Genomic DNA, 57,671 nt, shown 5'->3' with positions numbered 1-57,671 from the left:
GCGTCCGTTGTGGACAGTGGCGAGCCGGAGGTGGCTGTTCGCGGCGGTGTCGTGTTGGGGCGGCGGTTGACGCGTCCGTCCGGTGATCTCGCGGTGCCGGAGGGTTTGTGGCGGCTGGAGCCGGACGAGAACGGGTCCCTCGACGGGCTCGTGCTGGCTCCGGTGGCCGACGCGGCGTTGGAGCCGGGCCAGGTCCGGGTGGGCGTGCGGGTCGCGGGTGTGAATTTCCGGGACGTGCTGATCGCGTTGGGGATGTACCCCGGCGGAGGGGTGCTGGGCGGCGAGGTCGCGGGCCGGGTGCTGGAGGTCGGGCCCGGGGTGACCGGATTCGCGGTGGGCGACCGGGTGCTGGGCATCGTCTCCGGCGGGTTCGGCCCGGAGGTGATCGCCGACGCGCGCCATCTCGTCGGCATCCCGGACAGCTGGTCCGAAGTGGACGCCGGTTCGGTGCCGGTGGCGTTCCTGACGGCTTGGTACGCGCTGGTGGAGTTGGCGGGTGCGCGGCCTGGGCAGCGGGTGCTGGTTCATGCGGCCGCGGGCGGCGTGGGGATGGCGGCGGTGCGGATCGCGCGGCATCTGGGGTTGGAGGTTTTCGCGACGGCCAGCCCGGCGAAGCATGGTGTGCTGGCTGGGTTGGGTCTGGACGCGGACCACATCTCGACGTCGCGCGGTGTTGAGTTCGAGCGGGATTTCCTTGCTGCGACGGGTGGTCGTGGGGTGGACATCGTGGTGAACTCGCTGGCCGGTGAGTTGGTGGATGCGTCGCTGCGGTTGCTGCCGCGAGGCGGTTCGTTCGTGGAGATGGGCCGGACCGACCTGCGGGACCCGGAGAGCATTCCCGCCGGAGTGGTGTACCGGCCGTTCGATCTGGCGGAGGCCGGGCCGGAGGGCCTGCACGAGATGCTGGTGCGGGTAGTCGAGCTGATGGCCTCGGGCGTGCTGGCGAAGTTGCCGGTGCGGGTGTGGGATGTGCGGCGGGCGCGGGAGGCGTTCCGGTTCATGTCGCAGGCCAAGCACACCGGCAAGATGGTCTTCACCATCCCGGTCACGGCGGGGTCGGCCTCCCGTTCGGCGTTGATCACCGGCGGCACGGGGACGTTGGGCGGTTTGGTGGCCCGGCACTTGGCGTCGACCGGGCGTGCGGACGAGCTGGTGCTGATCGGTCGTTCCGGTCCGGGTGCGCCGGACGTCGCCGTGCTGGCGGCGGAGTTGGCGTCGTTGGGCGCGGCGGTGCGTGTGGTCGCTTGTGACGCTGCGGAGCGCGAGGATCTCGCCACTGTGGTGCGTGGGGTGCCGTTGCTGAAGACTGTGGTGCACACGGCGGGTGTGCTGGACGACGCGACGATCGCGTCGCTGACGTCCGAGCGCGTGTCGACGGTGATGCGGCCCAAAATGGACGGTGCGTGGAATCTGCACGAGCTGACGCTGGACCGGGAGCTGGACGAGTTCGTGCTGTTCTCCTCGGCGGCGTCGACGTTCGGCGCGCCGGGGCAGGGGAACTACGTCGCGGCGAACTCCTTTTTGGACGGTCTCGCGGCGGACCGCCGGGCGGCCGGGCTGCCGGGAACCTCGCTGGCGTGGGGGATGTGGGCCGAGACCAGCGCTCTGACCGGGCAGCTCAGCGACGCGGAACGGTCCCGGATCAACCGGGGCGGCGTGGCGGCGCTGAGCGCGCAGGACGGTCTCGCGCTGTTCGACCGCGCGGTGTCGCGCGACGAAGCGGTCCTCGTGCCCGCGCTGCTGAACGTCGCCGGACTGCGGGCGCAGGCAGCCAAGGGCGGCGAAGTCCCGCCGGTGTGGCGGGCATTGATCACCGCCAGGCCCGGTCGTCGGACGGCGGCGTCGGAGGCCGGCGCCGATTCGTTGCGGCAGCGGCTGGCCGGACTGTCCGGACCGGACCGGGAACGCGCCCTCGTCGATCTGGTGCGCACCCACGTGGCGGCGGTGCTCGGCCACCGATCCCCTGAGGCGATCGGCGCGAACCGGGTCTTCACCGAGCTGGGCTTCGACTCGCTGACCGCGGTCGAACTGCGGAACCGGCTGAACGCCGCCACCGGGCTGCGGCTGCCCGCCACCCTCGTCTTCGACTACCCGACCCTGCTCGTGCTGGCCGGGCACCTCGCCTCGTTGCTGGCGGACGGCTCCGCGGCGCCGGTGCGCTCGGTGGCGACGCACGCCGCGGCGGCCACCGGCGAGCCGATCGCGATCGTCGGCATGGCCTGCCGGTATCCCGGCGACGTCACCGACCCCGAATCGTTCTGGCGGCTGCTGCGCACCGGGACCGACGCGGTCGCCGGGTTCCCGGACGACCGCGGGTGGGAGACGGTCTACGACCCCGACCCGGACAGCGTGGGCACCCTCTACACCCAGTCCGGCGGCTTCATGGCCGACGCCGCCGGCTTCGACGCGGGCTTCTTCGGCATCAGCCCGCACGAGGCGCTCGCCATGGACCCGCAGCAGCGGCAGCTGCTCGAAGTCTCCTGGGAGGCGATCGAGCGGGCCGGGATCGACCCCGGTTCGCTGCGCGGCAGCCAGACCGGCGTGTTCGTCGGCGGCTTCGCTTCCGGCTACGGGATGACCCTCGGCGCGGGCGCGGAGGGCAGCGAAGGCCACGCGACCACCGGTTTCGCCACCAGCGTGCTGTCCGGCCGGATCTCCTACACGCTCGGCCTCGAAGGCCCGGCGATCACCGTGGACACCGCGTGCTCGTCCTCGCTGGTCGCGCTGCACCTCGCGGTCCAGGCGATCCGGGCGGGGGAGTGCTCGCTGGCCCTCGCCGGCGGCTCGACGGTCATCGCCACCCCGGACGGCATCGTCGGCTTCAGCCAGCAGCGCGGTTTGGCGGCGGACGGCCGGTGCAAGGCGTTCTCCGCGGAAGCCGACGGCATGGGCTTCGCCGAGGGCGCGGGCGTCGTGGTGGTGGAGCGGCTTTCGGACGCGCGGCGCAACGGGCATCAAGTGCTGGCCGTGGTGGCTGGCAGCGCGGTGAACCAGGATGGCGCGTCGAACGGTCTGACGGCGCCGAATGGTCCTTCGCAGCAGCGCGTTATTCGTGCGGCGTTGGCGAATGCGGGTGTTTCGGCGTCCGAGGTGGACGTGGTGGAGGCGCACGGCACGGGAACGACGCTGGGCGATCCGATCGAGGCGCAGGCGTTGCTGGCGACGTACGGCCGGGATCGGGATCGTCCGTTGTGGCTGGGTTCGGTGAAGTCGAACATCGGCCACACCCAAGCGGCGGCCGGCGTGGCGGGCGTGATCAAGATGGTGCTGGCGTTGCAGCATCAGGAGATTCCGCGCACGCTGCACGTCGAAGAGCCTTCGCCGCATGTGGACTGGGAGTCCGGCGCGGTCCGGCTTCTGGACGCCCCGGCTCCGTGGCCTTCCGGCGATCGGGTGCGCCGCGCCGGTGTTTCCTCGTTCGGCATCAGCGGCACCAACGCGCACGTCCTGGTCGAGGAGGCCCCCGCCGCGGACGACGCCGAGACCGAGGCGGTCCCGCCGTCCACGGCGGTCGAATCCGGCGGAATCGGCGCTTGGCTGGTTTCCGGGCGGACGGCGGACGGCCTGGCGCGCCAGGCCGAGCGGCTGCACGGCTGGGTGCTCGACCGGCCAGAGCTGTCTCCGGCCGACGTGGCCTGGTCGCTGGCCACCGCCCGGTCCGCGTTCGAACATCGCGCCGTCGTCGTCGGCGACCAGGCCGCTCTGCTCGCGGGCCTGCGCGACCTCGCCGACGGCGTCCCGTCCGGCTCGACGTCCGCCGGAGTGGCCCGCGACGACGTGCGCCCGGTGTTCGTCTTCGCCGGTCAGGGTTCGCAGTGGCTTGGCATGGGCGAGGAACTCGCGCGGTCGAGCGCGGTGTTCGCGGCGCGGCTGGCGGAGTGCGAGCGGGCGTTGGAGTCCTTTGTGGACTGGAAGCTGTCGGAGGTGCTCGCCGAGGAGCTGACCTCGGCGGATCGGGTGCAGCCTGCGTTGTGGGCGGTGATGGTTTCCCTTGCCGCCGTGTGGGAAGCGGCTGGGGTGCGGCCGGACGTGGTGGTCGGGCATTCGCAGGGCGAGATCGCGGCGGCGACGGTTGCCGGGATGTTGTCCCTTGAGGACGGTGCGAAGGTTGTTGCGCTGCGGTCGAAGTCGTTGAAGGCGTTGGCGGGCTTGGGCGGCATGTTGTCGGTGAGTGCCGCTGCGTCTGAGGTGGAGGAACGGCTGAGCCGGTGGGATGATCGACTGTCGCTCGCGGCGGTGAATGGTCCGGCCGCGGTGGTCGTCTCGGGCGAACCGGAGGCGTTGGCGGAGCTGAAGTCCGAATTGGACGCTGAAAGCATCCGGGCGCGGATGGTGGCGGTGGATTACGCCTCGCATTGTGCGCAGGTGGAGAGCCTGGAAGACGAGATCCGTGCGGTGCTGGCGGGGATCGAGCCGCGCACGGGCCGGGTGCCGATGGTGTCGGCGATGTCCGGAGAAACCCTGACCGGCGAGGAGCTGGACGCCGGGTACTGGTACGAGAGTCTGCGTGCTCCGGTGATGTTCGACCGCGCGATCCGGACCGTCGCGGGTGGCGGGAACCGGATGTTCATCGAGGTGACCCCGCACCCGGTGCTGCTCGGCGCGATGACGGACACCCTGGACGAGGTGGTCGCCGCCGCGGGCCCGGGCGCGGCGCCGGGCGTCGTGTGCGGCACGCTCCGCCGGGACGACGGCGGTGCGGCGCGGTTGCTGACCTCGTTCGGGGAAGCTTTCGTGCACGGTGCGCCGGTGGACTGGGCGGCGGTGCTGCCGTCAGGCGCCCACGTGGACCTGCCGACCTATGCGTTCGGCCATGTGCGGTACTGGCCGAAGACCGGTGGCGGCCGCGCCGGTGACGCGGTCTCGCTGGGCTTGGCCGCCGTGGATCATCCCTTGCTGGGCGCGGCGGTGGAACTGGCCGGCGGCGCGGGCCTGGTGTGCACTGGCCGGTTGTCGGTGCGCACGCATCCGTGGCTGGCCGACCACGTCGTGCACGGGGTGCTTCTGTTGCCGGGCACGGCGTTCGTGGAGCTGGCGGTGCTGGCCGGGGACCAGGTGGGCTGCGGCCTGCTGGAAGAACTGACTTTGCAGTCTCCGCTGGTGATTCCGGCCGAAGGCGGCGTGCAGGTCCAGGTGGTGCTGGGCGCCGCGGAGGACGGGCGTCGGACCGTCGAGGTGTTCGCGCGCCGCGACGACGCGGGCGAGGACTGGACTCAGCACGCCAGCGGCACGGTCGCCGCGGCGACGACCGCGGAGACCCGGGACCCCGAGCTGGCCGTCTGGCCGCCCCGCGAGGCCACTGCAGTGGACATCGACGGGATGTACGCCGACGAAGGCCCGTACGGCTACGGCCCGGCCTTCCGCGGCCTGCGCGCGGTCTGGCGTCGCGGTGAGGATGTCTTCGCCGAGGTCGCCCTCCCCGACGGGCTCGACGCGGGAGCGTTCGGCCTGCACCCCGCGCTGCTCGACGCGGTGCTGCACGCCAGCGCGCTGACCGGCACCGCCGAATCCGGCGAGGTGCGCCTGCCGTTCGCGTGGACGGGAGTGCGGCTGCACGCCAGCGGGGCGTCGGCGCTCCGGGCGCGGTTGCGCCGGGACCGCTCCGGCGTGCTGACCGTGACGGCTGCCGACCCGGCCGGGGCCGCGGTGCTCACGGTCGACTCGCTGATCACCCGCCCGCTCGCGACGGATCAGCTGACCGTCGCCGGACCCGGCGCGGCGGACGCGTTGTTCGCGGTGGAGTGGTCCGCGATCGGCGAAGCGCCCGCGCTCGCCGGGGACTGGGCTCTTCTCGGGGCCGACCGGTTCGGCCTCGCGGACACGCTCGCGCTGCGGTCCTTCGCGGACCTGCCCGCGCTGATCGCGGCGGAGAACACTCCCGACGTGGTGCTGGTCTGCGTCGGCGGCAAAGACCCGGCCGACCCAGCCGACCCGGCCGACGCGGCGCGCCAGGCCACTGTGGACACGCTGAACCTGCTCCAGTCGTGGCTGGCGGAGGAACGGCTGGAGCGGACGCAGCTGGTGTTCCTGACCCGGCGGAGCCAGGCCGTCGAGCCCGGCGAGCGGATCGGCGATCTGGCCGGTTCCGCGGCGTGGGGACTGGTGCGGTCCGCACAGGCGGAAAACCCCGGCCGGGCAGTGCTGGCCGACCTGGCCGACGGCGCCGCCGCCGCGCTCCTGCCGTCCATTGTGGACAGCGGGGAACCGGAACTGGCGGTCCGGGGCCGGCTCGCCTACGCGCGGCGGCTCGTCCGTCCGAGCGGCGCCCGGCAAGCGGCGGCGCACCCGCCGGTCGCGGGCGCCGCCTTGGTGACCGGCGGCACCGGAACCCTCGGCTCGCTCGTCGCCCGGCATCTGGCGGCCACCGGACAGGCCGACGCGGTGGTGCTCACCAGCCGGTCCGGTCCCGCGGCCGCGGGAGCAGCCGCACTGGCCGCCGACCTGGCCGAACGCGGCGCCGGAGTGGCCGTCCTCGCCTGCGACGCGGCGGACCGGGCCGGACTGGCCACCGTGGTCGCCGCGATCCCGGAGCTGGCCTCCGTGGTGCACACCGCCGGGGTGCTCGACGACGCGACGATCACTTCGCTCACCGAGTCGCGGGTGGACACCGTGCTGCGGCCCAAGGCGTTCGCCGCCTGGCACCTGCACGAACTCACCCGAGACCGGAACCTCGCGCGCTTCGTGCTGTTCTCCTCGGCCGCGGCCGCCTTCGGCGTGGCCGGGCAGGGCAACTACGTGGCCGCCAACGCTTTCCTCGACGCCCTCGCCGCCGACCGGCGCGCGGCCGGCCTGCCCGCCACGTCCCTCGCCTGGGGCATGTGGGCCGAGGTCAGCGGCCTGACCAGCACGCTCACCGACGCCCAGCGCGCCAAGATGGCCCGCGACGGCGGCGCGCTCAGCGCCGACGAGGGCCTGGCGTTGTTCGACGACGCGCTCGACCGGGCCGAGGCCGTCCTGGTGCCCGTGCGTCTCGATCTCGGCCGGATGCGGACCCAGGCGGCCCGCGGCGGCGAGGTCGCGCCGTTGTGGCGGGCGTTGCTCGGCGGGCCGGCCCGCCGGAGCGCTTCGTCCGGCTCGGCGGGCGCGGATTCGCTGCGCGAGCAGCTCGCCGCGCTGTCCGCGCAGGACGGGCACGAGGTGCTGCTCGGCCTGGTGCGGACCCACGTCGCCGCGACGCTCGGGCACGCGACCGGCGAAGCGGTCGATCCGGGACGGGCGTTCACCGACCTGGGCTTCACCTCGCTGACCGCGGTGCAGCTGCGCAACCGGCTCAGCACCGCCACCGGCCTGCGGCTGCCCGCGACCCTGGTCTTCGACTACCCGAACCCGACCGCGCTCGCGGTGCGGCTCGCCGAACAGCTCGGCGGGGTCTCCGCGGGCCCGGCCGCGCCGGCCGGCGCCGGCGGGACCGCCGGCCACGAGCCCATCGCCATCGTCGGGATGAGCTGCCGGTTCCCCGGCGGGGTCGGCAGCCCGGAGGAGTTCTGGCGGCTGCTGGACGGCGGCGAGGACGTCATCTCGGCGTTCCCCTCCGACCGCGGCTGGGATCTCGGCGGCCTGTACGACGCGGACGCCGCGCACACCGGCACCTCCTACACCCAGGCGGGCGGCTTCCTCTCCGACGCCAGCGCCTTCGACGCCGCGTTCTTCGGGATCAGCCCGCGCGAGGCGCTGGCGATGGACCCGCAGCAGCGCCTGCTGCTGGAACTGTCCTGGGAGGCGTTCGAACGGGCCGGGATCGACCCGGTCTCGTTGCGCGGCAGCCGGACCGGGGCGTTCGTGGGCGGCTACCCCTCCGGCTACGAGCAGAGCGTGCTCGCCGAGGAGGGCAGCGCCGACCTCGAAGGCCACCTGATGACCGGCATCGCCACGAGCATCCTTTCCGGACGGCTGGCCTACACGCTGGGCCTCGAGGGCTCCACGATGACCGTGGACACCGCGTGCTCCTCCGCGCTGGTGGCCCTGCACCTGGCCGCGCAGGCACTGCGCAGCGGCGAATGTTCGATGGCGCTGGCCGGCGGGGTCACGATCATGGCCACGCCGGGCACGTTCGTCGAGTTCTCCCGCCAGCGCGGGCTGGCGCCGGACGGCCGGTGCAAGGCCTTCGCGGCGGGCGCGGACGGCACCGGATTCGCCGAGGGCGCGGGGCTGCTCGTCCTGGAACGGCTGTCGGACGCGCGCCGCGCGGGGCATCCCGTGCTCGCGGTCGTCCGGGGCAGCGCGACCAACCAGGACGGCGCCTCCAACGGCCTCACCGCGCCGAACGGCCCGGCGCAGCAACGGGTCATCCAGGCGGCGCTGGCGAACGCGCGCCTCACTGCGTCCGAAGTGGACGCTGTGGAGGCGCACGGCACCGGCACCTCGCTGGGCGATCCCATCGAGGCGCAAGCGCTGATCGAGACCTACGGGCAGCATCGCCCGGCGGAGCGGCCGCTGTGGCTGGGCTCGGTGAAGTCCAACATCGGGCACACGCAGGCGGCCGCGGGCGTGGCCGGGGTGATCAAGATGGTGCTCGCCCTCCGGAACCAGCGCCTCCCGCGGACCCTGCACGCGGACGAGCCCTCGCCGCACGTCGACTGGTCGGCGGGCGAGGTGCGGCTGCTCACCGAACCGGTGTCCTGGCCCTCGGACGGACGGCCCCGGCGAGCCGGGGTGTCCTCGTTCGGGATCAGCGGCACCAACGCGCACGTGATCGTGGAGGAAGCCCCGGCCGCGGCCGAACCGCCGGAGCGCTCCGGCGCCCCGGCGGCGGTGCCGTGGGCGCTGTCCGCGCGGACCGGGGAAGCGGTGCGGGCACAGGCCGCGCGGCTGCGGGCGCACTTGCTCGACCGGCCGGACGCGGACCTGGTCGACGTCGGTTTCTCCTTGGCTCGCACCAGAACGGTCTTCGGCCACCGCGCCGTCGTCGTCGGCCGCGACCGCGACGGCCTGCTCGCCGGGCTGTCCGCGCTCGCCGGCGGCACCCCGTCGCCTGCGGTGCTGACGGGTGCCGCGACCGACCGCAAGACGGTGTTCGTATTCCCCGGCAAGGGATTCGGGCCGCTGGCCGAGCTGATCGACGAATCGCCCGCCTTCGCGGCGAGCATCGCCGAGTGCGCGCGGGCGCTGTCCGCCGAGCTGGACGAAGCGGTGCGCACCGGCTCGGACCGGCCGGAAGTCCTTTGGGCCGTGCAGGTTTCGCTGGCCGAGCTGTGGCGTTCGGCGGGCGTGCGCCCGGCAGCTGTCGCCGGGCAAGGGATCGGCGAACTCGCGGCCGCGACGGTGGCGGGGGAGCTGACCCTGGCCGAAGCGGCGGCGTCGCTCGTCGAGGAAACCGCGGCGGAACGGCGTGCGGGAAGCGTCCCGGTTCTCAAGGCGGAAGACCTCGGCGGGTTCGGCGAGTACGTGGAGTTCGGCGCCGAGCGGCTGAGCCCGGCGGAACCGGAGGCCACGGTCACCGCCGCGCTGTCCGGCGCGGAGCCCGGCCTGAGCGCGTTGCTGACCGCGCTTTCCGCGGTGCACGTCCAGGGCGCCGCGGTGGACTGGACCGCGCTGCTCGGCGGCGGGCGGCGGGTGGACCTGCCGACGTATGCGTTCCAGCGCAACCGGTTCTGGCCTGCCCCGCCCGCGGTGCACAAGCAGGTTCCGGGGGAACGCGAGTTCTGGGCCGCACTCGACGGCGGCGACCTGACGGCACTGTCCGAAGTGCTCGGCGCGGCCGGGCAGTTGAGTGCCGAAATGCCGCTTTCCGCGGCGCTGGAACGGATTGTCGCCTGGCGCGGCGCCGGTGCCGCGCCAGGCGGGGAAACCGCGGCGGAACGGCAGTGGCTGCCGCTGCTGGCGGGGAAAACCGAGGCGGAGCGCCGGGAAGCGCTGCTCGGACTGGTCCGCGAGGAGATCGCCGGCGTGCTCGGCTACGAGTCGGTCGACGAGGTCGGGCCGAGCACGGACATCTTCGATCTGGGCGCGACGTCGATGTCGGCCGTTCAACTGCGCGAGAGGTTCGACGCGCGCACTGGTCTTAAGCTGCCCGAGGGTTTCGTCTACGACAACTACCTGCCGGAAGCCATCGCGGACTTCCTGGCGAAGGAACTGCACGACCCCGCCGGTTCGGCGGGGTAGGCGAAAGCGCGGGGCCGCCTTTTCCCGGGCGGTGCCGGGAAATCGCCGCGCGCGCTCGCCGTCCGCGAGCGCGGGGAACTTGGCCGTCCGACTTCGATGATGGGATCTGCCAGTGCACAACGAAGAATCGTGGAGCGTGCTCTCCGCCCCCACGTCGAACTCCGTCGTCCTCGCCGTCGATTTCCCCGCGCCCGGCCGCCCCGAGGCGGGATTCGCGGATCTGACCGCGGCGATGGGCTCCGCGTGGTCCGCGCACGGCGTGCTCCAGACGAAGCTGCCCGCGGTGACCCTCGCCGACCGGCCCGGCCCGGACACCTATCTGGACTACTGGACCGGAGACGAGCAGTTGAGCGGCCGCGAGGTGGTCGCGGTGCTCGGCTACTGCCTCGGCGGCGTCTACGCGGCGGAGATCGCCGAGCGGATCGCCCGGCGGCAGAGCGCCGAACCGGCCGTGGTGCTGTTCGACGGGCAGGTCACCGACAAGCAGCTGCTGGCGGTGGAGATCGACAAGCTGATCGCGCTCGGCGGCCCGGTGCTCACCGCGGACGAAGCGAGCCAGGCCCGGCTGCGGGCCGCCGAAATCGTGACCACGCCGGGGATCGCGCTCGCCGACGCCACCGACGAGATCGTCGCGCTCTACCGCGAGGTGGCCACCGGCGCGTTCCGCAAGGTCGGTCTCGCACCGGAACGCGGCGAGGAGGTCGTCCGGTTCTTCGAGACCTACATGGCGTGGCTCACCGCCGCCGAGGGCATCGACCCCGCCTCCGCGTGGGGCCGCTCGCTCGCGCTCACCTCGACCGATTTCGCGGCGCTGGAAGAAAACGGCTCGCCCACCGCGGTCAACGCGGCCAAGCTGATCGACCAGCGGGTCCGCCTCGAAGTCAGCCACGCCGACCTGCTGCGCGCCGACGACACCGCGCGGGCGCTTCGAGACCACTCCGGGTTCTGAGCGCGATGGCCGCCACGACGACCGCGACGACCGCGACCACCAACAAAGAAAAAGCATTGTGGCTGATGGAGGAACTGGTCCCCGGCGCGGGGATCAACAACCTCGGCTTCGCCCTGCACGTGGCGGGGCGGCTGCGCCCGGACGCGCTGCGCGAGGCGCTGGCCGTGGTGGTGGCGCGCACCGAAGCGCTCCGGACGGTCTTCCGCGCCGGTGGCGCCGACCTGGTCAAGGAGATCCTGCCCGCCGGCTCGGCGGAGGTGGCCGAGGTGACGGTCGAACCGCTCGACCTTTCCGGCGCGGAGCTGGAAAAGGACCTCACCGCGTTCGTGGAGCGCCCGTTCCCGCTGGAGGGCGATCTGCTGATCCGCGCGGGACACGCCCGCCTCCCGGACGGCGACCTGTTCTGCCTCGGCGTCCACCACCTGGCGTTCGACATGACTTCCGCCGCTCTGTTCCTCGAGGAGTTCCTCCCGGCCTACGAGGCGATCGCCGCCGGGCGTCCGGCGCCGCTCGCCCCGGCGCGCCCCCCGGCGGCCGTGGAAAGCCGGGCGCGGCCCGCCGATCTCGAGTACTGGCGCGAAAACCTGAGCGGCTTCACCCCCGGCACGCTCGACCTGTGGTGCGGACAGCCCCGCGTCCGCCGGCCGATGATGCGCGGCGGCTACGCGCGCCACCCGCTCTCCGGCGAAGCGCTGACGGCGATCGGGCAGTTGCAGCGAAAGCTGCGCGCCCCGGCCGCGGCGGTGCTGCTGGCCGCCTACTCCGCGCTGCTCGTCGCGCACGGCGCGGGCGCCGATCTGGTGGTCGGGACCCCGGTCGACGTCCGCGGCGAGAACAGCGGCGCCATCGGCTACCACGTGAACGTGGTGCCGATCCGGATGCAGGTGGATCTGGCGGCCGGGTTCGGCCCGCTCGTCCGGCACGTCCGGGACGCCTTCCTCGGCGCGATGGCGCACGCGCACACCTCGGTGGAGGAGCTGACCGGCGAACTGCCCGGCATCGGCTCCACCTGGCAGACCGCGCTGTACCGGCACCTGTTCAACTTCGTGCCCGACCCGCCGGTCACCGAACTGGCCGTGGCCGGGCACTCCGCCCGGCTGCTGCGGGTGGACAACCCCTACAGCAAGTTCGACCTCGAACTGGTCGCCTCGCAGACGACCCCGGAGATCCAGTTCCGGTACTCCGCCGAGAACTTCGACCGCGCCGACGTGGAGGCGCTGCTGCGGCGGCTGGACGCCCTGCTGGTCGCCGCCGCCCAGTCGCCGGACCGGCCGCTGGCCGAAACCGCCGGGTGGAGCGAAACCGACCGCGAGACCGTCGAACACGCCCGTCGCGCACCTGTGGCCGTGACCGTTCCCGCGGCCGTTCCGGTCCGCGCCGCGGCCGCGCTGGAGGAACGGCTCTCCCTGGCTCCCGGCGAACGAGCACTGTCCGGCGGCCGGGTCTCCGTCGTCGCTCCGGACGGACGGGAACTGCCCGTCGGGGTCCGCGGGGAACTGTGCCTGGACACCGGCGACGGCCCCGCGCGCACCGGGGAACTGGCCCGCTGGCTGCCCGACGGCGCGATCGAATGGCTCGGCCGGCTCGGCCGCCGATTCGACACCGCGCACGGCCCGGTCGACCTCGGCGACCTCGAAGCGGCGCTGCTGGACGAGCCCGGCGTGTCCGCCGCGGCGGCGGTCGCCGTCCCGGCGGACGACGGGGAACACGCCGTCGTGGTCTTCGCGGTGGCGGCGAAACCGTTGGCGCCGAAGGAAATCCCCTGGCCGGTGGTGTCGCTGGAGGCCTTGCCGGAGACCGCCGGCGGCGGCCTGGACACCGAGGCGCTGCGGCTGCTCGCCGAACGGGAGACCCGGCCGGAAACCGGCGGCCACGAGGACGAATGGGTCGAGGACCTGGTGCGGATCTGGGCGGAGCTGCTCGGCGGCGAGGCCACCGCACGGACCCACTTCTTCGAAGCGGGCGGCCATTCGCTGCTCGGCGCCGTGCTGGCGCAGCGGGCCGAAGAGCTCACCGGAACCCCCCTCGGGCTGACCGAGGTGTTCGAGCACCCGACTCCCGCGGCGCTGGCCGCGTGGGTGCGCGCGTCACAAGCAAGGCAGGAATCGGCTCACGAGACCGCAGGGAAGAACGTATGACCACGGCTTACGAAGATCACCGCCTCGCCGTCATCGGCGCCGGGGTGATGGGCACGAACATCTCGACACTCGCGCTCGGCCACGGCGTCCCGGTCGTGCTGGTGGACCTCGACGAGTCCGTTCTGGACACGGCGAAGGCCGCCATCGCGCAGAAGACCCGGCACGCCCAGCTGATGGGCGTCCTGCCGGACCGCCCGGCGGGGGAACTGGCCACCAGCACCTCGCTGTCGTCGATCGCGGACGCGACCACCGTCGTCGAAGCCGTCACCGAGGTGGCCGAGGTGAAGGAGAAGGTGCTCGCCGAGGCCTCGCGGATCGTGGCCCCGGGCACCACGCTGATCTCCAACACCTCGTGCATCCCGATCGACGAGATGGCCGACTGGACCGCGCGTCCGGAAGAACTGGTCGGCGTGCACTTCATGAACCCCTCGTACCTGATCAAGATGGTCGAGGTGATCCGCGGCCCGCGCACCGCGCCCGCGGTGCTGGACAACGCCGTCGGGCTGCTTTCGGTGCTCGGCCGGGACTCGCTGGTGATCGAGGACTCGGCCGGGTTCGTGATCAACCGGCTGCTGCACCCGCTGATCAACACCGCGGCGATGCTGGTGGAGGAGGGCGTCGCCTCCGTCGAGGTGGTCGACGGCCTGCTCGAAGGCTGCCTCGGCCATTCCACCGGACCGCTGCGCACCGGCGACCTGATCGGCCTGGAGAACCTGGTCGATTCCCTCAACGTGCTCTACGAGCGCCGCGGCGACGAAAGCTGCCGTCCCTGCGATCTGCTGCTGCAGAAGGTGGCGGACGGCCACCTCGGCCGGAAAACCGGCCGGGGCTTCTACGACTACGGAAAGGTCGCGTCATGACGACCGGGGAGACCACCGCCACGCCGCGCACCGCGGAAAGCCTTCAGCAGGAACTGCTCGGCTTCCTCAGCGAGCGCATCAAGACCGACGTCGAGACCGACCAGGACCTGTTCGCGTCCGGCGTCGTGTCCTCGATGTTCGCGATGCAGCTCGTCGTGCACCTCGAATCGACCTACGGCATCGCCATCGTCGGCCCGGACCTCAAACTGGACAACTTCCGCACCGTGGCGGCCATGACCGAGCTGGTGCTCCGGCTCCAGGACGGCGATGTTTGAGAAGATCGCCGACGAGGTCGCCCTCCTCGGCGAGCTCGTCGGCGACCGGGCCGCGGGCTGGGACGTCGAGGGCGAGCTGCCCGCCGGGCTGCTGCGGGACCTCGGCTCCCGCGGCCTGCTGTGCGCGCAGGCGCCGGAGGCGTTCGGCGGACGGGGCCTGAGCAGCGCCGAAAACGGGGAGTTCACCGCCGAGGCGGGCAAGCTGTGCAGTTCGCTGCGCAGCATCATGACCTCGCAGGGCATCGTGGCGTGGACCGTCCAGCGCTTCGGCGGCAAGGCGCAGCGCCGCGAGCTGCTCGGCCGGCTCATCGGCGGCGAGCTGACCGCGGTCGGGTTCAGCGAACCGGGCGCGGGCAGCGATCTCGCGGCCATGCGCACCCGGCTCAAGCCGGAAGGGGACGGGTTCGTCCTCGACGGCGAGAAGAAGTGGGTGACCGGCGCCCGCTACGCCGATTTCGTGCTCGTCGTGGCCCGCCACGGCGACGGGGACGGCGCCGCCGCGGTCGTGGTGCCCGCCGCCGCCCCGGGCGTGCGGATCGAACCGGTGCCGCATCCGATGGGGTGCCGGGCGGCCGGGCACGCGAACGTTTTCCTGGACAACGTGGCGATCCCCGCCTCCGCGGTGCTCGGCGGGGGCGAGCAGCCGCTGTCGCTGCTGTTCACCACGGCGCTGTCCTACGGCCGGATGTCGATCGCCTGGGGGTGCGTCGGGATCATCCGGGCCTGCCTCGACTCCGCCGCGCGGCACGTCGCGCACCGGCGCCAGGGCGGGGTGGCGCTCGCCGAACACCAGCTGGTGCGGGAACACCTGGCCGAGATGTACGTGGCCGAGCAGCTGAGCCTGCGCGCCTGCGAACACGCCAGCCAGGGCTGGGACAGCTTCTCGCCCGACCTCGGCGCGCTGACGGTGCTCGCCAAGCACGCGAGCGCCGGCTACGCGGCCCGGGCCGCCGCGGCCGCCGTTCAACTGCACGGTTCGACGGGCGCGGGGGACGGGCACGTCGCCGCCCGCGCGTTCCGCGACGCGAAGCTGATGGAACTGATCGAGGGCAGCAACGAGATCTGCAAGCTGATCCTGGCCGATCACGTCTTGCGCAACCGGGGAGGAGAACTTCCGTGACCGACAAGCCGACCTTGGTCAAATGCCTGGTCTGGGACCTGGACAACACCGTATGGGACGGGACCCTGCTGGAGAACCCGGACGTGGAGCTGTTCCCGGGCATCCGGGAGACCATCGTCGAACTCGACTCGCGCGGCGTCCTGAACTCGATCGCCAGCAAGAACGACTACGACCTGGCCTGGAAGCACCTGGAGAAGCTCGGCCTCGCCGAGTACTTCGTGCATCCGCAGATCGGCTGGGGCCGCAAGTCCGATTCGGTGGCGCAGATCGCGGAGCGGCTGAACTTCGCGCTGACCGCCATCGCCTTCATCGACGACCTGCCGACCGAGCGGGCGGAGGTCAACTACCACAGCGACGCCGTGCGCTGCTACGACGCCGCGCAGGCGGGCGAGCTGACCGGGCTGCCGGAGTTCAGCCCCGAGGTCGTCACCGTCGACGCGCGCCGCCGGCGCGAGATGTACCAGGCCAGTTTCCGCCGGGACGCGGAGAAGGAGGCCTTCAACGGCCCGGACGAGGACTTCCTGCGCAGCCTCGACCTGGTGATGGCGATCAAGCGGGCCGACGAGGTCGACCTGTCCCGGGTCGAGGAGCTGACCCTGCGCACCAGCCAGATGAACGCGACCGGCGTGCACTACTCCGACGCGGACCTGCGGAAGCTGCTCGCCGATCCCGCCCACGAGGTGCTCACCGTCACCCTCGCCGACCGGTTCGGCCCGCACGGCGCGGTCGGCGTGCTGCTGCTGGAGCGGCATCCGGGCCTGTGGCACCTGAAGCTGCTCGCGACCTCCTGCCGGGTGGTCGCTTTCGGCGCGGGCGCGGTGCTGCTCAACTGGCTGATCGACGAGGCCGCACGGGCGGGCGCGCATCTGGTCGCCGACTTCCGGGCCACCGACCGCAACCGCATGATGGAGATCGCCTACCGGTTCGCCGGGTTCACCGCCGACGCCTGCGAGTGCCTCGCCGTGCTCGGCGAAGCCGCCGCGGACGACCTGCAGCGCCTGCACCTGGTGGCCGACCGGCGCGACGCCCCGACGACCATGAGCCTCGCCGCGCCGGAACTGGCCGTCGCCGCCGAAACCGCGGCGCGTCCAGGCTGACCCCGGGGCCGCCCCGACCCCCAGGGGGCGGCCCCGATCCCCGCCGGGCGGGGAAGGCCCGCGTCCGCGCGTCCTTCCCCGCCCGCCGCCCGTGCCAGGTAGCGGCCGGATTCGCGCAGCTATCGCAGAAGATCTCCGGAATGCCGAGGGTGTTGTGAACGAGACTGACCGAACGAACGGCACGGGATGCGCGGCCGACGGCGCGGAGCCGGTGGCCATCGTCGGCATGAGCTGCCGGTACCCCGGCGGCGTCCGCTCGCCCGAAGACCTCTGGGAGCTGCTGGCCCGGGGCGGGAACGTGCTCTCGGCGTTCCCCGGAGACCGGGGGTGGCGGCCGGGCCTGCACGACCCGGATCCGGAAGCGGCCGGGAAGACTTACCTCGCCCGCGGCGGTTTCCTCGACGACGCGACCGGCTTCGACGCGCGGTTCTTCGGCATTCCGCCGCGCGAGGCGCTGGCGATGGAACCTCAGCAGCGGCTGCTGCTGGAAGCTTCGTGGGAGGCCCTCGAACGGGCCGCCATCGTCCCGGAGTCGCTCCGGGGCGCCAGCGCCGGGGTCTTCGTCGGCGCGGAGCCCCGGGAGTACGGCCCGCGGCTGGAGGACGCGCCCTCGCCGGTGAAGGGCTACCTGCTGACCGGCACCACGACCAGCGTGCTGTCCGGCCGGGTCTCGTACCTGCTCGGGCTGCGCGGGCCGTCCCTCACCGTGGACACCTCCGCGTCCAGTTCGCTGGTCGCGATTCACCTTGCCGCACAAGCATTGCGCGCCGGCGACTGCTCGCTGGCGCTGGCCGGCGGCGTCTCCGTGATGTCTACGCCCGGCAACTTCGTCGCGTTCAGCGGCCTGCGGGCGCTGTCGCCGGAGGGGGACTGCCTGCCGTTCTCCGCCGACGCGGACGGCACCGTGTGGTCGGAGGGGGTCGGCCTGCTCGTGCTGCGGCGGCTGTCCGACGCTCTGCGCGACGGACAGCCGGTGCTGGCCGTGCTGCGCGGTTCCGCGGTCAACTCCGACGGCGCGAGCGACGGCCTGACCGCCCCGAACGGCGAGGCGCAGCAAGCGGTGATCCGCCAGGCGCTGGCCAATGGCCGGCTCGATCCGTCCGAAGTGGACGCGGTGGAGGCGCACGGGACCGGGACCGTTCTCGGCGACCCGATCGAGGCGGAAGCCCTTTTCGCCGCCTACGGCGGGGAGCGGGACGAGCCGTTGTGGCTGGGCTCGGTCAAGTCGAACCTCGGGCACGCCCAGGCCGCCGCCGGGGTGGCCGGGGTGATCAAGATGGTGCTCGCGCTGCGCAACGGTGTGCTGCCCGCGACCCGGCACGGCGGGAAGCCGACCCCGCGCGTCGACTGGTCGCGCGGCACGGTCCGGCTGCTGAGCGAACCGGTGCGGTGGCCGGAGGGCGGGCGGCCGCGCAGGGCCGGGGTGTCCGGATTCGGGCTCAGCGGCGCCAACGCGCACGTCATCGTGGAAGAAGCGCCCCGCGCCGCGGAGCTGGCGCCGGTGCCGGAAGCGGTCCCGGCTTGGGTGCTGTCCGCCCGCTCGGCCGAGGGGCTGCGGGCCCAGGCGGCCCGGCTGCGCGACTGGGTGTCGGCGCGGCCCGGGCTCGAACCGGCTGAGCTGGCCTGGTCGCTGGCCACCACCCGGACCCCGTTCGAGCATCGCGCGGTGGTGACCGGGGACCTGCGGACCGGGCTGGCCGGCCTCGCCGACGGGGCGCCCGGGGCCGGGGTCGTCTCCGGGGTCGCGCGCGGTTCCGCGCGGCCGGTGTTCGTCTTTCCCGGCCAGGGTTCGCAGTGGCGGGGCATGGGGCTTGCGCTGACCCGGGCGAATCCGGCGTTCGCGGCGCGGCTGGCGGAGTGCGAGGCGGCTTTGGAGTCCTTTGTGGACTGGAAGCTGCCCGAGGCGCTCGAAGGCGAGCTGGAGTCGGCGGACGTCGTGCAGCCCGCGTTGTGGGCGGTGATGGTTTCCCTTGCCGCGGCGTGGGAAGCCGCGGGCGTCGCGCCCGCCGCGGTGGTGGGCCATTCCCAGGGCGAGATCGCGGCGGCCACGGTCGCGGGGATGGTGTCCCTCGAGGACGGCGCGCGGATCGTGTCCCTGCGGTCGAAATCGCTGACTGCGCTCGCGGGTCTGGGCGGCATGCTGTCGGTCAACGCGGATGCTGCCGAAGTCGAGGGGCGGCTGGGCCGGTGGGGCGAGAAGCTGGCTCTCGCTGCGGTGAACGGTCCAGCTGCGGTGGTCGTTTCGGGTGAGCCGGAGGCGTTGGCGGAGCTGAAGTCCGAATTGGACGCTGAGGGTGTCCGAGCGCGGATGGTGGCGGTGGATTACGCCTCGCATTGCGCGCAGGTGGAAAGCCTGGAAGCGGAGATCCGTGCGGTGCTGGCCGGGATCGAGCCGCGGCGCGGCCGGGTGCCGATGGTGTCGGCGATGTCCGGAGAAACCTTGACCGGCGAAGAACTCGACGCCGGGTACTGGTACGAAAGCCTGCGGGCGCCGGTGCGATTCGACCGTGCCGTGCGGGTTCTCGGCGACCGGGTGTTCATCGAGGTGTCCCCGCATCCGGTGCTGACGGCCGCGATCGCCGACACCTTGGAGGACGCCGGTGCGGTGTGCGGCACGCTGCGCCGCGACGAGGGCGACAGCGTCCGGCTGCTCACGTCCTTCGCCGAGGCGTACACGCACGGCGCGCCGGTGGACTGGACTGCCGTGCTGCCCGCGGCGAACCGCGTCGACCTGCCCACCTACGCCTTCCAGCACGAACGTTTCTGGCTCGACGCCGGAACTCCCCGCCAGCTCGACGGCAGCGCCGCGAGCCTGCCGGAACCCGTGGCCGCCCCGGTCTCCGGGTGGGCGCGGACACTGGCCGGAAAGCCGGCCGCGGAGCAGGTCGCGCGCGTGCTCGACCTGGTGCGGGCGCAGGCCGCCGCCGTGCTCGGGCACGCTTCGCCGGAGTCGGTGGACTCCGCGCTGACCTTCAAGGAGATCGGCTTCGACTCGGTCACCGGGGTCGACCTGCGCGGCCGGCTGTGCACCGCGCTGGGGCGCAAGCTGCCCAGCACGCTCACCTTCGACCATCCGACCCCGCTCGCGCTGGCCGAGTTCCTGCGCACCGAACTTCTCGGGCTCGCCGACGCCGCGCCGACGCCGGAGCGCACCGGCGCGGCCGCCGACGAGCCGATCGCGATCGTCGCGATGAGCTGCCGCCTGCCCGGCGGCATCAGCGACCCCGAGCAGCTGTGGCGGCTCCTGGCCGCGGGCGGCGACGCCGTCGGGCCGCTGCCCGCCGACCGGGGCTGGGGCGGCCTCGGCGAAATCGCCACGGTCGGCGGCGGATTCCTTGCCGCGGCGGGAGAATTCGACGCCGCGTTCTTCGGCGTCAGCCCGCGCGAGGCGCTGGCGATGGATCCGCAGCAGCGGATGCTGCTGGAACTGTCGTGGGAGGCGTTCGAACGCGCGGGCATCGATCCGAAACGGCTGCGCGGCTCGGCGACTGGCGTGTTCGTCGGCGGCGCGGCCTCCGGGTACGGCGGCAACGCGCCCGAAGAGCTTCAGGGGCATCTGCAATCCGGGATCGCGCCCAGCATTCTCTCCGGCCGGGTCTCCTACACCCTCGGCCTGGAAGGCCCCGCGCTCACTGTCGACACGGCGTGCTCGTCGTCCTTGGTCGCCCTGCATCTGGCGGCGCAGGCGTTGCGTGCCGGGGAGTGCTCGCTGGCGCTGACCGGCGGCGTGACGGTGCACGCGACGCCGTCGTGGCTGGAGTGGTTCACCCGGCAGCAGGGGCTGGCGCCGGACGGCCGCTGCAAGGCCTATGCGGAGCAGGCCGACGGAATGGGCATGGCCGAGGGCGGCGGTCTGCTGCTCTTGGAACGGCTTTCGGACGCGCGGCGCAACGGGCATCAAGTGCTGGCCGTGGTGGCTGGCAGCGCGGTGAACCAGGACGGCGCCTCGAATGGCTTGACGGCGCCGAACGGTCCTTCGCAGCAGCGGGTGATCCGCGCCGCGCTCGCCGACGCGGGCATCGAGGCCGCGGACGTCGACGCCGTCGAGGGGCACGGCACGGGGACCCGGCTGGGCGACCCGATCGAGGCGGAAGCACTGCTGGCGACTTACGGGCAGGACCGGGACCGTCCGCTGTGGCTGGGGTCGGTGAAATCGAACATCGGGCACGCGCAGTGGGCCGCCGGAGTGGCGGGCGTGATCAAAACCGTGCTCGCCCTGCGGCACGAGGAACTGCCCGCGACCCTGCACGCGGGCGAGCGATCGTCCCGGGTGGAGTGGGCTTCGGGTGCGGTCCGGTTGGCGACCGAGGCGGTGTCGTGGCCGGAGGTGGGCGATCGTCCTCGCCGGGCGGGCGTGTCGTCGTTCGGTATCTCGGGGACGAATGCGCATGTGATCGTGGAGCAGGCTCCGGTGGTTCCGGAGGCTCCGGCCGAGATCGAGGTCGAGCTGCCGGTGGTGCCGTGGCCGGTTTCGGCGCGTTCGCCGGAGGGGTTGGCGGCGCAGGCCGAGCGGTTGGTCGGGTTGGCTGAGGAGCCGCTGGATGTGGGGTGGTCGCTGGCTTCGCGCGCGGCGTTGGAGCATCGTGCGGTCGTGCTGGGCGACCACGGTGCGGGGTTGGCGGCGTTGGCCGAGGGTCGCGAGTCGGCCCAGGTGGTGTCGGGTGTGGTGGGGTCGCTCGGCAAGGTCGGGTTTGTTTTCACCGGTCAGGGTGCGCAGCGCTTGAGCATGGGGTTGGGCCTGTATTCGGTGTTTCCGGTGTTCGCGGAAGCCTTCGATGCGGTGTGTGCCGGTCTGGAAGAGCATTTGGACGGTTCGCCTGCGGCGGTGATCCGGGGCGAGTACGGGGACATCAACGACACGGTGTGGGCGCAGTCGGGGTTGTTCGCGACCGAGGTTGCGTGGTTCCGGTTGCTGGAGTCGTGGGGTGTGCGGCCGAGTGTGGTCGCGGGTCATTCGATCGGCGAGTTGGCGGCGGCGTATGTGGCTGGGGTGTGGTCGCTGTCGGATGCGTGTGCGGTGGTGGCGGCGCGTGGTCGGTTGATGCAGGAGTTGCCGACCGGCGGGGCGATGGTCGCCGTCGAGATGGCTGAAGACGAGGTCCGGAAGGCGATCGCGGGCCGCGCCGGGGTGGGTGTAGCCGCGGTGAACGGCCCGGACGCGGTGGTGATTTCCGGTGTCGAGGACGAGGTGCTGGCGGCCGCGGAGGAACTGGCGGGCGCGGGGTGCCGGACGAAGCGGTTGGCGGTGTCGCATGCGTTTCATTCGCCGTTGATGGAGCCGATGCTGGCGCGGTTCGCCGACGTAGTGAACTCGGTGGAATGCCGTCGTCCGGAGCTGCCGTTGGTGTCGGGGCTGACCGGGGCCGTAGTCGGCGACGAGGTGACGGACCCGGGCTATTGGGTGCGGCATGTGCGCGAGGCGGTGCGCTTCTCGGACGTGGCGGGCACCTTGCGGGAGCTGGGGGTGCGGACGTTTGTCGAGGTGGGCCCGGACGGGGTTCTGTCGGGGATGGGTCCGTTGAGCCGTCCGGACGAGGCGGACGAGGCGTGGATTCCGGTGGCGCGGCGTGGACGCGACGAGGTCCGTGCGCTGCTGACGGCGGTGTCCAAAGTGTACGTTCGCGGCCTGGATTTCGACTGGCACAACGTTTTCGCGGGCACGGGCGCCCGGAGGGTCGAGCTGCCCACCTATGCGTTCCAGCGTCAGCGGTACTGGCTGAAGGCGGTCGCGAGCGGCCGCGCCGACGACTTCGGACTGGACAGCCCCCGGCATCCGTTGCTGGGCGCGGCGGTGGAGCTGCCCGCGACCGGCGGGGTGATGCTGACCGGCCGGCTTTCGCTCGGCGAACAGCCGTGGCTGGCCGACCACGTGGTGGCGGGCCGGGTCCTCGTGCCCGGCACCGCGCTGCTGGACATGGTCGTCCGCGCCGCCGACGAGGCGGGCTGCGACCGCATCGACGAGCTGCTGATGGAAACTCCGCTGGTACTCGAGGATTCGGTGCGGGTCCAGGTCACGGTGAGCGGACCGGGCCCGGACGGCAGCCGCGAGGCGGCCCTGTACGCCCGTGCCGGCGACGACTGGGTGCGCCACGCGGCGGGAACCGTGCGGCCGGGCGCCGCGGTCGAGGCCGGGCGGTTCGCGCAGTGGCCCCCGGCCGGGGCGGCGCCGGTCGAGCTGGAGAACTTCTACCCGGCGCTGGCCGAAGCCGGACTCGGCTACGGGCCGGCGTTCCGGGGCGTCCGCGCGGTCTGGCGGCTCGGCGCGGACCTGTTCGCCGAGGTCGCGCTGCCCGAGGACACCGAGGTCGCCGGCTTCGCCGTGCACCCGGCGCTGTTCGACGCCGCCCTGCACGCGGTGGTCGGCGCCGACGGCGGCCGGCTGGAGGTCCCGTTCGCCTGGCGGGACGTCCGGGTCCACGCGACGGGCGCGACGACCGCCCGGGTCCGCATCAGTCCGCGGGCCGAGGGGGTCTCGCTGGTCCTCGCCGATCCGGCGGGCGAACCGATCGCCACCGTGGGCGCGCTGGCCCTGCGGCCGCTGCCGTCCGGCCAGGAAACTGCCCGGGACGACCTGTTCCGCCTGGAATGGGCGCCGGTGCCGTCCGGCTCCCCGGACGCCGGCCGCTGGGCGGAGTGGGGAAGCGGCGAAGACGCCGATTTCCTGGTCCTGCGGGTGAATCCGGCCGCAGGCCCAGTGCCGGAACGAGCGCACGCCGCGGCGGCCGGCGTGCTGGCCGTGCTGCGGGAATGGCTCGCGGCGGACACCGGAGCCCGGCTGGTCGTGGTCACCGAACGCGCGGTGGACGCCGGTGACGGCCTGCCTCTCGACGTGGCCGCCGCGACGGTGTGGGGCCTGGTCTCGGCCGCGCAGGCCGAGCATCCCGGCGGCATCGTCCTGTCCGATGTGGACGGCAGCGCCGACGAGCGGGCTCTGCGGGCCGCCGCGGCCGCCGGCGAGTCGCGGTTCGCGGTGCGTTCCGGCGAGGTGCGGGTCCCGCGGCTGGCCAGGACGACCGCGCCGCGTCCGGCTCCCCGGACCCGTCCGGGCACCGTGCTGGTGACCGGCGCATCCGGTGCGCTGGGCGGACTGGTCGCCCGGCACTTGGCCGGGACCGGCGCCGTCGCTCGGCTGGTGCTGGTGTCCCGCAAGGGAGCCGAGGCACCGGGAATGCCGGCGCTGGCGGCGGAACTGGAGCAGTCCGGGGTCGAGGTGACCGTCGCCGCGTGCGACGTCGCTGACCGGGCGCAGCTGGCCGCGGTGCTTGACGGCGTGCCGCTCACCGGTGTGGTGCACGCCGCCGGAGTGCTCGACGACGGGGTCGTCGAGTCGCTGACAGCCGAGCGGATGGCCTCCGTGCTGCGGCCGAAGGTCGACGGTGCGTGGCAGGTGCACGAGCTGACCGAGGGCGCCGAGCTGGACTTCTTCGTCCTGTTCTCGTCGGTCGCCGGGGTGTGGGGCACCGCCGGGCAGGCGAACTACGCGGCGGGCAACACCTTCCTCGACGCGCTCGCCGCCCATCGGCGCCAGCAGGGCCTGCCCGCGGTGTCGCTGGCCTGGGGCCCGTGGGACACCGGCATGGCCGGAGAACTGACCGGGACCGATCGCACCCGGCTGTCCCGCCAGGGCCTGCGGACCCTGTCCGCGGCGCAGGGCCTCGCCGTGGTGGACCTGGTGACCGGTCCGGTCGCCGCTCCCGCGCCGCTGCTGGTCGCGGCCCGGCTGGACCTGGCCGCGCTGCGGCGGGCCGGGGAGGCGCCGCCGGTGCTGTCCGGGCTGGCCGGCGCCTCGACGCCCGCCCGCCGCACCGTCGGGCAGCCGTCCGCCGACGGGAACGCGCTGGCCGAGCGGCTCGCGTCGGCGGGCGAGGCCGAGCGCGCGGACGTCGTGCGGGACCTGGTGCTGGCGCAGGCCGGACAGGTGCTCGGCCTGACCGGAGACGCGACTGTCGACTTCGGACGGTCCTTTCGCGACTCCGGCTTCGACTCGCTGACCGCCGTGGAACTCCGGACGCGCCTGGGCGGCGCCACCGGCGTGCGGCTGCCCGCCACCGTGGTGTTCGACTATCCGACCCCGGCCGCACTGACCGAGTTCCTGCTGGGAGAACTGACCGGCCGGAGCGAGACCGCCCCCGCCCGCGTCGCACCGCGCGCGGCCGCCGGCGAGGACCGCATCGCCATCGTGGGCATGGCCTGCCGGTTCCCCGGCGGCGTGTCTTCCCCGGGCCAGCTGTGGGAGCTGCTCGAGGCGCGCACCGACGCGGTCGGGGCCTTCCCGACGGACCGGGGCTGGCCCGCCGACCTCGTCGACTCCGATCCGGACGCGGTGCGGAAGAGCGTCGCCGCGGAGGGCGGCTTCCTCTACGGGGCCACCGGTTTCGACGCGGAGTTCTTCGGCATCAGCCCCCGTGAAGCGCTGGCGATGGATCCGCAGCAGCGGGTGTATCTGGAGACGTCGTGGGACGCGCTGGAGGACGCCGGGATCGACCCGAACTCGTTGCGGGGCAGCGACACCGGGGTGTTCGCGGGGTTGTTCTACCACGACTATCTGTCCTGGCATCAGGTCCACGAAGACTCGGAAGGCTACCTGGGCACCGGCAGCATGGGTTCGGTCGCTTCCGGTCGCGTTTCCTACGCGCTGGGCTTGGAAGGTCCGGCGGTGACGGTGGACACCGCGTGTTCTTCTTCGTTGGTCGCGCTGCATTTGGCCGCACAGTCTTTGAATGCGAGGGAGTGCTCGCTGGCGCTGGCTGGCGGCGTGACGGTGATGTCCACTCCAGGCGCGTTCTTCGACTTCTCCCGCCAGCGGGGCCTGTCTCCGGACGGCCGGTGCAAGTCCTATGGGGACGGTGCGGACGGTGTCGGCTGGGGTGAAGGTTCCGGGGTTCTGGTCTTGGAACGGCTGTCGGATGCGCGGCGCAACGGGCATCGGGTGCTGGCGGTGGTGGCTGGCAGCGCGGTGAACCAGGACGGCGCGTCGAACGGGTTGACGGCGCCGAACGGTCCTTCGCAGCAGCGGGTGATCCGCGCGGCACTGGCCAGCGCGGGACTGGATCCGGACGGCGTGGACGTCGTGGACGGACACGGCACGGGAACGCGGCTGGGCGATCCGATCGAGGCGGAAGCGCTGCTGGCCACGTACGGACAGGACCGACCGGCCGACCGGCCGCTGCTGCTCGGATCGGTGAAGTCGAACCTCGGGCACACGCAGGCGGCCGCGGGGGTGGCCGGGGTGATCAAGATGGTCTCGGCAATGCGCCGGGGCGTGGTGCCCGCGACCCTGCACGCCGAGACGCCTTCCACCCGGGTGGAGTGGGCTTCGGGTGCGGTCCGGTTGGCGACCGAGGCGGTGTCGTGGCCGGAGGTGGGCGATCGTCCTCGCCGGGCCGGGGTGTCGTCGTTCGGGTTCTCCGGGACTAATGCGCATGTGATCGTGGAGCAGGCTCCGGTGGTTCCGGAGGCTCCGGTCGAGATCGACGTCGAGCTGCCGGTGGTGCCGTGGGTGGTGTCGGCGCGTTCGCCGGAGGGGTTGGCGGCGCAGGCTCAGCGGTTGGTCGGGTTGGCTGAGGAGCCGCTGGATGTGGGGTGGTCGCTGGCTTCGCGGGCGGCGTTGGAGCATCGTGCGGTGGTGCTGGGCGAGCACGGTGCGGGGTTGGCGGCGTTGGCCGAGGGTCGCGAGTCGGCCCAGGTGGTGTCGGGTGTGGTGGGGTCGCTCGGCAAGCTTGGGTTTGTTTTCACCGGTCAGGGTGCGCAGCGGGTCGGGATGGGTGCCGGGCTGCACGCGGTTTTCCCGGTGTTCGCGGAAGCCTTCGACACGGTGTGTGCCGAACTGGAGAAGCATTTGGACGGTTCGCCCGCGGCGGTGATCCGGGGCGAGTACGGGGACATCAACGACACGATGTGGGCGCAGTCCGGGTTGTTCGCGACCGAGGTCGCGATGTTCCGGCTGCTGGAATCGTGGGGAATGCGGCCGAATGTGGTCGCGGGCCACTCGATCGGCGAGCTGGCGGCCGCTCATGTGGCCGGGGTGTGGTCGCTGCCTGACGCCTGTGCGGTGGTGGCCGCGCGCGGTCGGTTGATGCAGGAGTTGCCGACCGGCGGGGCGATGGTGGCGGTGGAGGCGACTGCGGAGCAGGTGTCGGAGGTGATCGCGGGTCGCGCCGGGGTGGGTATAGCTGCGGTGAACGGGCCGACGGCGGTGGTGATTTCCGGGGTGGAGGACGAGGTTCTCGCGGCCGCGGCGGAGCTGAAGGGATGCCGGACGAAGCGGTTGTCGGTGTCGCATGCGTTTCATTCGCCGTTGATGGAGCCGATGCTGGCGCGGTTCGCCGACGTAGTGAACTCGGTGGAATGCTGTCGCCCGCAGTTGCCGCTGGTGTCCGGGCTGACCGGGCGCGTGGTAACCGACGAGGTGACGGACCCGAGCTACTGGGTGCGGCACGTGCGCGAGGCCGTGGACTTCGTCGCTGTCGCGGGCACCTTGCGGGACCAGGGAGTGCGGACGTTCGTCGAGGTCGGCCCCGACGGCGTCCTCTCGGGAATGGGGCCGTTGAGCCGTCCCGACGGCGCGGACGAGGCGTGGATCCCGGTGGCGCGGCGCGGACGCGACGAAATCCGCGCACTGCTCACCGCAGTGTCCAAAGTGTACGTTCGCGGCCTGGACTTCGACTGGCACAACGTTTTCGACGGCACGGGTGCCCGCCGGGTCGAGCTGCCCACCTATGCGTTCCAGCACCAGCGGTACTGGCTCAACGCGATCACCGGCGGCCACGCCGACGACCTCGGCATGGACAGCCCGGAGCACCCGCTCCTGGGCGCCGCTGCCGAACTGCCCGCCACCGGCGGAGTCATGCTGACCGGCCGGCTTTCGCTCGGCGAACAGCCGTGGCTGGCCGACCACGCGGTGGCCGGACAGGTCCTCGTGCCCGGCACCGCGCTGCTGGACATGGTCGTCCGCGCCGCCGACGAGGCGGGCTGCGACCGCATCGACGAACTGCTGATCGAGGCTCCGCTCAAGCTCGAAACCGGGGTCTCGGCCCGGGTTCAGCTCACCGTCGACGGTCCGGACGACACCGGCCGCCGCGCGCTCAATGTCTACGCGAAGAGCGGCGACGGCGAATGGGTCCGGCACGCGGCGGGCGCGGTGTCCGCCGGAGCCGCCCCCGCGGACGGTCCGGACCTGGCGCAGTGGCCCCCGGCCGACGCGGAGCCGGTCGACCTGGACGGGTTCTATCCAAGGCTGGCCGAGACCGGGCTTGAATACGGGCCGGTGTTCCAAGGCGTCCGCGCGGTCTGGCGGCGCGGCGAGGAGCTGTTCTCCGAAGTCGAACTGCCCGAAGGCGTTCCCGTCGCCGGGTTCGGCGTGCACCCCGCCCTGTTCGACGCGGCGTTGCACGCGGCCGGAGTGGACACCGAGGGCCTGCGGCTGCCGTTCGCCTGGAACGATGTGGTGGTGCACGCTTCCGGCGCCTCGGCGGCCCGGGTGCGGATCTCGCCGGTGCCGGGCGGGATCGCGCTCGCGCTGGCCGACGCGTCCGGCGAGCCGGTCGCGTCGGTCGGGATGCTGGCGCTGCGCGCGGCAAGCGCCGAAGAGCTGACCGCGAGTTCGGACGGCTCGACCTACGCGGTCGAGTGGACGCCGGTCCCGTCCGCCGGCTCCTCGGACGCCGACCTCGAACTGCTGACGGTGCCGCCGGTCGGCGGCGAACTGCCGGAACAGGCCAACGCCGTCGCGCTCGACGTGCTGGCCCGGCTGCGGGCGTGGCTCGCCGCGGACACCGAAGCCCGGCTCGCCGTGGTCACCGAACGCGCGGTCGACGTCGGCGACGGGCTCGCGCTGGACCTGGCGGCCGCGCCGGTGTGGGGCCTCGTCCGCGTCGCGCAGTCGGAGAACCCCGGCCGGATCGTCCTGTCCGATGTGGACGATCTGGCCAGTCCCGCAGTCCTCGACTGGGTGCGTGCCGGGATCGCGGCGGGGGAGCCCGAGTTCGCGGTGCGCGCCGGCGAGGTGCGGGCGCCGAGGCTGACCCGGGTTTCGCCGCCTGCCCCGGACGGCGCCCGAGCCGCGGGCACGGTGCTGATCACGGGCGCTTCCGGGGCCTTGGGCCGGCTGGTCGCCCTGCGCCTCGCCGAAACCGGCGTCGCCAAGCGGTTGCTGCTGCTGTCCCGGCGCGGCGCCGATGCTCCCGGGCTCGCCGAGCTGGCCGCGGATCTGGAACGGCGCGGCGTCGAAACCACCATGCTGGCGTGCGACGCCGCCGACCGCGAGCAGCTCGCCGCAGTGCTGGACGGCGTGTCGCTGACCGGCGTGGTGCATTCGGCCGGGGTCCTCGACGACGGGCTCCTCGGCTCGCTGACCGACGAGCGGATGACCGCGGTGCTCCGCCCGAAGGTGGACGCGGCCTGGCATCTGCACGAGCTGACGCAGCCGATGAACCCGGACTTCTTCGTGGTGTTCTCGTCTGTCGCCGGGATCTGGGGCAACGCCGGACAGGCCGCCTACGCGGCGGGCAACACCTTCCTCGACGCGCTCGCCGCGCACCGCCGCCAGCGGGGCCTGCCCGCGGTGTCGATCGCGTGGGGTCCGTGGGAATCCGGGATGGCCGGCGCGTTCACCGAAGCCGACTGGCGGCGGATGTCCCGCCAAGGGCTGGCTCCGCTGCCGGAACCGGAAGGGCTGCGCGTGCTCGACGCGGCGCTGGGCCAGTGCGGTCCGCTGCTGGCGGCGGCCAGGCTCGACCTGGCCGGGGTGCGCCGGTCCGGGGAGGTGCCGCCGTTGCTTTCGGCTCTGGCGCCCAGCGCCCGGCCCGCGGCTCCGGCCCGGCGCGCGGTCGGCGAACGCGTCGCGGACGCCCGCGGCACGCTTCACGACCTGAGCGGACCGGAGCGCCGGGACGCGCTGCGCGAGCTGGTCAGCACGCAGGCCGCGCTGGTGCTGGGCTTGGCCGGGACCGGCGGGCTCGACGCGGACCGCCCGTTCCGCGAAGTCGGCTTCGACTCGCTGACCGCGATCGAACTGCGCAACCGGTTGACCGAGGCCACCGGGCAACGGCTTTCGCCCACCGCGGTCTTCGACTACCCGACCTCGAGCGCACTGGCCGATTTCCTGCTGGAAGGGATGTTCGGCGCCGAGACCGGGGAGGCTCCGGAGCAGCCCGCGCTGTCGGCCTACTCCGGCCTCGACCGGCTCGAAGCTTCGCTCGCCGAACTGCGGGCCGACGACACCGCGCGGGCGCGGGTCGCCGCCCGGCTCGCCGACCTGCTCGCCGCGCTGACCGGACCGGAGGGCGGCGCCGACGGCTCGGTCGCCGAGCAGCTCCAGTCCGCCAGCGACGACGACATGTTCGACTTCATCGACAACCAGCTCGGGATCTGAACTCCGCGCACGAAAGAGGAAGGGCTCCCGGATGTCGAACGAGGACAAGCTCCGCGACTATCTGAAACGGGTCACCGCCGAACTGCACCAAACCCGCGAGCGCCTCCGCGAAGCCGAGGAGCGCCAGCAGGAACCCGTCGCCATCGTGGGCATGGCCTGCCGGTTCCCCGGCGGGGTCTCGTCCCCGGAGCAGCTGTGGGAGCTGCTCGAAGCGCGCACCGACGCGATCGGCCCGCTGCCGGCCGACCGCGGCTGGCCCGCCGACCTGCTCGACCCCGATCCGGACGCGCTCGGCAAGAGCATCTGCGCGGAGGGCGGTTTCCTCTACGGGGCCACCGGTTTCGACGCGGAGTTCTTCGGCATCAGCCCGCGCGAGGCGCTGGCGATGGATCCGCAGCAGCGGGTGTATCTGGAGACGTCGTGGGAGGCGCTGGAGGACGCCGGGATCGACCCGATCTCGTTGCGAGGCGGCGACACCGGGGTGTTCGCGGGGCTGTTCTACCACGACTACCTGATCTGGAACCAGGCGCGCGAGCAGTCCGAGGGCTACCTCGCCACCGGAAACATGGGCTCGATCGCCTCCGGCCGGATCTCCTACGCGCTGGGCTTGGAAGGTCCGGCGGTGACGGTGGATACCGCGTGTTCGTCTTCGTTGGTCGCGCTGCATTTGGCTGCGCAGTCTTTGAATGCGGGGGAGTGCTCGCTGGCGCTGGCTGGCGGCGTGACGGTGATGTCCACCCCGGCCACGTTCATCGACTTTTCGCGCCAGCGGGGCCTGTCTCCGGACGGCCGGTGCAAGTCCTATGGGGACGGTGCCGACGGTGTCGGCTGGGGCGAGGGCTCTGGGGTTTTGGTGCTGGAGCGGTTGTCGGACGCGCGGCGCAACGGGCATCAAGTGCTGGCGGTGGTGGCTGGCAGCGCGGTGAACCAGGACGGTGCCTCGAATGGCTTGACGGCGCCGAACGGTCCTTCGCAGCAGCGGGTGATCCGTGCTGCGTTGGCGCGTGCGGGGGTGGGGTCGGACGGCGTGGACGTCGTGGACGGACACGGGACCGGGACCCGGCTGGGCGATCCGATCGAGGCGGAAGCGCTGCTGGCCACGTACGGACAGGACCGACCGGCCGACCGGCCGCTGCTGCTCGGATCGGTGAAGTCGAACATCGGCCACGCACAGGCGGCCGCGGGGGTGGCCGGGGTGATCAAGATGGTGTCGGCGATCCGTCGGGGTGTGGTGCCCGCGACGTTGCACGCCGACAAGCCATCGTCCCGGGTGGAGTGGGCTTCGGGTGCGGTCCGGTTGGCGACCGAGGCGGTGTCGTGGCCGGAGGTGGGCGATCGTCCTCGCCGGGCCGGGGTGTCGTCGTTCGGGTTCTCCGGGACGAACGCGCATGTGATCGTGGAGCAGGCGCCGGAAGGTGCGGATGCTCCTGCTGAGGCTGATGTGGTGTTGCCGGTGGTGCCGTGGGTGGTGTCGGCGCGTTCGGCGGAAGGGCTGGCGGCGCAAGCTGCCCGGTTGGCGGGGCAGGCTGACGGGTCCGTGGATGTGGGGTGGTCGCTGGCGGGCCGGGCGGCCCTGGAACACCGGGCGGTGGTGCTGGGCGACCACGATGCGGGGTTGGCCGCACTGGCCGAGGCCCGCGAGTCTGCTGGTGTGGTGTCGGGCGTGGCGGGTTCGCTGGGGAAGCTCGGTTACGTCTTCACCGGTCAGGGTGCGCAGCGCTTGAGCATGGGGTTGGGCCTGTATTCGGTGTTTCCGGTGTTCGCGGAAGCCTTCGATGCGGTGTGTGCCGGTCTGGAAGAGCATTTGGACGGTTCGCCTGCGGCGGTGATCCGGGGCGAGTACGGGGACATCAACGACACGGTGTGGGCGCAGTCGGGGTTGTTCGCGACCGAGGTTGCGTGGTTCCGGTTGCTGGAGTCGTGGGGTGTGCGGCCGAGTGTGGTCGCGGGTCATTCGATCGGCGAGTTGGCGGCGGCGTATGTGGCTGGGGTGTGGTCGCTGTCGGATGCGTGTGCGGTGGTGGCGGCGCGTGGTCGGTTGATGCAGGAGTTGCCGACCGGCGGGGCGATGGTCGCCGTCGAGATGGCTGAAGACGAGGTCCGGAAGGCGATCGCGGGCCGCGCCGGGGTGGGTGTAGCCGCGGTGAACGGCCCGGACGCGGTGGTGATTTCCGGTGTCGAGGACGAGGTGCTGGCGGCCGCGGAGGAACTGGCGGGCGCGGGGTGCCGGACGAAGCGGTTGGCGGTGTCGCATGCGTTTCATTCGCCGTTGATGGAGCCGATGCTGGCGCGGTTCGCCGACGTAGTGAACTCGGTGGAATGCCGTCGTCCGGAGCTGCCGTTGGTGTCGGGGCTGACCGGGGCCGTAGTCGGCGACGAGGTGACGGACCCGGGCTATTGGGTGCGGCATGTGCGCGAGGCGGTGCGCTTCTCGGACGTGACGGGCACCTTGCGGGAGCTGGGGGTGCGGACGTTTGTCGAGGTGGGCCCGGACGGGGTTCTGTCGGGGATGGGTCCGTTGAGCCGTCCGGACGAGGCGGACGAGGCGTGGATTCCGGTGGCGCGGCGTGGACGCGACGAGGTCCGTGCGCTGCTGACGGCGGTGTCCAAAGTGTACGTTCGCGGCCTGGACTTCGACTGGCACAACGTTTTCGACGGCACGGGCGCTCGGCGGGTCGACCTGCCCACCTATGCTTTCCAGCACCAGCGGTACTGGCTCACCGCGGTCGCGGGCGGCCGTGCCGACGACCTCGGCCTGCGCAGCCCCGAACATCCGCTCCTGGGCGCCGTCGCGGAGCTGCCCGCCACCGGCGGGGTCGTGCTCACCGGTCGCCTCGCGCCGGGAACCCCGTCCTGGCTCGTGGACTCGACGCTGGCGGGCCGGACGATCCTGCCCGCCGCGGCGCTGGCGGACCTGGCGATCCGAGCCGGGGACGAGGTCGGATGCGGGCGGCTCGAAGAACTGCTCGTCGAGACGCCGGCGGTGCTGCCGAGCCGGGACAGCCTGTCGATGCAGGTCGCCGTCGGCGAAGCGGACGCGGCCGAGCGGCGGCCGGTGGCGGTGTACACGCGGATCGGCGACGCTCCGTGGGCGCGGCACGCGTCCGGCACGCTCGCCCCTGGCGGCCACGGCGCCGGACTGGCCTCGTGGAGTTCGCAGTGGCCCCCGTCCGGCGCGGAAACTGTCGATGTCACTGCGCTGTACGAAGAATTGGCCGCGTCGGGAGCCAGCTACGGGCCCGCCGTGCGCTGCGTCCGCGCGGCGTGGCGGCGCGGCGACGAGGTTTTCGCGGACGTAGCCCTGCCCGAGGGCACCGACGTCGCCGGATACGGCGTCCACCCCGCGTTGCTCGACGCCGCCCTGCACCTGATCCAGCTGGCCGAGTCCACCGGCGGCGCGCCGTCGCTGCCCACCATGTGGAGCGGTGTGGACGTGCACGCCTCCGGCGCGATCGCGACGCGGGTCCGCGTGGCTCCGGCCGCCGAGGGCGTCGAGGTGGCGTTGGCCGACCCGGCCGGACAGCTCGTCGCCTCCGCGCAGTCGGTGGTGCTGACCCCGTTTACCGCCGCTTCGCTGGACCGCACCCACGACGGGCTGTTCCGGATCGAATGGGCGCCAGTCGAGCTGTCCGACGCGGCTCCCGTCTTTTCGCCGGCGGTCCTCGGCGGCGACGGCGGACTGGCCGTGCCGGGCGCGGTGGGCTACGCGGACGTCGCGGAGCTGGTCGCCGCGGTCGAGGCCGGGGCGGCGGTGCCCGAGGTGGTCGTCGTCTGCTGCCCTCGCGGCGAGGACCCGGCGGAAGGCGTCGCCGGACAGGCCCGCGAAGCCGTGCTGCGCGTGCTGGACGTGGTACGCGATTGGCTCGCCGCGGACGCGGTGGAGAGTTCGCAGCTGGTGGTGGTGACCGAACGAGCCGTGGCCGCGACGCCCGGCGTCGGCGTCCGCCTGGACGGGGCCGGGGTCGTCGGCCTGATCCGCGGCGCCGCGGGCGAACACCCGGAGCGGATCGCGCTGGCCGACGTGGACCGGGTCGACGGCGCCGGCGCGCTGGTGCTGGCCGCGACCGCGCTGCGCGAACCCGAATTCGCGATCCGCGGCGCGGAAGTGCTGGTGCCGCGCCTGCACCGGGCCGAAGCGGACGGCCTCGCCGTGCCCACCGGACCGGACTGGCGCCTCGGCTTCGCCGGGCCTTCGCCGGAAAACCTGGTACTGCGCGAAAAAGACCGTGTCCCGCTGGCGGACGGCGAGGTCCGGGTGGGCATCCGCGCCGCCGGGGTGAACGCCGAAGACGTGCGCACCGTGCGGGACGGCGGCTCCGGGCCCCTGGGCCGGGAAGCTGCCGGAGTGGTGCTGGAAACCGGCCCCGGCGTGACCCGGTTCGCCGTCGGGGACGCGGTCCTGGGCGTGTTCGACGGCGCGTTCGGCTCCACCGCGGCGGCCGATGCCCGGTTGCTGCTGCCGATCCCCGCGGGCTGGTCGCACCCGCAGGCGGCCGCCGCTCCGCTGGCGTTCCTCGCCGCGTGGCACGCGGTGGCCGACCTCCGCCCAGGACAGCGAGTGCTCATCCACGACGCCGCGTCGGCGGCCGGGCTGGCCGCGGTGCGGCTGGCCCGGCTTCGGGGCGCGGACGTCGTCGCGGTCGCGGAACGGTCCGCGTGGCGCGTGCTGTCCGAAGCGGGACTCTACGAGGAGCACTGCACCGAGAACGCCGCCGCGGCTCCCGGACGGGAAACCGTGCGGGTCGACCGGCTTCCGGCTCCCGAGGCGTTCGGCCCGCTGCTGGCCTCGTTGTCCGCCCCGCTCGCCGAGGGCGTGCTGCGCCCGTTGCCGGTGGAGTGCTGGGACATCCGGCACGCGGCGGCCGCGTTCGCCCGGGCGGACCGCGGCGGGCCGGAGAAGATCGTGCTGACCGTGCCCGCGCCGTCCGGCCGGGCGGGGACCGTGCTGGTGACCGGGGCGTCCGGCGCGCTCGGCGGCCTGGTCGCCCGGCACCTGGCGCGGCCGGGCGGGGCCAGGAACCTGCTGCTCGCCTCGCGGCGGGGCATGGGCGCGGCGGGCATGCCCGAACTGGCGGGCGAACTGGCCCGGTCCGGGGCGGGAGTGCGGGTGATCGCCTGCGACGTCGCCGACCGCGACCAGCTCGCCGAAGTGCTCGCCGGACTGCCCGAGACCGAGCCGCTGACCGGCGTGGTCCACGCCGCGGGCGTGCTCGACGACGGCGTCGTCGGCTCGCTCACCCCGGAGCAGATCCGCCAGGCGATGCGCCCCAAGGCCGACGCCGCGTGGAACCTCCACGAGCTGACCAGGCACCTCGACCTCGACACCTTCACCCTGTTCTCCTCGGTCGCCGGGGTCTGGGGCAGTCCCGGGCAAGCCAACTACGCGGCGGGCAACACCTTCCTCGACGCGCTCGCCGCGCACCGCCGCCAGCAAGGACTGCCCGCCGCCTCGCTGGCCTGGGGCCCGTGGGAGGACGGCATGGCCGGGGAACTCACCGAAGCCGGGCGGCAGCGGATGACCCGCCACGGCCTGCGCCCGCTCGCCGCGGCCGACGGGCTCTCGCTGCTGGACGCCGCCACCGGGCGGACGGACCCGCTGCTGGTCACCGCCCGGCTGGACCTGGGCGCGCTGCGCCGTTCCGGCAGCCCGGTCCCCGCGCTGATGACCGCGCTGGTCCGGCCGGGACGGCGGGCCGCCGGAGCCGCCGACCCGGGCCGGACCAGCGCGCTGGCCAGGGAACTCGCCGAGCTGCCGCCCGAACAGCGCGAGGGCGCGGTCCTGAACGCGGTGCTCGCGCAGGCGGCCCTGGTGCTCGGGAAATCCGGTCCGGGATCGGTCGAGGCGACCCGGTACTTCCGCCAGCTCGGCTTCGATTCGCTGACCGCGCTGGAATTCCGCAACCGGCTCAGCGGCGCGCTCGGCCTCCGGCTGCCCGCCGCGGTGGTCTTCGACCATCCGACCCCGGCGGACCTCGCCCGCTACCTGCACGAGCAGCTCGCCGGCCGGGAAGCGGACCACCGTCCGGTGCTGGCCGAGCTGGACCGGCTGCGGTCGCTGCTGGCCGGGATCGGCGCGCGGGACGAGGCCAGGGCCCGCCTGGCGGACCGGCTGGAGCTGCTGGCGGAGGAATTCCGGGGCAGCGCACCGGTTCCCGGGTCCGGCGGCGGTTCCGACGACGACCTCGCCGAGGCGACCGACGACGAGATCTTCGATCTCATCGACAAGGAACTGGGTATCTGACATGGACACGACGCGCGTCTGGCTGGGCGAAGAACTGGCTTGCGTGGCACCGGCTTCCGGCGAACCGGCCGCGGCCGCGCGGATCGGGCACCGGCTGTCCGCGGAGACGGCCCGCGCCGTCCGCGCACAGGCCGGATCCCTTGGCGTCCCGGAGTTCGAGGTGCTGCTCGGCGCCTACGCCGTGCTGCTCGAAAAGCACGGCGCCGGACGGGACCTGTTCCTCGGCAAGGCGAGCAGGCGGCTGCTCGTCGATCCATTGTGGACCGTCCGGGAACTTCTTGTCCGGCAAGGGGAAACTCCCGCGGAGCCGTCCGGGCGCGCGCGGTACGCGTTCTCCCGGGGCCTCGGCGCCGACGACGGTGCCGAACTCGAGTTCGCTGTCGACGGCGACCTGGTTACGGGCCGGTACCGGCCCGAACTCCTGCCCGAAGAGCAGGTCCGCCTGCTGCTGGCCCGGTACGAGACAGTGCTTTCCGCCGTGGCCGAGGATCCCGGGGGCCGCGTCGGCGACCTGCCGTGGTGGAGCGCGAAGGACCACGAAATCATCTCAGCGGCCAACGACACCGCGCGACCCGTCGAACCGGCGTCGGTGCTCGAGGCCGTCCACGCCCGCGCCGTGCGCGCACCTGAGACCAGCGCTGTCGGCGAAGGGGATCGCTTCGTCGGCTACGGCCAGCTGTGGCACGCGGCCGTCGCTCAATGCGCCGTGCTCCGGGAAGCCGGGATCGGCCCGGGGGACCGGGTGGCCATCGCGCTCCCGCGCGGCCCCGAACTCGTCGCCGCGGTCCTCGGCGCCTGGCTCGCCGGCGCGGCCTACGTGCCCCTGGACGCGACACACCCCGAGGACCGGATCCGCTACCAGCTCGCCGACTCGGGCGCGAAAATCCTGATAGCGGCGGGAAACATGGGCCGCTTCGCCACGCCCGGCCTCGCCGTGCTGTCCGCTTTCCCCGCCGAGGACGCGCCCCCGGCGGACCAGAGCGCGCCTCCGGCGCCGGATCCGGCCTCCTGCGCGTACCTGATCTACACCTCCGGTTCCACCGGACGTCCTAAAGGGACACTCATCACGCACGGCGCGCTGGCCAACGTCGCGGGCCACTTCGCTCGGCAACTGGACGTCGGCCCGGCGGACACGATGCTGTGGACGACCACCTTCGCCTTCGACATGTCCGGCGTGGAACTGTTCGTGTCCCTGGTCTCCGGCGCCCGCCTCGCCGCCGCGCCGGACGCGGCCCGCAGCGACGGCCGGGTGCTGCGCGAACTGGTCGAACGGTACGACGCGCGGTTCGTGCAGGCCACCCCGACGACTTGGCGGCTGGTCCTCGACCGCATGGCGGACTGCTTGCGCGGCCGCAGCGTCGTCACCGGCGGCGAACCGGTTCCGGTGCCGCTGGCCCGTCGCCTGCTGAGCGCCGGCTGCGTGCTGCACCACGCGTACGGGCCGACCGAAACCGCGATCTGGTCGACTTCCCGCGTCGTCTCCGGCGATCCCGGGCCCCGGCTCGACGTCGGCGGCCCGATCGCCAACACCCGGGTGCACGTCGTGGACCGCCACGACCGGGAACTGCCGGTCGGCGTCCGCGGCGAACTGTGCATTTCCGGCGCCGGAGTGGCCATCGGCTACCACGACCGCCCGGAACTGAACGCGGCCCGCTTCGGCACGCACCCGGTGCACGGCCGCTTCTACCGCACCGGTGACCTGGCCGCCTGGCGCGCCGACGGCACCCTGGACCTCTTCGGCCGCGGCGACCGCCAGGTCAAGCTGCGCGGCAACCGGATCGAACTGGGCGAGATCGAAACGACCCTGCTGGCCCACCCCGAAGTCGCCGCCGCCGCGGTCCTGGTCGTGGGCGACCCGACGGCCGATGCCGTGCTCGTCGGCTGCCTGGAGCCGTCCGGGAGCGGGGTGGACCTGGACAGCGTCCAGGAGCACCTGCGCGAACGCCTCCCCGCCTCGATGACCGTCGGCGAGCTTCTGGTCTTCGATCCGATCCCGGTCAACGCCAACGGGAAAGTCGACTATCCGGCACTGGACCGTTCGCTGGCGGAACGGCCTCGCACCGGCGCGGCGGAGCCGCCGGGTCCGGCGCCGATCACCGACCGGTTGGTCGAAGTCTGGCGCGCTGTGCTGCGTCGCGACGACGTGGACGAGGACACCGATTTCTTCGCCCACGGAGGGAATTCGATGCTGGCGGCGGTGGCGATGCAGGAACTGCACAAGGTGAGCGGGGTGTCGGTCGGTCTCACCGAGTTCTTCGAATGCCGCACTCCGCGGGCTCTCGCAGAGCGGGTTCCGTTGGTCGTAGCCACATCGGATCAGTAAACCGCCAAGCGGAAAAACCTTGCGCACTCCCGTTTCCGGGGGACGGACAGCGAACAGCCCCCTCGGGAACCGAGGGGGCTGTTCGACGATCGACGAGGGCGCTCGGCCGGAGCGTTACTTCTTTTCCTTGCGGAACGCCGCGCGGACCTGGCTGTTGCGGGTCAGCACCGCGACCCCGATCAGCGGCAGCGCGCCGATGCCCTGGATGACGGCGTACCAGGTCGGGCAGATGCCCGGGATCAGGTCCACCGCGATGATCGCGATCGGCAGGATGATCGAGACGGTGGCGAGCCGGTCGTACGGGCCCGCCGCGCCGTTGGCGGCCTTCTTCACCCAGCTCAGCATCAGCGGGGCGACCAGGAGCAGGATCGCGCCCCGCACCCACATGAACGTCGTGACCGGCTGGTGCATGAAGGCGACCACCACGCAGGTGCCGAGCACGATGGCGCAGACGATGCCGAAGAAGCCGACGCACTTCTTGATCGTGTCGAACGCCTGCTTGGTGCGGGGGTCGTTGAGCGCCGCGGTGTCGATCGTGAAGTTGGCCATGTCCGGTTCCTTAAGTCTGGTGGTGCGTTCTGAGGTCTTGCGATGCATTCGAAGCTACTGACCGGCCGGGCTGTCCGGTATGGGTCTGGACGTCCGGCCGAGTAGGGACAGCCACACTTCGCTCCCCGGCGGTTCCGGCGGCGACGGCGCGTGCGCCGTCGAGCCCGGAAGCCTGGCTGAGGAAGTGAATAGCAGTACCCGTCGGCCGGTGTCAACGACGCGGCGATCATCCCACGGAAAAGCATTAATGGCCGGACGGGGCGGCAGGCGAATGCGCTCGCCGGCCCGGGAAAGGGCCGGTGAACGGCGGCCTAATTCCCCGGCGAGCCCGCGCGGCGGACCGTCCGCCCGGCCCCGGACCGGCCCCGCGGGGTCCGGGACGGCCCGGGGAGCCGCTCGCGCCGGGAACGGGGCTGTCCCGCTTCGATCAAGAAAACCGCCAGTTCACCGGTCGGATCGGGACATCGGGGGAGGGGGCGGCGGGAGACGCGGAGGGGAAAAAATCCTGTCGGCGCGCCCTGTCCGGTGAGTCGTTGACATGCCTGCTGGGCCGTTGATATGTTCGACTGGCAGTTGAACGGGGGCTGGGGCGTGTCGACTATTCGATAATGGGGGACATTATCAAGCGCGTTCAGCCGTGAAGCAGCGAGACAAAACAAGCTTTGCCGGAAAAAGCGGCAGGGTTCCGATTTTCCGCGTCGGCGGCAGGCCGTCGGGGGAGGTCGCGGACCCGCTGTCGTGAGTCGTCGGCGACGTCGGGGGCGTCGTCTGCGGGCACGGCCGAGCCGGGCGGTCTGGGGAAACACGATCCCGCCCGTGCGACGCGTTCCCGCATGCCCTCTCCCGCGCGGGAAGCACTGCCGCGGGGGAGGCAACTGCCGGAGAGCAGGCAGGCGAGAAAAAGCGGGCGAGGCGATCCGGGGCCGGGTGCGGCGCCGGGTCTCCCGGGACCGCGAGAACCCGGGCCGGACGGCCGCGGGGAATCCGGGCGGCCGGTGCGCGCCGACCGCGTCGGCCGGGCGTGTCCTGTCCGGACGCCGTCAGCGGCGTCCCGGCGAGCGGCGGCCCGTTCCCCCTGGCGCGCCAATGCCCTTTCCCGCGCTTCCACCCTCCACTCAGGACATTCCGCGGCACTGGCGAACCGACGAGGAAAGACACGAGGAGGCCAGTCCGATGAAGCGGATTCGCTCGGGACGGCGGGGGAGCCGGGGCCCGGAGCTGGGGAAGCTGAGAGAGGCCCACCGGCGGGCTGCCGAGGGCCGCGCGGGCACGGTGCTGCTCACCGGTCCGGCGACGGCGGGCAAGACGGACCTGATCCGCCGCTTCACCGACGAGCTGTCCGGCTCCGGCTCGGTGGTGCTGCGCGCCTCGGCGGCGCGGACGGAGCAGCGCGTCGGTTTCGGGGTGGTGGACCAGCTTCTGCTCGGCCTGCCGGAGACCGGAGCCCCGGGCGGAATCGCCGAGGGGCGCGACGCGGACGCCCGCGGCCGGCAGTTCTGCGACGCCGTGCTGGCGCTGACGGCCGACCGTCCGGTGGTGGTCGTGGTCGACGACCTCCATTTCGCGGACGCCGAATCCCGGCACGCGCTGCTGCACCTGCAGCGCCGCACGCACGAGGAGCCGGTGCTGTTCCTGTTCGGCGAACTGAGCCCGGCGCAGGAGAACGTGCGCTCCTTCACCGCGGAACTGTCCCGCCATCCCGGATGCGAGCGGATCCGGCTGGAACTGTTCTCGCCCGCCGAGACCGCCCGGTTCGCCGGGCCGGAGCACGCCGACGAACTCTGCTACGCCGCCACCGGCGGAAATCCGCTGCTGCTCGCCGCATTGCTCGCGGACCGCCGGGAAACCGGCGCCGCCCCGGCGCCGGAGAACTTCCGCTGCGCGGTGTCGGCCTGCCTGCACCGGGTGGGCCCGGCCGCGGTGCGGGTGGCCTGCGGCCTGGCGATCCTGGGCGGCGCGGACCGTCCCGCGCTGGCCCGGCTGCTGGGCCTGAGCACGCACGAGGTGGAGCTAGCGCTGCGCATGACGACCGAGACCGGGCTGCTCGTGGACGGAAAGTTCCGGCATCCGCTGGTGGCCGCCGCGGTCGGGAAAACCCTGGTGCCGGAGGCAGGCGCGGGGCTGCGGCTGGCCGCCGCGCGGGTGCTGCGCGACGCGGGCGCGCGGTCGCGGGCGATCGCCGAGCAGCTGGTCGCCGCCGGGGAGGCGCCGGACCCGTGGATGGCTGCCGCGCTCCGGCAGGCCGCGGCCGAAGCCCGGCTCGAGGCGGACCCGTCCTTCGCGATCGCCTGTCTGGAGCTGGCGCTGCGAGCCTCGGGCGGGATCGCCGAATCGGCCGCGATCGCCGCCGACCTCGTCCGGATCCAGTGGCGGAACACCCCGTTCGCCGCCGCCCGGTACCTGCGGGCGCTCGGCAGCGCACAGCGGCGCGGCCTGTTGGACGACCGCGACACCGGCGTGCTGGCCCGCTGTCTGGTGTGGCAGGGCGAGATCGCGGAAGCCCGGCAGCTGCTCGACCGCTGGCGGCTGGCGGCCGATCCGGCGGACGCCGGGAGCGCCCGCGAGATCCGCGCGGTCCGGCAATGGATCCGCTGCTCGTATCCGCTGCTCGGCGTGCCCGCCGAGGAGAGCGTGCCGGAGCAGCGGCAGGCAGGCCAGTTCTCCCGCCACGCCGACGCCGTGCAGGCCGCCGAGGCGTTGACCGGCGCGCTGACGGACGGGCACGGGCGCTCTCCGGCCGGCGAGGCCGAGGGGCTGCTGTACGGAAGGCCGTTGACGGAGGACCGGTTCGAAAGCCATTACGCCGCACTGCTGACCCTGGTGTACTCCGAACGCCCGGCCGAGTCGCGACACTGGTGCGATCGGCTGCAGCGCGCGGCGGCCGAACGCCGATCGCCGACCTGGCAGGCGATTTTCGCCGCGACGGCGGCGGAGGTCGCGGTCCGGTACGGGGACCCGGCGGACGCGCTCCGGCACGCACGCGCCGCGCTGCAGCACCTTTCCCTGCGGGACTGGGGCGTTTTCGCCGGACTGCCGCTGTCCGGCCTCGTGCTCGCCTCGACCGCGCTGGGCCGGCACGAAGAGGCGGGCGCGGCGCTGCGGCTGCCGGTGCCCGAAGCGATGTCCGGCAGCCGGACGGCCCCGCTGTACCTCTACGCCCGCGGCATGCACTACCTGGAGACCGGGCGGGCGCGTCCCGCGCTGGCCGATTTCCTCGACTGCGGCCGCTTGATGCGGCACTGGCGGATGGACCGGCCCGCCTTCGTGCCGTGGCGCTCGGGCGCGGCGTCGGCGTGGCTGCTGCTGGGGCGGCGCGAGGAAGCCCGGCGGATCGCCGAACAGCAATGGGGACTGCCCGGTGTGCCGGGCAGCGGGACGGGCGCGGCGTCGCTGCGAATCCTTGCCCTGTGCGGAGATCCGGCCGGACGGCCGGCGCGCTTCGCGGGCGCGGCCGGGCCGGACGCGGAGATCGGCCGGTTCGCGCTCGTGCGCGCACTGCGCGAACCGGCCGGGCGCGGGCTGCGTCCGGCGCCCGGCGACGGGGCTCCGGCCGCTTCCCGGCGGAAACCGCGGCCGCGTCCGGAAAAACCCGTGCCGCGGAACTGGAGTTCGCTGCTGAGCACCGCCGAGGAACCGGTGGCGACGATGGCCGCGCTGGGCATGACCAACCGGGAGATCAGCGCGAAACTGTTCATCACCGTCAGCACAGTTGAACAGCACCTCACCCGCGTCTACCGGAAACTCCAGGTGCGCAGCAGGGCGGAGCTGCCAGGACGGCTCCGGACGGCAGATTGTGCCGGCGATGCGAGCTGACCCGGCGCGGCGGTGTGTAATATCCGCCCGGACATCGCGGGCGGGCCGGCGAACGCCCGGAATGTGACGGTATTGCCGGGAAGTGCGAATGTCCAGTTCGGCCATGGGGGTTCCGGAGCCGGACCGGGGGGTTCGCCCAAGAATTCTGGGGCGTTGAATGAATGCATTACGCAGGTTTTTGCGCGGCCGCGCCAAGCGGGCGGCGACGGTGGCCTGTGCCGCCGTGCTGCTGCCCGGCGCGGCCGCCTACGCGGTGACCGATAGCGGGTCCCTCGGCGGGCCGCGGTCCTCGTTCGACCCGGAGCGCGCGCGGGCGCTGGTGGCGGAGATGACCCTGGACGAGAAGCTGTCGTTCGTCTCCGGGTCGGCGGACCCGGATTCGATCGGGGAGGCCGGGTTCGTGCCCGGCGTGCCGCGGCTGCGGATCCCGCCGCTGCGGATCACCGACGGGCCGGCGGGCGTCCGGATCGGCAAACCCGCCACCGCGCTGCCCGTTCCGGTGGCGCTGGCGTCCTCGTTCAACGACGGACTGGCCAAACAGTACGGATCGGTGCTGGGCGGCGACGCCCGCGCGCTCGGCGCCGACGTGGTGCTCGGCCCGATGATGAACGCGATCCGGGTGCCGCTCGGCGGGCGCAATTTCGAGACCTTCAGCGAGGACCCGCTCGTCACGTCGCACATCGCGGCGGCGGAAGTCTCCGGCATCCAGTCGCGCGGCGCGATGGCCTCGGTCAAGCACTTCGCGGGCAACAACCAGGAACAGGACCGCTACAGCGTCGACGCCAGGATCGACGACCAGGCCCTGCACGAGATCGAGCTGAAGCCGTTCAAGGCGGCCGTCGACGCGGGCGCGGCCTCGGTGCTGTGCTCCTACAACAAGGTCAACGGCGAACAGGCCTGCGGGAGTTCGGCGCTGCTGACCGACATCCTGCGCCAGCAGCTGGGCTTCCAGGGCTGGGTGATGTCGGACTGGTACGCCACGCAGTCCACCGGTTCCCTCGTCAAGGGACTCGACCAGGAGATGCCGGACAGCAAGTTCCTCGGCTCGGCGCTGAAGTCGGCGCTGGGCAGCGGCACGATCCCGATGTCCGCTTTGGACACCGCGGTGACCCGGATCGTGACCCAGATGGGCCGCTTCGGGCTGCTCGACTCCCCGCCGCCGGCCCGGCCGGCCCAGGACCCGGCCGCCGGGGCGAAGGTGGCCCAGCAGGTCGCCGAACAGGGCGCGGTGCTGCTGCGCAACGAGGGCGGCACGCTGCCGCTTTCCGGTGCGGCGGGCCAGAATCTGGCGTTGATCGGCCCCACCGCGAAGGTGCCGAAGGTCGGCGGCAAGGGCAGTTCGCTGGTGACCCCGGCGCACGCGTCGTCCCCGCTGGACACGATCACGGCGCGGGCGGGCAAGGGCGCGCGAGTGTCCTACTCGCAAGGCGTCAGCGAGGACTACGCGGCTCTCCCCGCCGCCCAGGTCTCGCCCCAGTTCCCCGCGGCCGCCGACGGCGCGATCACCGTGGCGCCGAGCCAGGTGCACCAGGGGACCCTGGACGTGCCCGAGACCGGCGACTACCGGTTCACCGCCGACGTGAGCGGTCCCGGCGTCGCGCTGCTGACCGTCGGCGGACGGGCGAAGGCGTTCATCCCCGGCATCCCGGCGACGCTGCGGGTGCACCTGGAGGCGGGCAAAGTCCCGGTCACGCTGGGACAGCTGGACGGTTTCGCCAACGGCGACATCACCGCGAAGCTGAAGTGGCTCACGCCGACCCAGGCCCACCAGAAGTTCGGCGAGGCCGTTGCCGCGGCCAAGAACGCCAAGACCGCCGTCGTGTTCGCCTACGACGACGAGAGCGAGGGCATCGACCGCGATTCGCTGTCGCTGCCGGATTACCAGAGCGAGCTGATCTCCGCGGTCGCCGCTGCCAACCCGAATACCGTGGTGGTGCTGAACACCGGTTCGTCGGTCGCGATGCCGTGGCTCGGCAAGACCAAGGCGGTGCTGGACATGTGGTACCCCGGCCAGCAAGGAGCCGAGGCGACCGCGCGGCTGCTGTACGGCGATGTCGCGCCCAGCGGACGGCTGACCCAGACCTTCCCGGCGTCACTGGACCAGACCCCGGTCGGCGGCAAGCCGGAGGCGTACCCGGGCAAGGACGGCACGGTGCAGTACTCCGAGGGCATCCAGGTCGGCTACCGGTGGTACGACAAGAACAGCGTGCGGCCGCTGTTCCCGTTCGGCTACGGGCTGACCTACACCCAGTTCGCCTACCGGGACCTGTCGGCGGCCTGGCGCGACGGCGGGCTCGACGTCGAATTCACCTTGTGCAACACGGGTTCGGCGGCGGGCGAGGAAGTGCCGCAGGTGTATCTGGGCGCCAGCCCGGAGGTCAAGGCGCCGCAGGCGGCCAAGGCGCTGGCGGGATACCAGCGGGTCAAGCTGGCCGCGGGGGCGTCCGCCCGGGTGAAGATGCGGATCGACGGGAACGAGCTGACCTACTGGGACACGTCGGCGAAGAGCTGGCGGGTCGGGACGGGGGACCGGAACGTCCTGGTGGGTCCGTCCGCCGCGGTGACGCCGTTGAGCCGTTCGGTGCGGATCAGCTGACGGGAGGGGCCGGGCGAGCGGGAGTTCCCGTTCGCCCGGCGCCGGTTCCGCCGCGGGGAAACCTCTACGCGGGCCGCAGCGCGGAACCGGCGACCCGGGAGATCTCCGCGTTCACCGCCGCGCCGTGCACGTTCAGGAAGAAGTGCCCGCCGGGGAAAGTCTTCATCTCGAAGCGCCCGGAAGTGTGCTCGCCCCAGGCCCGCACGTCCTCCAGCGGGGCCTTCGGATCCGCGGTTCCGCTCATCGCGTGGATCGGGCAGGCCAGCGGCTCTCCCGGCTCGTAGCGGTAGGTCTCGGCCGCCTTGAAGTCGTTGCGGATCGAGGGCAGCGACATGCGGAGGATCTCCTCGTTGCCCGACACCGGATCCTCGTCGCCGGACAGCTCGCGCACGATCTCGATCAGCCGGTCGTCGCTGGCGAGGTAGTTCTGCTCCGGGAAGTGCCGGGACGGGGCCCGCCGCCCGGTGACGACCAGCGCCAGCGGGGGACGGCCCTGTCCGGCGAGCACCCTGGCCGTCTCGAAGGCCACCGTGGCGCCGAGGCTGTGTCCGAAAAGGACGACCGGTTTGTCCAGCCAGGGCACGAGATTCTCCAGGCACGCCGACACCAGGCCGGGCACGTTGTCGATGCCCGGCTCGGAACGCCGGTCCTGGCGGCCGGGGTACTGCACGGCCAGCACGTCCAGCTTCGGCGCGAGCGTCCGGGCGACCGGGAAGAAGTAGCTGGCCGAACCCCCGGCGTGCGGGAAACAGACGAGCCGGGTCGGCGCCTCGTCGGCGGGCTGGAACCGGCGGATCCACGGTTCCGTGTCACTGATGCTTTTGGGCACGCGCAATCCGTCCTTCACGGTTCACAGCAAGCGGCCGTAGTCGCTCCCCACTCTCCTCGCACCTGGTCCGCGCGGACACCCCTATGTTCGCGCCGTGCCCCGGGAACCGGCGCTCAGGCGCGGACGGGCAGCGCGGTGAGACCGCGGATGAGCAGGCTGGACTGCCAGTTCAGCGAGCCGGGCTCGACGGCGAGGGCGAGCGTGGGCAGCCGGTCGGCGAGCACCCGGAAGGCGATCTCGCCCTCCATCCGGGCCAGCGCGGCGCCGAGACAGTAGTGGATGCCGTGCCCGAACGCGAGGCTCTTTCCCCGCGGGCGCCGCAGGTCGACCTCGTCGGGCCGCTCGAACACCTCGGGGTCCCGGTTCGCCGACCCGATCGCCAGCAGCACGGTCGAGCCGGGCGGGACGGTGGTCGCGCCGATGGTCACCGGCTCGGTCGCGAACCGCACGGTCGCGGTGTTCACCGGGCTGTCGATGCGCAGGAACTCTTCGACCGCGCCGGTCAGCAGCGCGGGTTCCCGCCGCAGCCGGTCCCACTGGGCGCGGTCCTTCAGCAGGGCGAGCACGCCGTTGCCGATCAGGTTCATCGTCGTTTCGTGCCCGGCCACGAGCAGCAGCGAAGCCATCCCGGTCGCTTCGGAGTCCGACAGCCGGTCGCCGTGCTCGTCCTCCGCGACGATCGCGGAGAGGATGTCTTCGCCGGGGCGGTCGCGTTTTTCCGCCACCAGCACGGAAAGGTACTCCGTCATCTCCGCCGACGCGGTCACGAATTCCGCGGGCGAAGCGGGCGACAGCACCGCGTGCGACCATTTCCGGAAGGCGGCCCGGCGGTCTTCCGGCACGCCGAGGATCTCGCAGATCACCTTCATCGGCAGCGGGAACGCGAGCGCGTCGATGAGGTCGACCGACGGCTCGCCGCCGGCGAGGCGCTCGGCCAGCGCGTCGACCAGTTCCTCTGCCAGCTCCTGGATCCGCGGGCGCAGCCCGGCGACGGCGCGAGCGGTGAACGCCTTGGCGACCAGCTTCCGCAGCCGGGTGTGCTTGGGCGGATCCGAGTTGAGCATGTGGTCGTGCGCGTCGAAGTCGTCGAGCGTCACCGCCGCGACCCCGGCGCCCGCCGCGCGCAGATCGTCCAGCGCGGCCGTGACGTCCTTGGACAGCCGCCGGTCGGCGAGCCCGGCGCGCACGTCCTCGTACCGGGTGACCAGCCAGGCGGGCGGCCCGCCGGGCACCTGCACCTTGGTGACCGGACGCTGCGTGCGCAGCAGCGCGTACAGCGCATACGGGTCGTCCGCGAAGCGCGGGGTGAGCAGGACGGCGTCGCCGTCGGTGTCGAATTGCGCGTTCATCTCAGTCCGCCTCGCGGGTAAGCGTGATTTTCGCGCCGTTCGGCGGGCGCTCGGGCTTTGCCGGAGCGTAGCGTTTCGCGATCGCCGGGCACCCCCCTAAGTCCGTTGCCCCGCCCCGTATCCGGAGCGGCCGGGCAGCGCGGGGCGAAAGCCGTTTCCCCGCACTGCCGCTCCGGTTTCTCACTCGGCGATCTTGGTGCGTCCCGTCCAGTGGTAGACCGCTACGCGGGCCTCGTCGGCCCCCTCGAACTCCCCGCGGTGCGAGAAGTGCTCGTATCCGCCGTCGACGCAGATCTTGACGTCCTCGGTGAGGTCGTCCACGTAATGCCCGTCGCCCAGCGGGGCGAGCCGGGACGGGGAACCGACGAGGTTGACTTTGATGCGTGCCATGGTGATTCTCCCATTCGCTCGACAATCTCAGGACAAGTCGTCACCGGGTCCGGGCGGCGGTGCTTCCGGCAGGCGCCAGCACGTCGACGATCGTCCGGACGACTTTCGGGGCCTGCGCGGCGAGATAGAAATGCCCGCCGGGATAGGTGGTCAGCGTGCAGGACGCGGTGGTGTGGTCGCGCCAGCCCTCGGCCTCTTCGACGGTCACCTTGGGGTCGTCCTCGCCGAGCAGGACGTGGATCGGGATCTCGACCACCGTCCCGGGCGGGCAGCGGTAGGTTTCGGCGGCCCGGTAGTCGGCGCGCAGCACCGGAAGGACCATCCGCAGCAGGTCGTCGTCGCCGAAGACCTGCGCGTCGGTGCCGCCGAGGGATTCGACCGCTTCGAGGAACCGGGCGTCGTCCGGTTCCTGGTGCACCCGCTCGTTCCGCGCCCGCGACGGCGCGACGCGGCCGGAGGCGAACAGCGCCCGCAATTCGGTGGCTCCGCCGGCTTCCAGCCGACGGGCGACCTCGAAACCGAGGGTGGCCCCCATGCTGTGGCCGAACAGCACCGTCGGCCGGTCCAGCCAGGGCCGCACGGCCTCGGCCGCCGCGTCGGCGAGTTCCGCGATGCTCTCCAGGCACCGTTCCGACCGCCGGTCCTGGCGTCCCGGGTACTGGACCGCCAGCACGTCGGCCGCCGAGGACAACGCCTTCGCCATCGGGAAGAAATAGCTCGCGGACCCGCCCGCGTGCGGAAAGCAGACGACCCGGAACGGCGCCCCGTCCCAGGGGTGATACCGCCGGATCCACCGGCTGCTGTCTTGTCCGCTGTCTTGTCCGGACACGGGCATCCCTTTCGTCGTCCGCGCTCTCGGCGAATGCGAGAAACCGCGGTTTCGAGGGTGCCGGAGGATCCGCGAGGGCATCAACCCCTAATAAGTCCGCGCCGCCCCCAGTCGGTCCGGCGGAAAAGCCCGAGCTTGTTTCACCCTATTGGCGGCTCCGTTCACCGAGCGCAGCCGGGCCGGTGAACGGAGGGGGAACGCGGGCGCGCGCGGACGGGCAATTCCCGCCGGGGAGAGGTGAAACGCGAGGCGCGACGGCGTACGGTCCCGGTGCCTGGGACGCCGGTGTTCGGGCAGGTCACCGGCGGTGTGCGGCGGTCGCGACGGCGCGCTCGCCGGCGTGGCGGGGGATTGCGAGCGCAGTGGGTGATCGCTAAGATCACTGTTGGCGGGAATAAACGGACAGGAACCCGGCATTGTCGCCGATGACCGAACACGGGAGCCTGCCGCACTAGTTTCCGGATGGCCGAAGAATAGACAGAAACGCATCTCTGGGGGAATCGTGGGGGCAGTCCGGACGAATCATTCGGCGGCGCGGGACCGGCGGTGGCGCGCCGGCGACCGGGGCTGCCGAAGGCTCGGCCGATAGCCGCGGCGACGGCCCGGGCGCCGGAATCGAACGAGGGCTCCGGCGCGGGGTCGGTGTTCAGGGACTGACCTCGTGGTTTCACCAGCGGTGCCGTCTTTCGCCGGGGCGGGGTCCGGGGAAAGAGCGGGCGGGAGCGAGGAATCGGCCCCCGGGACCGCGTCCGCCGGCAGGCCCGTCCCCGGGCGGGGCGGCCGGGCAAGACGGGGAAAAAGAATGCGGAACGAACTGGGGTAGGCAACGGTGCGCCCGGGAGCGGCGCGGCTTCCCGGGAGCGAGGCGAGTCGCCGGGGGCGATATCGGCGACTCCCGCGGCGTGCTGCCCGGCGTTCCGCTGTCGGATGCTTGGGGGCAGGACGGCAGTGCTGATCGAGCGCGGAAACGAAGTGAAGTTCCTGGAGGAGCTGTTTTCCGAAACGGATTCCGGGAACGGGAGAATAGCTCTGGTCAATGGCGCCGTGGCCAGCGGGAAGACCGAACTGCTCCGCACGTTCGCCGAACAGCGGGCGCGGGAGGGCGCGGTCGTGCTGACGATGACCGGAGACCGCGACCGCGAGACCCGCGCGTACGGCAGCCTGGAGCGGCTCGTCCGGGAGTTGCCGGTGCCGCGGGCGAAAACCCTCGAGCTGACGCGGTTGATCGCGCGGCCCCCGGACGGTGGTCCGCCTTCGTCGTTCGACGTCGCGAACCTCGTGCTCGAACTGACGCTGGAACTGGCGGAGAGAACGCCCCTGCTGATCACCGTCGACGACGCGCAGCACGTGGACGCGTCGTCGATGGACTGCCTGCTCCGGCTCGCCGAGCGCACGCGCTCGGCCCGGATCATGCTGCTGCTGGCGGAGCTGGCGCACGGCCGGTCGGCGCACCCGTCCTACCGCATCGAACTGGTCCGCCAGCGGCACTTCCGGCGGCTGGATCTCGCGCCGCTCTCGGCGGCGGGGGTGGCGAAGCTGCTGGCCCGGCATCTCGATCCGGACTCGGCGGAGCGGCTGGCCGCGGGGTGCTACACGATCACCCGCGGAAACCCGCTTCTGGTGCGCGCGCTGATCGAAGACCAGCTCGACTGGCCGGAACCCGGCCGGGACGCGCGCCCGGTGGTCGGCGACGCGTTCCGGCACGCGGTGCTGACGTGCTTGCGGCGCAGCGGATCCGACGTGCTGGCGCTCGCCCGCGTCGTGTCGGTGCTCGGCCCGGACAGCACGGTGGAGCGGCTCAGCGGGATCGTGCACCGCAGACCCGCGGACGTCACGCGCGCGTTGCGGGCCCTGCGCACAGTGGGTTTCCTGAACGGCAACGATTTCCGCGACTGGTCCTTCCGCGAGGCGGTGATCGACTGCACGGAGCCGGAGGACCTGGCGAAGCTGCACGTCACGGCGGCGCGGTCGCTGCACGCGGACAAGGCGGGTGCGGGCCGGGTGGCCCGGCATCTCCTCGCGGCGGGCGGCGAACCGGACGCGTGGGCGGTGGAGCAGCTGCACAGCGCGGCCGAGGAAGCGCTGCGCGCGGACGACGCCGGACGGGCCGTCGAATACCTGGAGCACGCGCTGACCGGGCAGCCGGACGGACCGCGGGCCGCCGCTCTGCGCGTCCTGCTGCTCCGCGCCGAACTGCGCGGCGGTTCCGCCGCCGACCGGCATCTGACTCTTCTGTGCGAGCACGAGCGCGCCGGCGACCTCGATCCGGAACAGAAAGTCTTCCTGGTGCAGCGCCTGCTGTGGGCGGGCAGACAGCCGGACGCCGAGCCCGTCCTCGACCGGCTCGGCCGCGAGTACGCCCGCCGGCGGTCGCGGAACAGCACGTTGGCCGACGTCGGCCATTGGCTGCGGCACGCGCATCCCGCGCTCGCGCCGCGCTGGGCGGAAGCGACCGGCGCGGCGGCCCGCGAGGACGCGGAGCCGGCGCGGTGGGCGGCGTCCGCGTCGGAAGCGCTGATCACGGTGCTGGGCGGCGCGGACGAGCCCGGCGCGGTCTCGAAGGCGGAAAGCGTCCTCGAGGCGACGCCGCTCGACGACCTGACGGTCGGCCCGATGTGGTCGGCGTTGCGCACGCTGGTCTACGCCGACCGCCTGGAGACCGCGACGAACTGGTGCGACGCGCTGCTCGCGGAGGCGAAGGCCAGGGGAGTGGCGTGGTGGCGGGCGGTGTTTTCGGCCTGCCGCGCGGACATCGCGCTGCGGTACGGGGAACTGTCGAAGGCGTCCGGCCACGCGCACGACGCGATCGAGGCCGTCGGAGCCGAACGGTGGGGCGTCGCGATCGGGATGCCGCTGGCGGTGCTGATCCGCGTCGCCACGGTGATCGGCGACCACGAGGAGGTCCGCGAACACCTGCGGCAGCCGGTGCCGGAGGAGATGTACCGCTCCGGCTACTGCCTGCCGTACCTGCGGGCCCGCGGCCGGTACTGCCTGGCGACCGGCCGCGTCGAGGCCGCGCTCGCCGATTTCGAGCGGTGCCGGGAGCTGATGGCGGCGTGGGGGTTCGAAGCGCCCACGCTCGCGCCGTGGCGGACCGACAGCGCGAAGGCGCATCTTCGGCTCGGCGACGCCGACCGGGCACGGGAACTGGCGAACCGGCAGCTGGCGCATCCCCGGTTCCGTACGCCGCGGGTGCGCGGCGCCGCGCTGCGGATGCTCGCCGCGACCGAGGACGTGAGCTCGCGGCTGGCCATGCTGAAGGAAACCGTCGAGGTCCTGCACGCCAGCGGCGATCGGCTGGAGCTGGCGCAGGCGCTGTTCGACCTGAGCCGGACGCACCAGGCGATGAAGCAGTTCGCCAAGGCGCGGATGGTGCTGCAGCGCGCGCGGCGGCTGGGCCAGGCGTGCCGGCTGGAGGTGACGCCGCCGCGGGGAAGCGAGGAGCCCCGGCCGGAGCCGGGCGCCGAATGGACAGTGCCGGAACAGGCGGCTCCGCCGTCTTCGACGTCTCCGGCGTCTCCGGCTTCTCCGTCGGCTGATGCCTCCGATTCCTCCGGTGGCGCGGCCGCGGCTGTGCAGAACGACCAGATCCTGCGGATCCTGACGTCGTCGGAGTACCGGGTGGCGACGCTGGCGTCGTTCGGGTACACCAACCAGGAGATTTCGACGAAGCTGCACGTCACGCCGAGCACGGTGGAGCAGCATCTGACCAGGGTGTTCCGGAAGCTGAAGGTGAGCAAGCGGACGGACCTGCCGGTGGACCTCCAGCTGGAGGCGGCACGGGCGGGCGGGACGCGGACGGCGGGGAAGCCGAAAGTGTCCGGGCGGGGTCCGCGGTCGGACACGCCCTGAACGGACCGCCGAGCAGCAGGCGAGCCTGAACAGTGCCTCCGCCGGGTGGCATCCGCGAGCACCTGCACGGCTGATTCGGCCTCCGCGGACCGGCCGTTGCCGGGCCAGCGGCTCAAGCGGAAACCTTGTTTCGCGACGATTTCGAGGCGCGCGAAAAGAATGACACGCCAGGCCGTCGGAACCTTTCAGCCCGCTGAACGGACTGCCGGTCAAGGCCCGCTCCGGAAACGCGGCCGAAAAGGCAGGATCCGCACCCGATCAGCCCGCCCCGGAGGCGGGACAACCCCCCCGGCACAAATACCGTCCCCTAACCGGACCCTCCCGTGGTTTCCCTGGTCGGCGCCCTGAACGCCGGGTCACCCCCCTAAGTGCGGGAGCGGGGCGCGGCCGTCGCATAGGGGGTTGTCCGGCGTCGCGGGCGATCGCTACGTTCGCTGGACCATTTCCGAGTCAGGAAAACGGAATTCGACGAAATCCCGATTGCCGGGACGCTGTCGGCGCGATCGTTTTCCGGCACGAGTCCGCGCGGGTGCTGCCGGGACGGAATGCGTTCCGGCGCGACGGAAAGCGAGTGTTGGGCAATGGGAACAGCGAACCGCTCCGGGCAGTTGCCGCCGTCGGACGCCACCGGCCCGGAATCGGCGCCGGCCGACGAGGCCGGCCGCATCGCGTCCGCCTGAGTCACCGACACCCGAAACGGAGACGGCTGGTTCCATGGCCTTCGATTCCACGGCCTTCGACAGCGGCGCTGCTTCCGCGTCCCTGGCGGTCGTCGGGCTCGCGTCCGGACCGGAGCCGGCGGCGGAGATCGCGCGCCGGGCACTGGAGAACTCGGCGATCGTGCCCGGGCCGGCGGACGTGGTCGGGGTCTTCGCCGCCGGGCACCCGCCGGTCGGCGCCGAACTCGGCCTGACCGGCCCGGCGGAGACAGCGGACGGCTCGGCGGTCCGCCTGGCCGCGGACAGCCTCCGCTCCGGAGCGTCGACTCTCGTGCTCGCCGGCTGGACCTCGCCGGACCGCACCGTCTACACAGTACTGAAAGTCGCCGAGCGCGCCTTCGCCGACGACGATCCGGTCCACTGCCTGCTCGCCCCCGACGCGGTCGACGAGGATCTGTCCGAACTCGCGCAGGGCCGCGGCCCGGCCTCGGCGCTGCCGCCGCCGGAACGTCCCGCGACCCCCGAGGACGAGACGGCGGTGCCGATCCTCCTGTCGGCCGGAAGCCCGGAGGAACTGCGCGGCAAAGCCGGCACTTTGCTGGCACACCTGGAAAAAGCCGAGCCCCCGCCACTGCGGGACGTCGCGCGCACCCTCGCGGTCGCCCGGCCGCACCTGGCCTGCCGCGCGGCCGTGGTCGCCGCCGACCGCGAGGAGGCGCGCGCCGGGCTGGCGGAACTGGCGGACGGCACGGCAGTTCCGGTCCGGGCGGGGAACGGGCGCAAGGTCGCGCTGATGTTCCCCGGCGAGGGCGGCCAACGCCCGGGCATGGGGCGAGAGCTGTACTCGCGGCTCCCGGTGTTCGCGGAAGCACTGGACGAAGTCTGCGCGCACCTGGACGCCGTCTCGACCTGGTCGGTCCGCGAACTCCTCCTCGGCGAGAACGGAACTCGCGTCGACCCCGCCGACGAAGCCCTCTACAGCCAGGACGCCCTGTTCGCCCTGCAACTCGCGCTGTTCCGGCAGTTCGAGCACTGGGGCGTACGCCCGGACTTCGTGGTCGGCCATTCCGTGGGCGAGCTGGCCGCGGCCACCGCCGCCGGGGTGTTCGCCCTCCCGGACGTGTGCGCGGTGCTCGCCGAGCGGATCCGGTTGTTCCGCACGAAAACGATCGTCGGCGGCGCGATGGTGGCGATGCGCGTCACCGAGGCCGAAGCCCGCGCATCACTGGCCGGCCTGACCGGCAAGGCCGAGATCTCAGCGGTCAACGCGCCGCGGTCGGTGGTGCTCTCCGGCGACCGCGACGTCGTGCTGCGGATCGCCGAGGACTGGGCACGCCGCGGCCGCAAGGTCAAGCAGCTCGCGGTCGACCGCGCCTTCCATTCCCCGCACATGGCGCCGATGGCGGCCGACTTCGAAGAGTTCGTCCGCCGCTTGCCCGCCCGGCCGCCGCTCATCCCGATCATCCCGGTGCATCCCGGGCTCGGCACCGGCTCCGACGTGGTGTGCCGTCCCGAGTACTGGGGCGCGCAAGTCCGCGGCACCGGCCATTTCCTCGACTGCGTAAGGGGATTGGCCGCCGCCGGGGTCGACACCTATCTCGACCTGAGCGCCAACGGCGTCCTCGCCGCGCTCGTCGAGGAAACGCTTCCCGAGGCCGCGCGCGGCGACGTCCTCGTGACCTCGGCGTTGCGCAGCGCCCGGTCCGAACTCCACGCCGTGCTCGGCGCGGCGGCCGGACTGCACGGGCACGGCGTGCCGCTCGCGTGGCCGAGCATCGTCGCCGGCCGCCGGGTGCACCTGCCCGCCGAGACCGCCGAGACCGCCGAACCGGCCGGAACCCCGGCCCCGGCAAGGGATCTGGCCCGGCTCATCCGGGCCGAGACCGAGGCGTTGACCGGCGCGGACTACCGAGCGGACCGCACCTTCCTGGAACTCGGCCTCGACTCCGTCGCGGCGGTGGAACTCGTCCGGGCGCTGCGCCGCCGGACCGGCCTCCCGATCGCCACGACCGCGCTGTTCGACCACCCGACCCCGGAGCGGCTCGCCGCGCATCTCCGCGGTGCCGGTCCCCAGACCGCGGCGGCCCCGCGCACGGCGTCGGACGAGCCGATCGCCATCGTGGGCATGAGCTGCCGGTTCGCGGGCGGCGTAAGGAATCCCGACGACCTGTGGCGGGTCGTCGCGGACGGCCGCTCGGTGATCGGGCCGATGCCCGGGGACCGCGGATGGGACCTCGAGACCCTCTACGACCCGGACCGGGTCCGTCCGGGCACCAGTTGCGTGCGCGAGGGCGCGTTCCTGCACGACGCCGCCGAGTTCGACAACGCCTTCTTCGGCATCGGCGGACACGAGGCGCTGGAGATGGATCCGCAGCAGCGGTTGCTGCTGGAACTGGCCTGGGAAGCGTTCGAGCAGGCCGGGATCGACGCGACCGGGCTGCGGGGCTCCGACACCGGCGTCTACGCCGGGTTGGCGCACGACGACTACGGCGCCGGCGGCTTCGGCACGCATGAGAACCTCGCGATCGGGACGGTCTGCAGCGTCGCCTCCGGGCGCATCTCGTTCGCCTTCGGCTTGCAGGGACCCAACCTCGCCATCGACACCGCGTGTTCGTCGTCGCTCGTCGCCGTGCACTTGGCGGCGTCCGCGTTGCGCAGCGGCGAGTGTTCGCTCGCGCTGGCGGGCGGCGTGGCGGTGATGTCGACGCCGACGGTGTTCGTCGAATTCAGCAGGCAAGGCGGGCTGGCGCCGGACGCGCGGGTGAAGCCGTTCGCCGAGGGCGCCGACGGCACCGCGTGGGGCGAGGGCGGCGGAATGTTCGTGCTGGAGCGGCTTTCCGACGCCCGCCGCCGCGGCCATCCCGTCCTCGCGCTGATCGCCGGGTCCGCGGTCAACTCCGACGGCGCCAGCAACGGTCTCACCGCCCCCAACGGCGCTGCCCAGCAACGGCTTCTCGCCACCGCGCTCGCCGACGCCGGGCTCACGCCCGCTGAGGTCGACGTCGTGGAGACGCACGGCACCGGCACCAAGCTCGGCGACCCGATCGAGGCCGGAGCGCTCGCCGCGGTCTACGGCGCGGACCGTCCGGCGGACCGGCCGCTGCTCCTCGGCTCGCTCAAGTCGAACCTCGGCCACACCCAGGCCGCCGCCGGGGCCGCCGGGGTGCTCAAGATGGTGCTGGCGATGCGGCACGGCACCGTCCCCGCCACGCTCAACGTCGACCGGCCCAGCTCCCACGTGGACTGGTCCGGCGGCCTGCGCCTGGTCACCGAGCAGACCGCATGGCCGGACGGCGGCCGCGTCCGGCGGGCGGGCGTCTCGTCGTTCGGCATCGGCGGCACCAACGCCCACGTGGTGCTGGAACAACCTCCGGCGGACGACGAATCCCCAGCGCCCGCCGAGGTTTCCCCGGCTCCGATGTGGACTCTTTCGGCCGGCTCCCCGGAGGCCCTCCGCGCACAGGCTGCCCGCCTGCTCGCGCACTCCGCCTCCGCGGCCGACGCCCGCGACGTCGGGTTTTCGCTCGCCACGACGAGGGCCGCGCTCGCGCACCGGGCTGTCCTCGACGGCGACCGTCCGCGGCTGACCCGCGCGCTGGCCGCGTTGGCGGCCGGCCGGACCGACCCCGCGCTCACCACCGGCGAGGCCGGGGACGGCGGTGTGGCCTTCCTGTTCCCCGGACAGGGCAGCCAGCGCCTCGGAATGGGCCGCGCGCTGGCCGAGCGGTACCCGGTGTTCGCTCGCGCCTTCGACGAGGTGTGCGCCGAGTTTCCCTTGCCGCTGCGCGAAGTCGTGTCCGGCGAGGATCAGGAACGCCTGGACCGCACCGAATTCGCGCAGCCCGCGGTGTTCGCGTTCGAGGTCGCGGCGTTCCGGCTGCTGGAGCACTGGGGCATCCGCCCGGATCTGCTGCTCGGGCATTCGATCGGCGAGCTGGCCGCGGTGCACGTCGCCGGGGTGCTGTCGCTGCCGGACGCGTGCCGGGCGGTCGCCGCGCGCGGCTCGCTCATGCAGGCGCTGCCCGAAGGGGGCGCCATGTGGGCGGTGGCCGCTGCCCCGGACGAACTCGGCGAGTTGCCGCCGGGAGTTTCGCTGGCCGCGGTCAACAGTCCGCGTTCGGTGGTGCTCTCCGGAGTCGCCGAGGCCGTCGCGACGGTGGCGGAACGGTTCCGCGAGCAGGGCCGCCGGACCCGGCGCCTGCGTGCCTCGCACGCCTTCCACTCCGAGCTGATGACGCCGATGCTGGCCGAATTCCGCGCGGTGGTGGCAGAACTGGACTTCCAGCCGTCGCGCATTCCCGTGGTCTCGGGCTTGACCGGCCGGATCGC

At 72.9% G+C, this 57,671-nt stretch carries 18 protein-coding genes and 1 pseudogene (2 of these 19 cut by a window edge); 14 read left to right on the top strand and 5 right to left on the bottom strand.

All coding sequences use genetic code 11. The features are described from left to right. The 10 genes and pseudogenes from F9C12_RS05085 to F9C12_RS05040 all read left to right on the top strand — a co-directional run. On the top strand, positions 1-10,101 hold the 3' portion of the coding sequence (locus F9C12_RS05085) for an SDR family NAD(P)-dependent oxidoreductase (RefSeq protein ID WP_409464961.1). Its footprint begins 4,071 nt before the window's first position; the window shows 10,101 of its 14,172 coding nt (coding positions 4,072-14,172); its start codon lies beyond the left edge, outside the window; its stop codon occupies positions 10,099-10,101. A 112-nt stretch (positions 10,102-10,213) separates the two neighbouring features. Continuing rightward, a complete protein-coding gene (locus F9C12_RS05080) occupies positions 10,214-11,050 on the top strand; it encodes a hypothetical protein (RefSeq protein WP_409180798.1) in 837 nt (278 codons plus the stop codon). 5 nt (positions 11,051-11,055) lie between these two features. Next, positions 11,056-13,188: a condensation domain-containing protein gene (locus tag F9C12_RS05075; protein ID WP_409464960.1), complete on the top strand. Its 2,133-nt coding sequence runs from the start codon at positions 11,056-11,058 to the stop codon at positions 13,186-13,188. Continuing rightward, complete coding sequence (locus F9C12_RS05070; RefSeq protein ID WP_409464959.1) at positions 13,185-14,048, top strand: 3-hydroxyacyl-CoA dehydrogenase family protein; 864 nt, start codon at positions 13,185-13,187, stop codon at positions 14,046-14,048. The genes F9C12_RS05075 and F9C12_RS05070 overlap by 4 nt, the downstream gene beginning before the upstream one ends. Beyond that, positions 14,045-14,323 (top strand): acyl carrier protein, encoded by a 279-nt coding sequence (locus F9C12_RS05065; protein WP_409180795.1) that lies wholly within the window; start codon positions 14,045-14,047, stop codon positions 14,321-14,323. Before F9C12_RS05070 ends, F9C12_RS05065 begins: the two co-directional genes overlap by 4 nt. After that, on the top strand, positions 14,316-15,443 hold the full coding sequence (locus F9C12_RS05060; protein ID WP_409464958.1) for an acyl-CoA dehydrogenase family protein: 1,128 nt from the start codon (positions 14,316-14,318) through the stop codon (positions 15,441-15,443). The genes F9C12_RS05065 and F9C12_RS05060 overlap by 8 nt, the downstream gene beginning before the upstream one ends. Continuing rightward, positions 15,440-16,540 carry an HAD-IIIC family phosphatase gene (locus tag F9C12_RS05055; RefSeq protein ID WP_409464957.1) on the top strand — a complete coding sequence of 367 codons (1,101 nt, stop codon included), beginning with the start codon at positions 15,440-15,442 and terminating at the stop codon, positions 16,538-16,540. The genes F9C12_RS05060 and F9C12_RS05055 overlap by 4 nt, the downstream gene beginning before the upstream one ends. 154 nt (positions 16,541-16,694) lie before the next feature. Continuing rightward, on the top strand, positions 16,695-29,912 hold the full coding sequence (locus tag F9C12_RS05050; RefSeq protein WP_409464956.1) for an SDR family NAD(P)-dependent oxidoreductase: 13,218 nt from the start codon (positions 16,695-16,697) through the stop codon (positions 29,910-29,912). Positions 29,913-29,976: 64 nt separating this feature from the next. Further along, positions 29,977-36,153: pseudogene (locus F9C12_RS05045) on the top strand (SDR family NAD(P)-dependent oxidoreductase); the annotation flags it as partial. Position 36,154: 1 nt separating this feature from the next. Further along, positions 36,155-38,476 carry an amino acid adenylation domain-containing protein gene (locus F9C12_RS05040; RefSeq protein WP_409464955.1) on the top strand — a complete coding sequence of 774 codons (2,322 nt, stop codon included), beginning with the start codon at positions 36,155-36,157 and terminating at the stop codon, positions 38,474-38,476. Positions 38,477-38,590: 114 nt separating this feature from the next. Here the strand turns inward: F9C12_RS05040 and F9C12_RS05035 are convergent, their stop codons facing one another. Beyond that, a complete protein-coding gene (locus F9C12_RS05035; RefSeq protein WP_409180790.1) occupies positions 38,591-39,025 on the bottom strand; it encodes a hypothetical protein in 435 nt (144 codons plus the stop codon). A 1,173-nt stretch (positions 39,026-40,198) separates the two neighbouring features. On the opposite strand from F9C12_RS05035, the gene F9C12_RS05030 reads away from it, so the two are divergent. Continuing rightward, positions 40,199-42,838, top strand: a complete 2,640-nt coding sequence (locus F9C12_RS05030) for an AAA family ATPase (RefSeq protein ID WP_409464954.1) — start codon at positions 40,199-40,201, stop codon at positions 42,836-42,838. Positions 42,839-42,995: 157 nt separating this feature from the next. Beyond that, complete coding sequence (locus tag F9C12_RS05025) at positions 42,996-45,434, top strand: beta-glucosidase (RefSeq protein WP_409464953.1); 2,439 nt, start codon at positions 42,996-42,998, stop codon at positions 45,432-45,434. A 64-nt stretch (positions 45,435-45,498) separates the two neighbouring features. Here F9C12_RS05025 and F9C12_RS05020 read toward each other — a convergent pair whose 3' ends face one another. The 4 genes from F9C12_RS05020 to F9C12_RS05005 form a co-directional block, all read right to left on the bottom strand. Next, positions 45,499-46,263, bottom strand: a complete 765-nt coding sequence (locus F9C12_RS05020; RefSeq protein ID WP_409464952.1) for a thioesterase II family protein — start codon at positions 46,261-46,263, stop codon at positions 45,499-45,501. Between the two features lie 113 nt (positions 46,264-46,376). Further along, a complete protein-coding gene (locus F9C12_RS05015) occupies positions 46,377-47,612 on the bottom strand; it encodes a cytochrome P450 family protein (protein ID WP_409464951.1) in 1,236 nt (411 codons plus the stop codon). Between the two features lie 180 nt (positions 47,613-47,792). Further along, complete coding sequence (locus F9C12_RS05010; RefSeq protein WP_409180785.1) at positions 47,793-48,002, bottom strand: DUF5988 family protein; 210 nt, start codon at positions 48,000-48,002, stop codon at positions 47,793-47,795. 40 nt (positions 48,003-48,042) lie between these two features. Further along, positions 48,043-48,837: a thioesterase II family protein gene (locus F9C12_RS05005; RefSeq protein ID WP_409464950.1), complete on the bottom strand. Its 795-nt coding sequence runs from the start codon at positions 48,835-48,837 to the stop codon at positions 48,043-48,045. A 966-nt stretch (positions 48,838-49,803) separates the two neighbouring features. On the opposite strand from F9C12_RS05005, the gene F9C12_RS05000 reads away from it, so the two are divergent. Then, positions 49,804-52,683, top strand: a complete 2,880-nt coding sequence (locus F9C12_RS05000; RefSeq protein ID WP_409464949.1) for an AAA family ATPase — start codon at positions 49,804-49,806, stop codon at positions 52,681-52,683. Between the two features lie 714 nt (positions 52,684-53,397). Then, positions 53,398-57,671: the 5' portion of a type I polyketide synthase gene (locus F9C12_RS04995; protein WP_409464948.1), read on the top strand. Its footprint extends 2,293 nt past the window's final position; 4,274 of the gene's 6,567 nt are visible here — the first part of the coding sequence; it begins with the start codon at positions 53,398-53,400; the stop codon falls past the right edge of the window.

The organism is Amycolatopsis sp. GA6-003 (genome assembly GCF_046267895.1).
Lineage (GTDB): Bacteria > Actinomycetota > Actinomycetes > Mycobacteriales > Pseudonocardiaceae > Amycolatopsis.
The sequence above is the reverse complement of the archived record's forward strand: the minus strand, read 5'-3'. Positions and strand labels throughout refer to the sequence as shown.

Bases quoted from the DNA above. Each gene is read 5' to 3' on its own strand.
- F9C12_RS05070 (WP_409464959.1), top strand. From the start codon at position 13,185: ATGACCACGGCTTACGAAGATCACCGCCTCGCCGTCATCGGCGCCGGG.
- F9C12_RS05010 (WP_409180785.1), bottom strand. From the start codon at position 48,002: ATGGCACGCATCAAAGTCAACCTCGTCGGTTCCCCGTCCCGGCTCGCC.
- F9C12_RS05060 (WP_409464958.1), top strand. From the start codon at position 14,316: ATGTTTGAGAAGATCGCCGACGAGGTCGCCCTCCTCGGCGAGCTCGTC.
- F9C12_RS05075 (WP_409464960.1), top strand. From the start codon at position 11,056: ATGGCCGCCACGACGACCGCGACGACCGCGACCACCAACAAAGAAAAA.
- F9C12_RS05015 (WP_409464951.1), bottom strand. From the start codon at position 47,612: ATGAACGCGCAATTCGACACCGACGGCGACGCCGTCCTGCTCACCCCG.
- F9C12_RS05040 (WP_409464955.1), top strand. From the start codon at position 36,155: ATGGACACGACGCGCGTCTGGCTGGGCGAAGAACTGGCTTGCGTGGCA.
- F9C12_RS05005 (WP_409464950.1), bottom strand. From the start codon at position 48,837: ATGCCCGTGTCCGGACAAGACAGCGGACAAGACAGCAGCCGGTGGATC.
- F9C12_RS05035 (WP_409180790.1), bottom strand. From the start codon at position 39,025: ATGGCCAACTTCACGATCGACACCGCGGCGCTCAACGACCCCCGCACC.
- F9C12_RS05030 (WP_409464954.1), top strand. From the start codon at position 40,199: ATGAAGCGGATTCGCTCGGGACGGCGGGGGAGCCGGGGCCCGGAGCTG.
- F9C12_RS05025 (WP_409464953.1), top strand. From the start codon at position 42,996: ATGAATGCATTACGCAGGTTTTTGCGCGGCCGCGCCAAGCGGGCGGCG.
- F9C12_RS05065 (WP_409180795.1), top strand. From the start codon at position 14,045: ATGACGACCGGGGAGACCACCGCCACGCCGCGCACCGCGGAAAGCCTT.